Origin of the sequence: Aquisphaera insulae (genome assembly GCF_011064615.1) — a bacterium.
Classification (GTDB): Bacteria; Planctomycetota; Planctomycetia; order Isosphaerales; family Isosphaeraceae; genus Aquisphaera; species Aquisphaera insulae.
Window position 1 is genome coordinate 1 of the sequence record NZ_JAALJH010000052.1, and the last position, 57,671, is coordinate 57,671.

44 protein-coding genes (1 of these 44 running past the window's edge) are annotated in these 57,671 nt (G+C 69.8%); 23 read left to right on the top strand and 21 right to left on the bottom strand.

Annotated elements, in window-relative coordinates:
* Window positions 1-18 precede the first annotated feature (18 nt).
* Window positions 19-444 (bottom strand): DUF2716 domain-containing protein, encoded by a 426-nt coding sequence (locus G6O54_RS23650; RefSeq protein WP_165228732.1) that lies wholly within the window; start codon window positions 442-444, stop codon window positions 19-21.
* Between the two features lie 575 nt (window positions 445-1,019).
* Window positions 1,020-1,934, bottom strand: coding sequence for an NYN domain-containing protein (locus tag G6O54_RS23655; protein WP_205679013.1), 915 nt, complete (start codon window positions 1,932-1,934; stop codon window positions 1,020-1,022).
* Between the two features lie 391 nt (window positions 1,935-2,325).
* Here G6O54_RS23655 and G6O54_RS23660 point away from each other — a divergent pair, with 391 nt between their 5' ends.
* The 5 genes from G6O54_RS23660 (at window position 2,326) to G6O54_RS23680 (ending at window position 8,689) form a co-directional block, all read left to right on the top strand.
* On the top strand, window positions 2,326-4,305 hold the full coding sequence (locus G6O54_RS23660) for a hypothetical protein (RefSeq protein WP_165228734.1): 1,980 nt from the start codon (window positions 2,326-2,328) through the stop codon (window positions 4,303-4,305).
* A 251-nt stretch (window positions 4,306-4,556) separates the two neighbouring features.
* On the top strand, window positions 4,557-5,318 hold the full coding sequence (locus G6O54_RS23665) for a hypothetical protein (RefSeq protein WP_165228736.1): 762 nt from the start codon (window positions 4,557-4,559) through the stop codon (window positions 5,316-5,318).
* Between the two features lie 67 nt (window positions 5,319-5,385).
* Window positions 5,386-6,705, top strand: a complete 1,320-nt coding sequence (locus G6O54_RS23670; protein ID WP_165228738.1) for an efflux RND transporter periplasmic adaptor subunit — start codon at window positions 5,386-5,388, stop codon at window positions 6,703-6,705.
* A gap of 47 nt (window positions 6,706-6,752) precedes the next feature.
* A complete protein-coding gene (locus G6O54_RS23675; protein ID WP_165228740.1) occupies window positions 6,753-7,478 on the top strand; it encodes an ABC transporter ATP-binding protein in 726 nt (241 codons plus the stop codon).
* Window positions 7,475-8,689 carry an ABC transporter permease gene (locus tag G6O54_RS23680; RefSeq protein WP_165228742.1) on the top strand — a complete coding sequence of 405 codons (1,215 nt, stop codon included), beginning with the start codon at window positions 7,475-7,477 and terminating at the stop codon, window positions 8,687-8,689. The genes G6O54_RS23675 and G6O54_RS23680 overlap by 4 nt, the downstream gene beginning before the upstream one ends.
* A gap of 15 nt (window positions 8,690-8,704) precedes the next feature.
* Here G6O54_RS23680 and G6O54_RS23685 read toward each other — a convergent pair whose 3' ends face one another.
* The 3 genes from G6O54_RS23685 to G6O54_RS23695 form a co-directional block, all read right to left on the bottom strand.
* Window positions 8,705-10,801: a hypothetical protein gene (locus G6O54_RS23685; protein WP_165228745.1), complete on the bottom strand. Its 2,097-nt coding sequence runs from the start codon at window positions 10,799-10,801 to the stop codon at window positions 8,705-8,707.
* 102 nt (window positions 10,802-10,903) lie between these two features.
* On the bottom strand, window positions 10,904-11,875 hold the full coding sequence (locus G6O54_RS23690; RefSeq protein WP_250847034.1) for a MotA/TolQ/ExbB proton channel family protein: 972 nt from the start codon (window positions 11,873-11,875) through the stop codon (window positions 10,904-10,906).
* Window positions 11,876-11,927: 52 nt separating this feature from the next.
* Complete coding sequence (locus G6O54_RS23695; protein ID WP_165228747.1) at window positions 11,928-15,197, bottom strand: tetratricopeptide repeat protein; 3,270 nt, start codon at window positions 15,195-15,197, stop codon at window positions 11,928-11,930.
* 566 nt (window positions 15,198-15,763) lie between these two features.
* Between G6O54_RS23695 and G6O54_RS23700 the strand changes: the two genes are divergently transcribed.
* Complete coding sequence (locus G6O54_RS23700; protein WP_165228730.1) at window positions 15,764-16,582, top strand: hypothetical protein; 819 nt, start codon at window positions 15,764-15,766, stop codon at window positions 16,580-16,582.
* A 192-nt stretch (window positions 16,583-16,774) separates the two neighbouring features.
* On the opposite strand, the gene G6O54_RS23705 is transcribed toward G6O54_RS23700, so the two are convergent.
* Window positions 16,775-17,374, bottom strand: coding sequence for a glutathione peroxidase (locus tag G6O54_RS23705; protein ID WP_304511162.1), 600 nt, complete (start codon window positions 17,372-17,374; stop codon window positions 16,775-16,777).
* Between the two features lie 226 nt (window positions 17,375-17,600).
* Between G6O54_RS23705 and G6O54_RS23710 the strand changes: the two genes are divergently transcribed.
* Entirely contained in the window at window positions 17,601-19,190 is a 1,590-nt protein-coding gene (locus tag G6O54_RS23710; RefSeq protein WP_500809980.1) for a thiamine phosphate synthase, read from the top strand.
* A 25-nt stretch (window positions 19,191-19,215) separates the two neighbouring features.
* On the opposite strand, the gene G6O54_RS23715 is transcribed toward G6O54_RS23710, so the two are convergent.
* From G6O54_RS23715 to hpnC, 5 genes are all read right to left on the bottom strand, one after another.
* Window positions 19,216-20,583, bottom strand: coding sequence for a protein-tyrosine phosphatase family protein (locus G6O54_RS23715; protein ID WP_165228751.1), 1,368 nt, complete (start codon window positions 20,581-20,583; stop codon window positions 19,216-19,218).
* A gap of 67 nt (window positions 20,584-20,650) precedes the next feature.
* On the bottom strand, window positions 20,651-21,514 hold the full coding sequence (locus G6O54_RS23720; RefSeq protein WP_165228753.1) for a hypothetical protein: 864 nt from the start codon (window positions 21,512-21,514) through the stop codon (window positions 20,651-20,653).
* A 133-nt stretch (window positions 21,515-21,647) separates the two neighbouring features.
* On the bottom strand, window positions 21,648-23,210 hold the full coding sequence (gene hpnE / locus G6O54_RS23725; protein WP_165228755.1) for a hydroxysqualene dehydroxylase HpnE: 1,563 nt from the start codon (window positions 23,208-23,210) through the stop codon (window positions 21,648-21,650).
* On the bottom strand, window positions 23,207-24,115 hold the full coding sequence (locus tag G6O54_RS23730; protein ID WP_250847036.1) for a phytoene/squalene synthase family protein: 909 nt from the start codon (window positions 24,113-24,115) through the stop codon (window positions 23,207-23,209). The genes hpnE and G6O54_RS23730 overlap by 4 nt, the downstream gene beginning before the upstream one ends.
* A complete protein-coding gene (hpnC, locus tag G6O54_RS23735; RefSeq protein ID WP_165228759.1) occupies window positions 24,112-25,095 on the bottom strand; it encodes a squalene synthase HpnC in 984 nt (327 codons plus the stop codon). Before hpnC ends, G6O54_RS23730 begins: the two co-directional genes overlap by 4 nt.
* Before the next feature lie 182 nt (window positions 25,096-25,277).
* Between hpnC and G6O54_RS23740 the strand changes: the two genes are divergently transcribed.
* The gene (locus G6O54_RS23740) at window positions 25,278-25,907 is read left to right on the top strand and encodes a 3-keto-disaccharide hydrolase (RefSeq protein WP_250847037.1); all 630 of its coding nucleotides are present in this window, start codon (window positions 25,278-25,280) and stop codon (window positions 25,905-25,907) included.
* A 61-nt stretch (window positions 25,908-25,968) separates the two neighbouring features.
* On the opposite strand, the gene G6O54_RS23745 is transcribed toward G6O54_RS23740, so the two are convergent.
* On the bottom strand, window positions 25,969-27,192 hold the full coding sequence (locus G6O54_RS23745) for a cellulase family glycosylhydrolase (RefSeq protein WP_165228761.1): 1,224 nt from the start codon (window positions 27,190-27,192) through the stop codon (window positions 25,969-25,971).
* A 69-nt stretch (window positions 27,193-27,261) separates the two neighbouring features.
* Window positions 27,262-28,341 carry a DUF1559 family PulG-like putative transporter gene (locus tag G6O54_RS23750; RefSeq protein WP_165228763.1) on the bottom strand — a complete coding sequence of 360 codons (1,080 nt, stop codon included), beginning with the start codon at window positions 28,339-28,341 and terminating at the stop codon, window positions 27,262-27,264.
* 164 nt (window positions 28,342-28,505) lie between these two features.
* Between G6O54_RS23750 and G6O54_RS23755 the strand changes: the two genes are divergently transcribed.
* The 6 genes from G6O54_RS23755 (at window position 28,506) to G6O54_RS23780 (ending at window position 37,403) form a co-directional block, all read left to right on the top strand.
* Window positions 28,506-29,738, top strand: a complete 1,233-nt coding sequence (locus G6O54_RS23755) for an FG-GAP repeat domain-containing protein (RefSeq protein ID WP_165228765.1) — start codon at window positions 28,506-28,508, stop codon at window positions 29,736-29,738.
* Between the two features lie 130 nt (window positions 29,739-29,868).
* On the top strand, window positions 29,869-30,918 hold the full coding sequence (locus G6O54_RS23760) for a sugar phosphate isomerase/epimerase family protein (protein WP_165228767.1): 1,050 nt from the start codon (window positions 29,869-29,871) through the stop codon (window positions 30,916-30,918).
* A gap of 259 nt (window positions 30,919-31,177) precedes the next feature.
* Window positions 31,178-32,488, top strand: coding sequence for a Gfo/Idh/MocA family protein (locus G6O54_RS23765; RefSeq protein WP_165228769.1), 1,311 nt, complete (start codon window positions 31,178-31,180; stop codon window positions 32,486-32,488).
* Window positions 32,489-32,511: 23 nt separating this feature from the next.
* The gene (locus G6O54_RS23770; RefSeq protein WP_250847038.1) at window positions 32,512-33,003 is read left to right on the top strand and encodes a (2Fe-2S)-binding protein; all 492 of its coding nucleotides are present in this window, start codon (window positions 32,512-32,514) and stop codon (window positions 33,001-33,003) included.
* Window positions 33,000-35,231 (top strand): xanthine dehydrogenase family protein molybdopterin-binding subunit, encoded by a 2,232-nt coding sequence (locus tag G6O54_RS23775; protein ID WP_165228771.1) that lies wholly within the window; start codon window positions 33,000-33,002, stop codon window positions 35,229-35,231. The genes G6O54_RS23770 and G6O54_RS23775 overlap by 4 nt, the downstream gene beginning before the upstream one ends.
* A gap of 48 nt (window positions 35,232-35,279) precedes the next feature.
* Complete coding sequence (locus tag G6O54_RS23780; protein WP_165228773.1) at window positions 35,280-37,403, top strand: DUF6259 domain-containing protein; 2,124 nt, start codon at window positions 35,280-35,282, stop codon at window positions 37,401-37,403.
* 151 nt (window positions 37,404-37,554) lie between these two features.
* On the opposite strand, the gene G6O54_RS23785 is transcribed toward G6O54_RS23780, so the two are convergent.
* Both G6O54_RS23785 and G6O54_RS23790 read right to left on the bottom strand, forming a co-directional pair.
* The gene (locus G6O54_RS23785; RefSeq protein WP_165228775.1) at window positions 37,555-39,939 is read right to left on the bottom strand and encodes a glycoside hydrolase family 127 protein; all 2,385 of its coding nucleotides are present in this window, start codon (window positions 39,937-39,939) and stop codon (window positions 37,555-37,557) included.
* Window positions 39,940-40,064: 125 nt separating this feature from the next.
* A complete protein-coding gene (locus G6O54_RS23790; protein ID WP_165228777.1) occupies window positions 40,065-40,871 on the bottom strand; it encodes a type III pantothenate kinase in 807 nt (268 codons plus the stop codon).
* Window positions 40,872-41,040: 169 nt separating this feature from the next.
* Between G6O54_RS23790 and G6O54_RS23795 the strand changes: the two genes are divergently transcribed.
* The gene (locus G6O54_RS23795; protein WP_165228779.1) at window positions 41,041-42,771 is read left to right on the top strand and encodes a GH39 family glycosyl hydrolase; all 1,731 of its coding nucleotides are present in this window, start codon (window positions 41,041-41,043) and stop codon (window positions 42,769-42,771) included.
* Window positions 42,772-43,184: 413 nt separating this feature from the next.
* Here G6O54_RS23795 and G6O54_RS23800 read toward each other — a convergent pair whose 3' ends face one another.
* From G6O54_RS23800 to rpmA, 4 genes are read right to left on the bottom strand one after another with little or no spacing between them, the layout of a single operon-like run.
* The gene (locus G6O54_RS23800; protein ID WP_165228781.1) at window positions 43,185-43,430 is read right to left on the bottom strand and encodes a hypothetical protein; all 246 of its coding nucleotides are present in this window, start codon (window positions 43,428-43,430) and stop codon (window positions 43,185-43,187) included.
* 4 nt (window positions 43,431-43,434) lie between these two features.
* Entirely contained in the window at window positions 43,435-43,668 is a 234-nt protein-coding gene (locus G6O54_RS23805; RefSeq protein WP_165228783.1) for a hypothetical protein, read from the bottom strand.
* A gap of 46 nt (window positions 43,669-43,714) precedes the next feature.
* The gene (gene obgE / locus G6O54_RS23810; RefSeq protein WP_165228785.1) at window positions 43,715-44,797 is read right to left on the bottom strand and encodes a GTPase ObgE; all 1,083 of its coding nucleotides are present in this window, start codon (window positions 44,795-44,797) and stop codon (window positions 43,715-43,717) included.
* A 43-nt stretch (window positions 44,798-44,840) separates the two neighbouring features.
* Window positions 44,841-45,113, bottom strand: a complete 273-nt coding sequence (gene rpmA, locus G6O54_RS23815; RefSeq protein ID WP_165228787.1) for a 50S ribosomal protein L27 — start codon at window positions 45,111-45,113, stop codon at window positions 44,841-44,843.
* Window positions 45,114-45,317: 204 nt separating this feature from the next.
* Here rpmA and queC point away from each other — a divergent pair, with 204 nt between their 5' ends.
* A complete protein-coding gene (queC, locus tag G6O54_RS23820) occupies window positions 45,318-46,019 on the top strand; it encodes a 7-cyano-7-deazaguanine synthase QueC (protein ID WP_165228789.1) in 702 nt (233 codons plus the stop codon).
* A gap of 147 nt (window positions 46,020-46,166) precedes the next feature.
* The gene (locus G6O54_RS23825) at window positions 46,167-46,352 is read left to right on the top strand and encodes a toxin-antitoxin system HicB family antitoxin (protein ID WP_165228791.1); all 186 of its coding nucleotides are present in this window, start codon (window positions 46,167-46,169) and stop codon (window positions 46,350-46,352) included.
* Window positions 46,353-46,475: 123 nt separating this feature from the next.
* Here the strand turns inward: G6O54_RS23825 and G6O54_RS23830 are convergent, their stop codons facing one another.
* A complete protein-coding gene (locus G6O54_RS23830; RefSeq protein ID WP_250847039.1) occupies window positions 46,476-47,291 on the bottom strand; it encodes a hypothetical protein in 816 nt (271 codons plus the stop codon).
* Window positions 47,292-47,614: 323 nt separating this feature from the next.
* On the opposite strand from G6O54_RS23830, the gene G6O54_RS23835 reads away from it, so the two are divergent.
* From G6O54_RS23835 to G6O54_RS23860, 6 genes are all read left to right on the top strand, one after another.
* On the top strand, window positions 47,615-48,661 hold the full coding sequence (locus G6O54_RS23835) for a S1C family serine protease (RefSeq protein WP_165228793.1): 1,047 nt from the start codon (window positions 47,615-47,617) through the stop codon (window positions 48,659-48,661).
* A gap of 219 nt (window positions 48,662-48,880) precedes the next feature.
* The gene (locus G6O54_RS23840; RefSeq protein ID WP_165228795.1) at window positions 48,881-50,728 is read left to right on the top strand and encodes a hypothetical protein; all 1,848 of its coding nucleotides are present in this window, start codon (window positions 48,881-48,883) and stop codon (window positions 50,726-50,728) included.
* A gap of 115 nt (window positions 50,729-50,843) precedes the next feature.
* On the top strand, window positions 50,844-53,681 hold the full coding sequence (gene uvrA, locus G6O54_RS23845; RefSeq protein ID WP_250847040.1) for an excinuclease ABC subunit UvrA: 2,838 nt from the start codon (window positions 50,844-50,846) through the stop codon (window positions 53,679-53,681).
* A 196-nt stretch (window positions 53,682-53,877) separates the two neighbouring features.
* Complete coding sequence (locus tag G6O54_RS23850) at window positions 53,878-54,495, top strand: Uma2 family endonuclease (RefSeq protein ID WP_256369001.1); 618 nt, start codon at window positions 53,878-53,880, stop codon at window positions 54,493-54,495.
* Between the two features lie 144 nt (window positions 54,496-54,639).
* Window positions 54,640-56,109 (top strand): RtcB family protein, encoded by a 1,470-nt coding sequence (locus G6O54_RS23855; protein ID WP_165228799.1) that lies wholly within the window; start codon window positions 54,640-54,642, stop codon window positions 56,107-56,109.
* A gap of 76 nt (window positions 56,110-56,185) precedes the next feature.
* Entirely contained in the window at window positions 56,186-57,019 is an 834-nt protein-coding gene (locus tag G6O54_RS23860; protein WP_205679014.1) for a hypothetical protein, read from the top strand.
* Window positions 57,020-57,101: 82 nt separating this feature from the next.
* Here the strand turns inward: G6O54_RS23860 and G6O54_RS23865 are convergent, their stop codons facing one another.
* A protein-coding gene (locus tag G6O54_RS23865) for a family 43 glycosylhydrolase (RefSeq protein WP_165228801.1) crosses the window boundary here: on the bottom strand, window positions 57,102-57,671 show its end. Its footprint extends 585 nt past the window's final position; 570 of the gene's 1,155 nt are visible here — the last part of the coding sequence; its start codon lies off the right edge, out of view — the gene reads right to left on this strand; the stop codon is at window positions 57,102-57,104.

Consider the following 57,671-nt stretch of genomic DNA (forward strand, 5'->3'; position numbering starts at 1 on the left):
TCGACCGGGATCGATGAATCAGCCGCCGTTGGCGTCCAAAGCTGCCAGCATCGTCTCGCCGAACACTGTTAGCTTCCCGCGACGGTCTCCACTCACTCCGTAGCTAAAGCCCATGGCCACGAAGTGGTACGAATCGCCATCGGGGAAGATCGGCAGCGCCCATTCGTCGCGGGTCGCGGCCGTGATCCCGCCGTGCGGATCGAACTCATACCACGTATGCTGCCAGTGCTCGATGGCCCAGAGTCGCTCTCCGCGCGGGGTGCAGTGCCGGAAGGCGGCGAGGATCCTCATCGTCAAGTCCGACTCGATCTCCTCCAATTCACCCGGGAGCCGAGAGAGGAACGCAAGGTCCCAGGTCCGGAACGGTGGTGGGAAGACCGGATCGCCGCCGGATCGCTCGTAGTGGCCAAACCTGGTCGTCCACGCGTCCCAGATCGGGTACATGATTTCGATGTCATCGATCGGAAGCCAGCCAAGCGAGCGCCAGTGGCAGCGAGTCGGATCGAGATCGGCTGAGCTTCGCGGCGGGTCGAAGTGCCGATATCGCAAGGCTCTACATCCCGACTCAGGCTTGCCTTGCTGCCCTCACCACCAACCTCGCGAAACCCCGATCGACCACGCCCACAGGCCGGCGGAGACCATGGCCGCAACCCTCGCGACTGCCGGGACGTATCGTGTCGAGACACAGGACATCAAGGCGAGCGTGGCCAGGGCGAGCGGCACGCGGAGATACAGGTCGAGGAAGGGTTGATCGCGGCCAAGTCCGCAATCACTGAAGAGGATCGCACGTGCCGCGCTTGTCGTGGCGAGGCAGATGTAGCCCGTCAAGCCGATGACGACAGACAGGACGATGATCCGATCGCCGATCCCGGGTGGCGCTGGCGGGGGAAACAGCAATGGACTGGGTCTTCGGAAATGACGGGGGAAGGCTCGCATCGCCGCCTTCTCTTTCCTGCCCGACCCGTCCATCGGCGCCACCACCGGGGCGGGTGGATGTTGATCGTGGCTATTTTCAACGATCAGCGACGATGGCCCCCGCCCCCGCCCGAGTTGTCGTTCCCATGCCGGCCTCGCGACGGCCTTGGCGTGGGCTTGGCGCCGGGCTCGGACGGGCGATCGGAGATGGTCCCCGGGGAGCGGTCCTCGCCCTCGCCGCAGATCCGGGTCACGACGTAGGTCCCGCTCTTGGGGTTGCGCTCGATGTCCACCAGGGCGAGGTTGTCGGCGTCTTCCATCAGGTGCGTGAAGCTCCGGTAGCCGTAGTAGCTCTCGTCGAACGACGGCTTCTTCCGCTTCATCGTGTCCTTGATCATCGAGGCGTAGAGGACCTCGTGATTCTCTCGCCTGAGGGCGTTGCACGCCTCGACGAGCAGGCTGAAGACCTCGCGCTGCTTCTCGTTGAGGGACGGCGGCAGGTACGCATTCAGGTTCGTGGCCAGGCGCTGCTCGTTCTCCTCCTGCCGCTCCAGGTCCTCGTAGTAGATGAACTCGTCGCAGTTGTCCCGGAGCAGCTCCGACGTCGAGCCCTTCATCCCCAGGCCGATGACGTGCTTGCCGTTCTCCTTCAGCTTGGAGACGAGCGGCGAGAAGTCCGAGTCCCCGGAGACGATCACGAAGGTGTCGACGTGCGGCTTGCTCCAGGCCAGATCCATGGCATCCACCACCAGGCGGATGTCGGCCGAGTTCTTGCCCGTCTGCGATCGCTTGGGGATCTCGATCAGCTCGATCGCGGACTCGTGGAACGGCGCGGTGTAGCTGGGATACCGGCTCCAGTCGGCATAGGCCTTCTTCACCAGGAGCTTCCCCTTCTCCACCAGCCGCTCGAGCACCTTCTGCACCTCGAAGCGGATCTTTCGGTGCCCCTGGAATCCCATCGCCAGGTTCTCGAGGTCGATGAAGACGGCGAGGCTTCGTTCGCGTTCGGTCTTGGACATAAGTGGAAGACTTCGCTGCATGGCTGGACAGATGTCAGGATTCGAGGGAAAGGTGTGCGTTCCGACCGCGCCCCTGGCCGCACCGCCGGTCGCCGCACGGAGATCCCCCCGGCCAGCTTTCCGGGACCAGGACCACTAGGCTAAGCGATGACGACCTCGATCGCAACCAACCAATACCAGCACAAGACTTTGCGGCCCATTATCGGGGGAAGGGTTGACTGGATAACCAGGGATGTCTGGAGTTGTGGAGCGGCATGGGTAGAAAATAGCGAACGGAGATATTTTCAGGATTGTGGCAATCGGGCTAAGTGGGGCGTATAAGCTTAGTGTCGGATCCAGACAAACAAGGCGAGACATGTGCGTGCACGCACTTATCTCGGGGAGGACAACCGTGAAGCAGCAGCCAGGTAGGGACAGCAAGGTTGGCCGGCGCGTCGTGCTCGGCGCGATCCTTGCCAGCGCGGTCGGGATGGGGATCGTCATCCCCAATCGGGTGCATGGCCAGGTGGCCCCCAGTTCGCAGAGCGCCGCGGCGGTGGCCCCGGCGGCCCAGGGCGGGACCACGACGGTGCTCGTGCCCCAGTGTCAGACGACCTATGAGACGGTCTACGACCTTCAGACGGTGCAGGTGCCCGTCACGGTGAACCAGACCCAGTACCGGACCGAGTGGAAGACCCGGACGGTGCCGGTGACGAAGACCGTGACCGAGAACGTCCCCGTCACGGTGAATCAGACCCAGTACCGGACCGAGTACAAGACCGAGACGGTGCCGGTGACGAAGACCGTGACCGAGAACGTCCCCGTCACGGTGAATCAGACCCAGTACCGGACCGAGTACAAGACCCAGACCGTTCCGGTGACCAAGGTCGTGACCGAGAACGTGCCGGTGACGGTGAACCAGACCCAGTACCGGACCGAGTACAAGACCCAGACCGTCCCGGTGACGAAGACCGTGACCGAGAACGTCCCGGTGACGGTCAATCAGACCCAGTACCGGACCGAGATGCGGACCCAGACCGTCCCCGTGACGCGGACCGTGCCGGAGACGGTGAACCAGACGCGGACGACGACGGTGTACGTCCCCAAGACCCAGACGGTCAACCAGCAGGTCACGAAGACGGTCTACAATCCCGTGACGACGATGCAGACCCAGTCGCGGTACGTGACCGTCCAGAAGCCGGTGACCCGGACGGTCATGCAGCCGAAGACCGTCACCAACCTGGTCAGCCGGACGCAGACCCAGTACGTCAACGAGAACTACACCGAGAGCGTGCCCGTCACCACCTGCCGCCAGGTCGTGGAGGAGCAGGGGGGCTACGAATATCGCAGGGTCCCCGTGACCACCACCGTCCCCGCGGGGTGCCCGGCCGGCGCCGGCAGCGTTGCCACCGGCGGTGGATTCCTCGGCCTCGGACGGGGCCATGGCTGCGGCCATCTCTGCGGCCACCGCTGCGGCGGCGGTTGCGGCTCCTGCGGCGGCATCGGTGGCGTTGGCGGCGCGGGTAGCCTTTGCGGCGGCGTCGCCGGCATCACCCAGACCAGCTACGTCTGCCAGCAGGTCTACGTCTCCCGGCCGGTCGTCCGCAACATCCCGGAGACGACCTACGTGACCCAGACGAAGACCCGCCAGGTCCCCGTGCAGACGGTCATCCAGGTCCCCGAGTCGCACCTCGAGTACGTCCCGACCTTCGTCCAGGACGTCGAGAACGTGCAGCAGCTCGAGCAGTATCAGGTCCCGGTGACCACCATGCAGGCCTCGCAGGTGACCGAGACCGTCCCCGTGACGACGACCGTCCAGGTCGCCGAGCAGCGGACCGAGACGGTCCCCACGACCGTGTACAAGCAGGTCACCGAGAACACCACCCAGCAGTATGCGGTCCAGGTACCGTACACGGTGCCGACGACCGTCTACCAGGCGCGGCAGAAGCAGGTGACCGAGAACGTCACCCAGCAGTATGCGGTCCAGGTGCCCTACACGGTGCCGGTGACGACCTACCAGGCGCAGCAGAAGCAGGTGACCGAGAACGTCACCCAGCAGTATGCGGTCCAGGTCCCGTACACGGTGCCGGTGACGACCTACCAGGCACAGCAGAAGCAGGTGACCGAGAACGTCACCCGCCAGGTCCCGGTGCAGGTGCCCTACACGGTGCCGGTGACGACCTACCAGGCGCAGCAGAAGCAGGTGACCGAGAACGTCACCGAGCAGTACGCCGAGCAGGTCCCGTACACGGTCGCCGTCACGACCTGCAAGACCGAGCAGCGGCAGGTCCCCCGCCAGGTCGCCGTGACCCGCCAGGTGCTGGTGCCGGTCACCGTGGCCGCCCCGGCCCCGGCCCCCGCGGCCGCGGCTGCGGCCTCGCCGCAGCACTGATCTCCGGGCTGAGGGCCGACGTGCCCATCCGTCCGAGATGCCGACCTGTCGACCGAGCTCGCCGGATTCACGTCTGGCGGGCTCGGTCGCGTTCGTTTCGAAAGGTGACGGCCCGGCGACCGGGGGCGGGAGGGGACAATCCTGCCAGGAATGCGAAACTCCGACCCCCCAACCGGGGTACAATGCCCGGGGAGCGCCGGCATCTCCCGGGAGTCGCTGAAGATGGCCCTTGATGACGGAAGGCCGACGTGATGGCGAGCCCGGGCGCATCGACGCCGGCCGACGAGGGTCCGCAGGACTTCCACACCGGGCCGCGGGTCGTGAAGGCCGGCGGCTTCGGCCGCGTCCTCCTCGCCTGGATAGGCATCTTCATCGTCCTCCAGTCGTTGCGGTGGGGCGGCGGGATTCCCGCGGCGGAGCTGGCCGCCGGCATAGAAGAGGGCGCATCGCGCGTCGAGTCCCGAATCCGGGGCGAGGTGAGCGAAGAGCTGATCCGCAAGGCGATCCGCGACCAGCGGGACGCGCGGTCGTTCTGGTCGGTGATCGGCGCACTCGGCGATTTCCTGGTCGAGCCCGCGGCCCTGGCCTTCCGGGCCGTGCTCGTCGCGACCCTGTTCACCGGGATCGCGGCGCTGGCGGGGAGGACGCCCGGCTACGACCGGGCCCTGTTCGAGTCGTCGATGGCCCAGGGCTTCTGGGTGCTCGGGCTGGCGGTCCGGCTCGGGCTGGCCGCGGCCCTCGGGCGGGGGGACGCGGACGTGGAGACCTCGGCGGTCCTCTTCCTGCCCCCCGGGGCGCATCCGGCCTGGCTCTGGCTCGCGCTCCGCCAGGTCGAGCTCTTCGCCCTGGCCGGGTGGACGGTCATGGCGTGCCAGGCCGCGCGGCGGGGGGACTCGCCGGCCTGGCTGGCGTCCGCCCTCTGCCTGTCGCTCGCCCTCCTCGAGGCCCTGATTCGGCTGTCCGTGGCGCTCGTGATGGGGGGGGCGATCCGCCTCAGTCTGCTGGTAGAATGAGCGGGCCGGGGCCGCGGGATGGACCGCCTGGCCCGGCCGCGATGACGTCGTCTGCGGGGACCTTGGGATGCTGCGAACGACCCTGCTTGCGCTCGGCCTGGGGCTCGTGATCCTGGTCCTGTTCGCGGCCAACCGGAGCCGCGAGCCGGGGGGGATGGAGCTGGACTGGCGGGTGGCCCGAGAGCCCGCTCGAAAGGTCCTGGCCGAGCCGGCCGCCCGCGGGCCGATCGTCCAGACGATCACCGCGCCCGGGAAGATCGAGGCGATCGAGGAGGCCGAGATCGCCTCCCAGATCGTCGGCCGAGTGGTCGCGGTCCACGTCGAGGAGGGGGACATCGTCCTCCGCGACGACCCCCTGGTGGAGCTGGACGCGACCGAGGCGAAGGCCCGCCTCGACTCGGCGTGCGCCCGGATCGCCAAGCTGACGGCCGCGATCAAGCAGTCCGAATCCGAGCTGGCCAAGGCCGAGCGCGACGTCGAGCAGTATTCCAAGCTCCGGGTCCGGGGCTTCGCCTCGCCCACGGAGCGGGCCGACTCGCTCACCGTCCTGGAGAAGGCCAGGGCGGCGCTCCTGATGAGCCGCAACGAGCTCATGGAGGCCGAGGCGATGAGGCGGAGCAGCGACGAGGAGCTGAAGCGCACCCGGATCGCGGCCCCGATGGACGGCGTGGTCTCGAACCTGAACGTGGACGAGGGGGAGATCGTCATCGCCGGGACGACCAACCTGCCGGGGTCCGTCCTGATGAAGGTGAGCGGCATGGGTCGCATGCGGATGCGCGCGGACGTGGACGAGACCGACGTCCTCCAGGTGAGGCGGGGGCAGCCGGCCCAGGTCTACCTGGTGGCCGACCAGCTCCGGCCGCTGCCGGGCCGGGTGCAGACGGTGGCGCCCCAGGGCAAGACCCGGAAGGACGACGTCATCAGCTTCGAGACGCTCATCGGCATCGACGCGCAGCCGCAGGAGTCGGCCGGCGGGGACGGCAACAGGCTCAGGCCGGGGATGAGCGCCACCGTGGAGGTGGAAGTCCGGCGCTCGGAGGAGGCGGTCAGCGTCCCGGCCCAGGCGGTGGTGCACCGCCGGCGGAAGGACCTGCCTGACACCCCGGCCGTCCGCGAGTGGGCGGGCCGGAACGCCCGGTCGCCGGGGGAGAAGGCCCGCGACGCCGAGCTCCGCTACGTCAAGCTCGTGTTCGTCGTCGACGGCGACGTCGCGAGGGCCCGGCCCGTGGACACCGGCCTGAGCGACGAGCGGCGGGTCGAGATCGTGTCGGGCCTCGGCCCGGACGAGCGCGTCATCGTCGGCCCCTTCCGGGCCCTGGACGAGCTCAAGGACGGTTCGACGGTCCAGCCGGTCGCGTCGGCGGCGGAGCTCGACGCGGCGAATTGACCCCGCCGCCGGTCGATCGTTCGAGTCGGAGTCGAGGTGGACGAGTCATGGATCCGGAACGCCCTGCCCATGCCGAGACGCCGGCCCCCGCGATCATCGAGCTCTCGGGGATCACCAAGTCCTATCCCATGGGTACGGAGGTGGTCCACGCCCTCCGGGGCGTCGACCTGATCATCCGGGAGAATGAGCTGGTCGCGATCATGGGGCCGTCGGGGTCGGGGAAGTCCACGTTGATGAACATTCTCGGTTGCCTGGATGTCCCGACCTCCGGCGTCTACCGGCTGGACGGGCGGGATGTCGCCCGGCTCTCCCAGTCGACGCTCGCCGGCGTGCGGGGACGCCGGATCGGCTTCGTCTTCCAGACGTTCGAGCTGCTCCCGCGGCAGACGGCGGCGCGGAACGTCGAGCTCCCCTTGATCTACGCGGGCGTGTCCCGGGCCGATCGCCGCCGCCGCGGGGCGGAAGTCCTGGCGCGGGTCGGCCTGTCCGATCGCTCGGGGCATCGGCCCAGCCAGATGTCGGGCGGCCAGCGCCAGCGGGTGGCGATCGCCCGGGCGCTCGTCCAGGGGCCGGCCATCCTGCTCGCGGACGAGCCGACGGGGAACCTCGACACGCGGACCGGGGAGGAGATCCTCGACCTCTTCGCCGACCTCCATCGCGAGGGCCAGACCATCGTGATCGTCACCCACGAGCCCGACGTCGCGGCCCGCTGCGGGCGGATCGTCCGGATCCGGGACGGCCGCGTGGAGAGCGACGAGGAGAGGCTCCCATGATCGCGGCCGCCAACGTCGCCAACGCCCTGGAGCAGCTCTGGGCGCACCGGCTGCGGTCCCTGCTCACGGTCCTGGGGATCGTGATCGCGGTCACCTCCACGATCACGGTCGTGGGCGTGATCCAGGGATTCACGCGCTACGTCGCGGATTTCCTCCAGGGGCTGGGGACCAACGCCATGTGGGTCTGGCCCGAGCGGCCGGCGGGCGAGGCGGGCAAGCGGCTGGGGCGGATCGAGCTCGACGAGCGCGACATCGCCGCGATCGAGATCGGCTGCCCGGCCGTCCTCCGCGTCTCGGCCCTGGTGAGGCCGCCGAACCTGCTGGTGCAGTCGGGCCGCGACCAGGCGACGGTGCCGATCGAGGGCGTCTCCGCGCCCTACCACGCGATCCGCAACTACGAGGTGGACGCGGGCCGGCCGTTCAGCGTGGTGGACATCGAGCAGGGCCATCACGTCTGCGTCGTCGGCCGCGACGTGCTCCGCAAGCTGAACCTGGACGAGGGGATCCTCGGCGAGTCGATCCTGATCGCGGAGCGGCGGTTCCGCGTGATCGGGATCCTCGGCGAGAAGGGGAGCTTCCTGGGGAACAGCCAGGACGACATCGTGCTCATCCCCTACACGATGGCGCTGAAGATGTATCCGACGGTCCGCCGCCGGCTGGCGGTCACCGCCCAGGCCGTGGCCGAGGCCTCCGTCCCGGAGGCCCGGGCGCAGATCATCAACCTGCTCCGCCGGCGGCACGGCCTGTCCGCCTACCAGCCGAACGACTTCCGGGTCCTCACCCAGGACGAGATCCTCGAGACGTTCAACAGCCTCAGCCTGGTGGCGACGGCGGTGCTCGCCGGCATCGTCGGGATCTCGCTCCTGGTGGGCGGGATCGGGATCATGAACGTGATGCTCGTGAGCGTGACCGAGCGGACCCGCGAGATCGGCCTGCGGAAGGCGGTCGGCGCCCGCCGGCGGGACATCCTGGTCCAGTTCCTCACCGAGGCCATCAGCCTCAGCGCGCTCGGCGGGTCGTCCGGCATCGCGCTGGGCTACGGGCTCTGCGCCCTCGCGAGCCTGCACCCCAAGATGGTGGACGTGGTCGTCCCGTGGTGGGCGGTCGCGCTCGGCTTCGGGATCTCGGCCGGGACGGGGGTGGTCTTCGGCCTGGTCCCGGCCATGAAGGCCGCGCTCCTCAATCCGATCGACGCCCTGCGGCATGAATGAGCGTCGCGACCTGCCTCAGCGGCGCTGGAGCGGGCCCTCGAGCGGCGGGCTGTCCTCGCCCGCCACGGCGCCGCCCGCCGGCGGGCTCGGCCGGCCGTAGAGCCGCAAGTAGCGATAATAGACCTCGAGCGTGAGCGCGGCCAGCGTCGTCGCGTAGATCCGGCCGCCGCGCGGCCCGTACAGGCTCTCGTCGGGATCCCAGCTCCCGGCGGGATGGCCCGAGGCCCGCTGGAGCTTGACGATCCGGTCGCGGATCCGGGCGTTCCAGCGGGTCCAGGACGGCCCGCCATGCTGATACATCGCCAGCGTGCCGTAGTACCAGTAGTAGTAATTGGAGTCGCCCCGGTCCGAGGGGTGGGAGAGGAGGTGGGATGCGGCCTCGTCGCTGGCGGGGCCCGGGCCGCCGACCCCGAGGAACTGGCGGCAGACCCACGCCTCGGCCGTCATGGTGGAGGTCACGGGCTCCCAGGGCTGATAGCGGCCCAGGCCGCGGTCGTTGCCGGTCGCGATTCGGTCCAGCCAGGCGATCACGCCCCGATCGATGTCGGGCAGGTCGGGGACCGCCAGGCCGATCTCCCGGGCCGACTTCAGGGCCATCACGACCCACCCCAGGATGCTCGTGTCACCGACCGGCGCCCCGGGCGCATACCGCCACGCCAGCCCGTCCTGCGCCCGGGCCCGGACGAGGAACCCGACGGCCCGCTCCGCGGGGCCACGCAGCCGCTCGTCGAGGCTCAGGGCGTAGGCCTCGCAGAGCGCCAGCGTCGCCATCGCATGGCAGTACATCCCGACCGCCTTGCTCGAGCCCCGGAGGTCCCCGTCGGGCTTCTGGGCGGAGATCAGGAAGTCGATCCCCTTGCCGATGGTGGTGGCATGCTTCCCGTCCCGGTGCGTGTAGCCGGCTCCCAGGTAGGTGAGCAGCGCCAGGCCGGTGAGCGCCGTGTCGGCCTCCCAGTAGGCGCATTCCCCGAAGCAGGTCTCGCCGGCGGGGCAGTGGGCCGTGAAGTCGTCGTCGCCGGCGACGGCGGCCCCGTCGTCGTAGCGGGCCGTGCCGCCGTCCCAGCGGCCGTCGCTGTCCTGGTGGCGGGCGAGCCAGTCGAGCGCGCGCTCGACGGCCTGTTCGCTGGCCGGGCTCGCGCCGGCCCGCTCGGCCAGGGCGGATCGATTGGCGTCCAGTCGCGACCGGTAGATCTCGGGGACCGCCGTCAGGCTCCTCGCCCCGGGGGGGCCCGTGAGGTCCGCCAGCGGAGGGGACTCGTGAGGCGTCGAGGAGCCCGGCATGGCCCGAACGATGGGGATCGGCGCGACCGTCGCCGGCGTGGTCGTCGTCCGCGTCGGAGGGCCCGCCGGGGGGGCCTCGCGGCCCCGTTCGCCGCGGAGGTCGGCGCGAGGCAGGGCCGACAGGGCCGACGAGGGGACCGCGGACCGGCCCGGCGTGGGGCCGGCCTTCAGCTTCTCGACCGCCGGGGCGTACTGGCCGAGGTCCCCTTCGGTCGCCGCGGCCGGAGCCGCCGACGCGGGACCGGGCTCCGATCGGGCGGGCAGGGATCGGGCCTCGGGGAGCGACCCCGTCGGAGGGATCGCGACGGAAGGGGCGGCCCGGGCCATCGCGATCGGCGATCGGGGCGCCGGCGTGCTCGGCGCCAGGAGGGGCGCCGGCGGCTCCCTCTGGAGGAGTCCGTCCGCGCGCCCGGGCTGGGGCAGGGCGGTCGCCAGCGCCAGCGGCTCGAGGGCGAGGTCGGGCGAGCGTGCGGCGACGCCGGAAGTCCCCCTGGGGGCCCCGTCCGCGCCGGGCCGCGGCGCGGCGACGCCGGCGTTCCCGTCGGCCACGGGGGCGACGCGGATCCGACGGATGTGGCGATCGGCGTCCGCCCCGTCGCGAGCCTTCGAGCCGAGTGCCCGGGAGATCGACGGCACGCCGCTGCCGTAGAAGGCCAGCCCCGCATGGGCGGCGATGGAGAGGGCCACGCACTTCCGGAGGGCGCGACGGGATCCCCAGCAGGACCAGACGAGGAGGCCGAGCACCAGCGTGCCGGCCCCGAGGAGGGCCCATACGCCCAGGTCGGTCCGGGACAGGAGCAAGAAGGTTTCCAGGTCCAGTCCGCCGTCCATTCCGCCCATGACACTCCTTCGGATGATCGCCGGGGTGTCGCCCCGGCGACCCATCATAGCCCGTCCCACCGACCGGCCGCGAGTCGACCGGCGGGGCGGCGATCAGAATCCGATCTCGTGGTCCGCGCCCGGTCGCCGCGAGGGCTCCGCCGGCCGGCGACGCTCCGCGGGAGCCTGGTGGGGAGGATGTGCGCCCGGCGACGGGCCGGCGTGACCGGAGTGGGCCCCGAACGACCGGGTCCCCGACGGCTCGACCGTCAGGAGCGGGGAGACCGCGGGCTTGGCCATCGCGATCGCGTCGATCGTCTCCGCCCCGAGCCGGTCGAGGGCGCCGGCGAGCCGTTCGATCCGGCCGACCAGGGCATCGTAGGCGACCAGGGCGAGCGTCGCCACGGCCACGCCCAGGGTCAGCGGCGTCAGGGCCGAGGCGAGCGCCGTGCCCAGCGAGCCGGACGAGCCGTCGATCGGCCGGCTCGCCAGGACTCGCCCGATCGCCATGAGCGAGCCCAGCAGCCCGAGCAGCGGCGCCAGCGCGGCGATCCGTCGGAGGGTGCCTACGTTCCGCCTCAGGCGGTCCGCCTCGACCCGATGCGCGATGACCACCGCGCGCTCGAGATCGGCGGCGGGGCGTCCCCACCGCCGGACCGCGGCGAGGGCGACCCGCGCGGCGGGGCTCGGGTTCATCTCGCAATAATCGAGCGCCTTGCCGCCGTCGAGCTTCCCCTCGTGGAGCCTGTCCAGGAACCGGGCCGCGAAATCGGCCGGGATGACCCGCCGCCGCCGGAGTCGGAAGAGCCCCTCCGCGAGGACCCAGACGCCGAGCACCGCCGCGGCCGCGAGGCCCCCCCACGTCATCCGCTCGCCGGGGGGCGTGCGGCGATACCAGGTCGCCGCGTCGATGAACGTCCGGGCCGCCAGCCGGGTCAGGGCCGATGTGTCGAGCAGCTCCGACGCCGCCCGCGGCGTGTCCGCCTCGTCCGCCCTGGCGGCGGCTCCCACGGCCGCGGAGGCGAGCAAGCCGGCGAGCACCGCGACCATTCGGAGGCATCGATTCGAGGCGGCCTGTGATCGCATGGTCGGGTTCCTTCCCAGGGGGGATCGTTCCGTGAACGGGAATGGCCTCGGCTCAGGGGACCCGGGCCGCGGGTTTCGGGCCGGGCGCGCCGTGCTGCCGGCGCATGACCTCCAGCCGAGTCCTCGCCTCGGGGAGGTGGGGATCGTCCTTGAACCGCGGCGAGGTGCAGAGCCGGTCATAGGTCTCGGCCGCGTCCGCCCACTGGGAGAGTCGCTCGTGGACCTTCCCGGCCTCGAGGAGCGCGGCGGCCTCCCAGCGCGGGGCGTCGTAGAGCGCGTCGACCTTGAGGAACTCCGAGAGTGCCTCCCGGAAGCGGTCCTGGTGGAAGTAGGTCTCGCCGCGGAGCAGCAGGGCCTGGGCGGCGAGGTCGCTCCCCTTGCGGCCGGCGATGACGGACTGGAAGGCGGCACGGGCATCGTCCGGCCGGCCCATGCCCAGGAGGGCGCGGCCACGAGCCAGGTCGAGCTCCGCGACGGCCGGGTCGTCGGCCGGCAGCTCCTTCCTCAGGGCCTCGGCGCGGGTGAGGGCCTCGTTCCATCGCTTGACGCCCACGAGCGCCTGGACGTGCCGCTCGCGGACGAGCCGGGTGAATCCCTCGGCGGCGGCGGCGGGCGCGGCGGGCGACCGCTCGAGTGCATCGAGCGCGGCCTCCGCGGCCTCGGCACGACCCAGCCTCAGGTCCGCCTCGGCGCCGAGCAGCCTGGCCTCTCGGGCCCGCGGGTGGTTCGAATAGTCGCGGACGAACCGCCCCGCCGTCGCCGAGACCCCGGCCCAGTCGTCGAGCTCGGCCTGCGTCCGCGCCTTGCGGTAGAGCATCAGGGGGAGGAAGCGGGCCGCGGCGGGCGTCGCCGGCGTCGAGGATGTGGCCGTCGGCTCGGTCGCGGCCATCGCCGGCTCGAGGATCTCGAGCACCCGGCGAGGCTGCCCGGCCTCGCTCGCCGACTCGGCGAGGTTGAACCGGGCCTCCAGCGCCCGCGGGCTCTTCGGGTGCTCCTTCAGCAGGCGTTCGAAGGCCGCGTCCGCCTGGGGCAGCTTGTGGGCGTCCACGAGTGCCCAGCCGAGCTCGGCGAGGAGGTTGTCCGTCGCCTCGCCGGTCGCCTCGACCTTCGGCCCGTCCGGCCTGGCCGCGAGGATGGCCACGTACAGGTCCGCCGCCTCTTGCGGGTGCGCCGACGAGGCCAGCAGCCTGGCCCGACCGAGGTCCGCGCGAGACCGTTCCGGCGATTTCGGATACTGCTCCGCCAGCGACCGATAGGCGGCGATCGCCGGATCGGCCTGGCCCGAGGCGGCGAGGGTCGCCGCCAGGTCGAGGGCCGCGGCCGGTGCGGCCGGGTCCTGCGCCGAGTCCTTGAGGTAGGCGGCGAAGGCCGGAGCCGCCTCGGCCGGCTTGCCGAGCTTCCAGAGGCTGCGGGCGAGACCCAGCCGCGCCCTCCCCCGGATCGCCGGATCGAGCTCCCCAACAGCCTGCGCCCCGGACTTCGTCGGCTCGTCGTCGAGGACCTGCCGGAAGATCTCCGCGGCGCGGGCCTCGTGGCCCGCGTCGAATTCGGCCTCGGCCAGCCGGAGCCGGGTCGGCAGGAGGCTCTTGCTGCGCGGGAACCGTGCCGCCAGGACGCCCAGCGTCTTCTCCGCCTCGTCCAGCTTACCGGTCGAGGCCCATGCGGCGGCGAGATGCGCGAGGGCCGCGTCGGCGACGTCTCCGTCCGGCTTCGCCTTCAGGTAAGCCTGGAGCGGGCCGATGGCCTGCTCGGGCCTCCGATTCTCGATGTGCTCCTGGCCGATCAGGAACTGGGCCTCGGCCGCGAGCGGCGTCGCGGGGGCCTCGGCCAGGCCGGCGAGCAGGGCGGCCGCCTTCTCGGGCCGCTTCGACTCGCGATAGGCTCGCGCCAGGTCGAACCGGGCGGAGGCGACGGGGCCCCGGGGCGTCTTGCCGTCATCGCCGGCCTCGACGATCGGCTCGAGGATCCGGATCGCCTCGTCCGGGCGGTTGGAATTGAGCTGGGCCCTGGCCTCGATGAGGCGGACCTCCCGACGCATCGGGCTGTCCTTGAATCGCCCGTCGAAGGACCGAGCCAGGCGGATCGCCTCGGCATGATCTCCGGCGTCCTCGGCGAGGCGGGCGGCGCGCGCGAGGGCGTCGTCCGACCAGGTGTCGGCAGGTTCGAGCTCTCCGACCTTCAGGAAGCGACGCCTCGCCTCCTCGGTGCGCTTCAACGCGACGAGCGCCTCGCCCGACCGGAAGAGGAGCGCGGGAGCGAGCGTCGACTGCGGGAACTTCTCGATCGCGGAGTCCAGGATCGGGATGGCGTCGGTCGCCTGATTTCGCTTCAGGAGCGAGGTGGCCAGGGCGAGGGCCGCGCGGGGCGCCAGCGGCTCGCCCGCGTCCCGGACGAGGGGGCGAAGCAGCGCATCGGCCTCGTCGGCCCGGTCCGACTCCACGAGCTCCTCGGCGCGGAGCAGGTCTGCCTCGGGCTTCAGGACGCTCTTCGGCGCGGCGAGGGCGAGCCGCTCCAGCGACTTCACGGCGTCGGCATGCCTCCCCGCGGCCGCCTGGGCCCTGGCCATCTGGAAGTAGGCCCGGTCGGTCCAGTCCGCCCTCCCCTGTCCGGCCAGGGCGGTGAACGTCTTCACCGCGGCATCGGTCTCGCCGAGCCCGGCGAGGGCACGGCCCAGGCCATAGCGGGCGCGATCGGCGAGCGACCCGCCGGGGAAGAGGGCGAGGGACCGCTCGTAGGCCTCGCGGGCCGGCTTGAGGTCTCCGAGTGCAAGCCGGACGTCTCCCAGGTAGGTCCAGGCGGTCTCCAGGTTGGTATGCTTGTTCGGATCGGCCACGAAGGTCTCGAGCGCGGAACGGGCCCCTGGGAGGTCGCCGAGCATGTAACCGAGCTCGCCCAGCCGATACCAGGCCGTCCGCGCCCGGGGGTGATCCGGCGCCGCGTCGAGGAATTGCCGGAATCCCTGGCGGGCTTCCTTGTACCGCCCCTGGAAGAGCCGGGCGCTGGCCAGCCCGAACCGCGCGTCATCCGCGTCCGAGCGGATGGGCTTCGAATCGAGGAATTTCTGATATTCCTCGGCCGCAAGGTCGAACTTGCGCTGCCGGAAGAGCCCATGAGCGAACGCCAGCTCTTCCGGGATCGGCCGGCCCGACGGGCTGGCGGACCTCGGCTGAGACTCCTGGGCCAGGGCGGGAATCGCCACCAGGCCGAGCGTCGCCACGAACATCAGCAGCAGGTTGCGATGTCCGCGGTCCCTCGCCGACGGTCGATGCGGCGATCGGTCGAGCTCGACGGCGGATTCGGATCTCGAAGCAGGGGACCGCATCAAGGTCGGACTCTCCCTCCTTGCTGGGCTCTCGCCGACGCTCCTTCCTCTCGATTTCGTACCGGATGGCAGGAAGAATTGAGAGAATGTGCCCCCCTTGCTCCATTTTCCGGGGGTACATCGGATCCGACCGAGACCCTCGGTCTCGGGCCCACTCCCTTATAGCCTCGGATGCTCCGAATCCTCAAGAGGAGGGACGACAGGGCCGCGTGAAGACTCGCCGACTCGGCTCGATTTCGAACCCCGTATCGCAGCCTCGCAAGGCCGCGTCGCGGAATTGCGTTCCAAGCCGGGCTTCCCCCTGACAGTTCGCTCGCAATCTCGGTAAAATCGCTAATGTCTGCGAAACCACCCAGGTTCCACCCGCCCGCCTTTTTTCCCTCCTCAGACCTGAGTTCACGCTGGACTTGAACTTCGGCTCGATTTATTCTACTAAAAACCCGCAAAGTCCCCAGTCTTTGTGGTTGTCTGGGCCGGTGGCCCGGAATATACCACAAACGGTCCGCCCTCGTGTGGCGGCACCGAGTCAGTTGTGAGACTTCGTTGCAACAATGGAGAAAGCTCCCATGATGGCCTCTCGGGTACTCGGTGCGGCTGCCGCGGCGCTGGTCGCCGGCTCGGCGTTCGCACAAGCCCCATCCAAGCAGTTGCCGGCGCCGCAGGCCCCGGCCAAGGTCGCGCCGGTCGCCGTCGCGCCGGTCGCTCAGGCCCCGGCCGTTCCGACGAAGGTCGCGCCGGTCGCCCAGGCCCCGGCCGTTCCGACCAAGGTCGCGCCGGTCGCCGTCGCGCCGGTCGCCCAGGCCCCGGCCGTTCCGACCAAGGTCGCGCCGATCGCGGTGGCCCCGGCCACGCAGTCGCCGGCCGTGCCGACGAAGGTCGCGCCGATCGCGGTGGCGCCCGCCACGCAGTCGCCGGCCGTGCCGACGAAGGTCGCGCCCATCGCCGTCGCTCCTGCGGTCCCGACGAAGGTCGCGCCGATCGCGGTGGCCCCGGCCACGCAGTCGCCGGCCGTGCCGACGAAGGTCGCCCCGGTTGCCGTCGCGCCGGTCGCCCAGGCCCCGGCCGTGCCGACGAAGGTCGCGCCGGTCGCGGTGGCCCCTGCGGTCCCGACGAAGGTCGCCCCGGTCGCTCAGGCCCCGGCCGTTCCGACGAAGGTCGCCCCGGTGCTTCAGTCCGCCCCGGTGCTTCCCGGCAAGGCCGCCCCGGCTGCCTCGGCTCCGGTAACGACCGAGGCTCCTCCGGCTCCCGCCCCGGCTGCTCCTCCGGTCCCGAGCATCCCCGCGGCGCCTGCCGCCCCGGCGGTCCCGAGCATCGCCCCTCCGGCCGTGCCTTCGCCCGCTCCGCCGATCCCCAAGCCCGCCTCGTTCAGCGTCAAGAAGGCCTGAGCGACGGCTGTCCCGGTCCTGGTATCCTTCCAAACTGTCCCCGGCCTGCATCAGGCCGGGGTTTTCATTGCGCCTCGGCTGGAAATGAAGAACGCCGGGCGTGCCGCGAGGATGAGCGAAGAGCAAAGAAGAAAGCCTCCCGGATGGCACTCCGGGAGGCATGCAGGAGGCGTCATCATCGTCCCGGGCGGGTCATTTCTCGCTCAGGGACTTCTCGATCGCGGCCGTCAACTCGGGAGAGTCGGGCTTGTCCTTGGGCAAGAACCGGCCGATGACCTCGCCCTTGCGGTCGACCAGGAACTTTGTGAAATTCCAGGGGATGTCGCCGGAGAACTTCGGGTCCGTGGCGTGGCCCGTCAGGAACGCGTAGAGGGGATGGATCTCCTTCCCCTTGACGACGATCTTCGAGAAGAGCGGGAAGCTGACCTTGTACTTCGCGGAGCAGAACTGCTTGATCTGCTCGTTCGTCCCCGGCTCCTGGGTTCCGAACTCGTTGGCCGGGAAGGCCAGGACCTCGAACCCCTGATCCTTGTACTTCTCATAGATCGCTTCGAGCTGGGCGTACTGCGGGGTGTATCCGCACTGGCTGGCGGTGTTGACGATCAGGCAGACCTTGCCCTTGAATTTGGACAGGGGGACGTCCTTGCCATCGATGTCCTTGACGGTGAAGCCGAGGACCGATGCGGGCTCCTTTGAGGGGGTTTGGGCGAGGCTGCTGAATGAGGGCAGGGCCGCGGTCAGGAGTGCGGCCGCGGCGGCCGGCGCGACCAGGGAGGCGATGCGGTCAAGCACGATGACGAGTCCTATGGGGCCATGACGAGGGGATCCGGGCGGGGTGTCGGCACGTCGAGCCAATCGGTGCGGCGGGCGGACGGAAGGCAGGAGATGTCGCCGCGTGAGTGCGGCAAACCGTATCGGCCTGAAGTTCATCTTGCAGAGCGATTCTCGGAATTTCAAGTGTTCCGGCCGGCATCGACCGCGGTCGGGTCGGATCGACGCGGGGGCGCCTACCATGTTCATGGCATTCACACCCGGAGCGGAGAGGGCCTTGACCCATGCCCGGGCCAGGGCCCGGGGGAGGCAGAGCCCCGCCGTGGAGCCGCTCGATCTGCTCGCCGGCCTGGCCGACGACGAGGACAGCCAGGCGGCCACGCTCTTGACGCAGTTCGGGATGGCGCCGGCCGACCTGCTGAAGGCCCTCGGGCTGGAAGTCGGCGAGCCGGCCTGGCCGGAGCCGCCCCCCCAGGTCCAGGCGCTACCGCTGTCGAATGAGGTCATGTCGGCCCTCAGCCATGCGGCCTCGAGGGCCCGGGCGGTCGACCGCGGCGCGGACGTCGGGACCGAGCACCTGCTGGCCGGGGTGCTCGCCGTCCCCTCGCCCTTGATCGAGGAGCGGCTCGCGCCGGGCCTCGATCTCGTTCGCCTCCGCGAGCACCTCGAGCACACGTTCGACCCCGTCGCCGAGCCGATCGCTCCGCCCGAGGGGATGGCCCCGCTCGACCTCTCCGACGCCGCCCGGTCGGTCGAGATCGGCCGGATCCTCGACGCCTCCGCGAACCGCGCGAGGGAGGGCCTGCGGGTGGCGGAAGACTACGTCCGCTTCGTCCTCGACGACCCGGGCCTGACTCGCCGCCTCAAGGAAGTCCGCCATCGACTCGCCGACGCCCTCCGCGGATTCGACGCCGACCTGCTGATCGGCTCGCGAGAGACCCGGGAAGACGTCGGGACGCACATCATGACCCATTCCGAGGGGGTCCGCGAGAACCCCCGGGCCGTGCTCACGGCGAATTTCAAGCGGGCCGCCGAGGCCCTGAGGACGCTCGAGGAATATGGCAAGCTCGTCGACGTCTGGCTCGGCGGCCGGTTCGAGATCCTCCGCTACGACGTCTACACCCTCGAGAAGCTGACGCTCACCGCGGTCCACGCGTATCGCGGCCTCGGCGAGGCCAGGCTGATGGTGCTGGTCGGCGGCCTGAAGACGATGGGTGACCTGACGTGGGTCGTCGGCGAGGCGCTCGAGGGGGGGGCCGACGTGATCCAGCTTCGCGAGAAGGGGCTCCCGGATCGCGAGCTCCTCAGCCGCGCCCGCGAGGTCCGGATCCTCACGGCCCAGGCGAAGGCCCGATTCATCCTGAACGATCGGCCCGACCTGGCGAAGCTGGCCTCGGCCGATGGCGTCCACCTGGGCCAGGATGACGTCTCGGTCCGGGATGCGCGGCGGATCGTCGGCCCGAACATGCTGATCGGCGTCTCCACCCACGATCGGCCGCAGCTCGACGCGGCGATCCTCGCCGGGGCCAACTACCTGGGCGTCGGCCCGGTCTTCCCGAGCGCCACCAAGGACTTCGCCGAGCCGGAGCTGGCCGGGCTCGCCCACGTCCGGGCCGCGGCCGAGATGACCTCGCTGCCCTGGTTCGCGATCGGGGGGATCGGGGAAGAGAATCTCGGCCGGGTCCTCGAGGCGGGCGCCTCGAGGATCGCGGTCAGCGCCGCCGTCGTCCGGGCCGATCGCCCGCGGCGGGCCGCGGCCCGGCTGAAGGCCCGGCTTGAAGGCCGGGCCCCCGAGAGGGACGCCGAGTCCGCCGACGAGGACCCCCACGACGATTGATCCCGAGGTCCGTCCGACTCCGTCCTCAACGGCGGGCGGGAGCCGGCGTCTGCGAGGAGTCGGGCAGCCCCTTCGCGACCCGGTTCCTCGCCGCAAGGACCGTGACCGGATCCACGACACCCACCGCGCATTCGCGGAGTCGGGCGGCGGTGGGATCGGTGGCCGAGCGCCCGGGCTCCAGCCGCGGGACCATGCGATTGTAGAGGAGCGTCACCGAGGCCTTGGGCCGCAGGCCGCGGTGGACCTCGATCTCGCGGATCGCGTCCGCCAGCGGCCATCCCTGGACGTGGAAGCGATAGAGCCCCATCCAGGCCGGCGACCGGTCCATGCTCGCGTGGCAGTGGACCAGGATCGGCCAGGCGGACGGGTCCTGGGCGATCTCCAGCGTCTTGGCGATGAAGTCCTCGCCGGTCGGGTCGTCGGTCGGCTCGTTGCTCACGTAGGCCAGGCCGTGATCGCGGACGAATTGCAGCTCCTCCGGCAGCCGCGGGCTGCGTTCCGCCGTGTGCTCCGGGAAGAGGTTGATGATCGTCCGGAAATGATGCCGCTGCTGGGCCAGCTCCAGGCCCCGGTAGGTCGGCATCGCGCTGATGTAGATCCGGCCCGGGACCACCTCGCGGAGCCGCGCCAGGGGCCGTTGATACCAGAAGAGCCCGCGGCCGGCGAAATCGAGAGCCAGCGAAGCGGCGATCATGATCGTGACGATCCCGGTCCTCGACCAGCCGGGAGGGGCCGCCGGGACGACCCGGACCAGGGCCAGCGCCCAGGCCAGCAGGCCCCAGACGAAGGCCCATCGCGGCCAGAATCCGATCGGCTCTCGATCGATCCAGGGGACCTGACGGAGGATCACGAGCGCGGCCGCGACGACGAGCAGCCCGCCGATCCCTCGCACTTTCGCCGCCGACCAGCCCCGGCGCAGGTCGATGCCGAGGAGTCCATACGAGAACAGGGCCAGGAGCGCGACCGCGGCCAGTCCCAGGACGAGCCGAAGCTCCGCGGGAGCCGCGGGGTTCAGCAGGGTCCGCCAGCCCAGGCCGTGCCAGCCGTCGACGAGGGGGCCGGGAGTCGCCGCATGCCAGAAGCCCGCGATCGACAGGGCCAGCGCGGCGAGCCAGGCCCTTCGCGACCTGCCGCGGAGGACTCCCCAGGCCGACAGGACCAGGGCCGCGGAGGCGATGTAGACCGCGGAGTGGTCGATCGTATCCCCGGCCTCGGCGAATCGATAGGCGGGGGGCGGGAGGGCGTTGTACGTCGGCCGGACGACGCGGGGGAACTCGGGGTCGATGTCCGACTCGAAATCGAGCACGTACCAGGGGGCCGGGATGACCGCCAGCGCGAGCACGAGCCAGGGCCAGTATCGGACGCGCCATCCCTGCGCGAGGTGTCCCGTCATGCCTGCCAGTCCTTCGGGGCGACGACGTTTCCGGGTGCCGCGGACGATCCGCGGCGGGCGGGGAGCCTCAGGCGGCCCCGCTTCGGGGCTGGGTTATATCACGAAGGGCATGTTCTGCGAAGGCTTCCGTCTCCACCCTCCCCTTGCCCGACCGGACCCCCACCAGCACCAGGATCCGGCGGCGAAGCTCGCGGAAGGGGCGGGCCACCAGGCGGTGGGCCCGGATCCACCAGGGAATCCGCCGCTGGAGGGCCGCGGTATCCACCCCGCACTGGTCCGGCCGGCACCGCGCCCAGTGCTTCATCAGGTGGTAGTCGTCGCTCCTCGAGAAGATCCGGAACAGGGCTCCGCGCGGCAGCCAGGACGGCCAGAGGAGGCTGATCTGGAAGTCGATCAGGCAGGGCTGCGAACCATCCCCGACGATCACGTTCTCTCGCTTGTGCAGGTCCACGTAGACGGTCCTGCGGGCGTGCATCGCGTCGAGGAGGGACTGGAGCGCGGGGAAGAAGGAATCCGGGACGGCCTCGCGGGCGCCGAGCGGATGGCCGGGGACGAACTCGCGGGCCACCGCGTTGTCCATCGCCGGCCCCCCCTGATCGACCTCGCCGGCAAGGGCCGGGATCCCGTCCAGGCCGGCCAGCGTCTCGAGGAGCCGGCGCTCGTTGCGGGCGGTCCGTCGCCCCAGCCAACGCATCGGGATGAAGAGGAGGGGCGCCTTGCGGTGGATCTTCACGATCCGCGGCGTGCCATCGGGCCCCCTGTAGAGGGCCGTTGCCGCCCACGAGTCGTGCTTGTAAACCTCGGACAAGGTGTGTCGCGCCCCCGCAATCTGCAATTGCTCGGGGGGGCTCTCCTCGCCGAGGGCGCGCAGCCAGCTCGGCCGGCTCCGTACCGTCTTGACCGCGATCCGTCCGTCCGTGGAGGCAGGCATCGTTCGTCCCGAAGGTTCATGATCCGGTCGGAAGCCGACAATTGCTGGCTCTTTGGGAAACGTTTCGTCCTCCGACGAGAGACGCCTTGAACTTATTGGCGTTGACCGGCTCGCGTTCTCCTCTCGCTGCATGCTACTGAGTCTCTTCAATCTGGGGAATATCGAGATCCTGGACCGGCTCGGGAATCTCGGGCCAGGGATGGCGGGGAGTCTCCGGCCTGCGGAGCAGCCACGCGGCGAGGCGTTCGGGTTCGAGATCGCGGCGGAGGATCCGCTCGGGCCTCTGGAGGTCGGCCAGGATCCCCTGGGCCGCCGCGTAGCCGCTCCGGACGGCCCCTTCCATCGTGGCCGGCCAGCCGGTGTCGGTCCAGTCGCCGGCCAGGAAGAGGCCGTCCATCGTCGTCCGTTGCGAGGGCCGGAGCGCCTCCACGCCCGGGCGGACCGCGAACGTCGCACCATGCTCCGTGACGACCCAGGAACGGACCAGGCGAGCCTCTTTCAGCCCCGGCCAGACCTCCGCCAGGTCGGCGAGGACCGCCTCCCGGATCTCATCCCGGCCCTTCCCCACCAGGTCGTACGAGGCGCTGATCACGACCTGCAAGTACTGTCCCGACTCGTGCCCCGCCGTCGACCGCCCCTGGATGGCCGTGTGGTTGAAGACCCACTGCGCCAGCCGGCCCGGCAGGGCGGCGTGGTCATGGGGGCAGACGGCTCGATCGAACCAGAGATGGACGCCCGTGATCGGCGAGGATTCGAGGCGGCCGATCCGGTCGAGGGCGTCGGCCTCCCCGGCGACGGGGGCCAGGAAGCCGCGAGCCCGGTCGAAGGGGACCGCCAGGATGACGAAGTCCGCGGCGACCGGCTCGCCGGAGCGGAGCCGGAGTCCACGGAGCCCCCCCTCGTCGTCCACGTCGAGGCCCCCCGCCCCGGTGGTCAGCCGGACGTCGACGCCTCGACCCCGGAGCCACGCCTCCAGCCTCGACCCGTAGAGGTCGCCCAGGGGGACGACCGGGATCTCGATCTCGAATCCGTGCCGGGTGGTCAGGAAGCCGTCGACGAACACCTTGCGGGCGTGGCCCACGTCCATCCGGTCGAGCCGCTCGTTGAGCGCGGAGACGAGGACCGTGGACCAGAAGAGGTCCATCGTCCGGGGCGTCTGGCGATGCCGTCGGAGCCAGTCCGCGAACGACTCGTCCGCCGCGGCACTCGGGTCGTCCCGCCCGAGGGCCAGGCGGGCCAGCCCGTAGCCCACGCGGAGCTTGTCGCCCCATCGGAGATACCGCGCCCGCAGGAAGCTGCCGGCCAGGTGGAACGGGGCCGGCAGCACGCCGGCCCCGAGGCGGGAGACCCGACGGCCGGGCCCGACGAACGTGATCGCCGGCTCGCGGCGGAAGAGGTCCTCGATGCCGACGCGGCGGCAGAAATCCGCGAGGTTCGTGCAGCAACGCATGCTGACGTGTTGACAGTTGTCGACCTGCTCTCCGGTCGCCGGGTCGACGAACGAGCTGGCACGCCCGCCGAGGCGAGGCCGGCTCTCGAAGACGGTCAGGCGGAGGCCGTGGTCGACGAGGGCGGCGGCGGCCGCCAGCCCGGCGAGCCCGCCGCCGACGATGGCGACGTGGGGCGGGGCCGGACGCGGGGGGACGTCTGCCGGGATGTCGGGCGCGGGGGCGGGCGGGGTCGGCGAATTCGTCATGGCACGGGGGTCTGGATCCGGGGCGTCGCGCGGTTCCGGAACCGCGCGGGGATCGATCGCAGCGCGATCGCGGCCTTGCGCCAGGACGGGACCGAGACGCGTCGGTCCAGGACGTCGTAGTCGCGGCGGACGATCTCGTCGAGGAGGGCCCGATAGATCCCGACGATCGTCACCAGCACGGGCCGGGCCGGCGCGTCGACGAGCGGCACGAGCTCGCGGGCCTGCTCGTAGTACGAATAGGCCCGCCCCGCCTCGAAGGCGAGCAGCTCGCGGAGGCGGGGGCTCGGATGGTCGGCCTGCAGGTCCGCGGCCTCGACGCCGAACCTCTGCATGTCGATCTCGGGCAGGTAGACGCGGCCGTTCCGCGCGTCCTCGCGGACGTCGCGGAGGATGTTCGTGAGCTGGAGGGCCATCCCGCAGGACTCGGCGAGCCGCTCCGCCCGGCCGCCGTCCGAGCGATATCCCCAGATATGAATGCAGCAGAGGCCGACCACGGACGCCACCAGGTAGCAGTAGTCCGACAGGTCCTCGAAGCTGGCGAAGGCCCGCGGCCGGATGTCCATGGAGACGCCCCGGATGACGTCGTGCAGGAGGTGGGCCGGGATCCCGTGCCGGGCCACGGAGTCCACCAGGGCGGGCAGGCCGGGCCAGCCTCCCTCCCCTCCGGCGCCCAGCGATTCGTCGAGGGCGCGGCTCCAGGCGTCCAGGGCCGTCGCCTTCTCCCCCTCGGTCCCCGGCTCGTCGGCCAGGTCGTCGGTGTGACGCATGAACGCGTAGAGGGCGCTCATCGCCGGTCGGCGGTCGGCCGGCAGCAGCCGAAAGGCCAGGTAGAAGTTCTTCGCCTCCCGCCGCGCGAGCTCGTCGCAGTACGCGTAGCTGGCGGAGAGGGTCGCGCGATCGGTCACGGCCGTGCCTCCCGCGGTGCACCCGCCGCGGACCGTTCGAGGACCGCCGGGGCGGCGGCCGGTGCCGCCCCCCTCCATCGCGACAGGGACAGCCCGACCGCGGCCCGGGCGAGGAGCGCGACCTTGGTCCACTTGCCGAGCGCGGGGCGCGAGGACAGCACGTCGTAGCCCCTCGCCTCGATCCGGTCCAGGATCGCCAACCCGCCGCGGGAGAAGAGGTCCACGTCCACCGCGAGCGGGCCGCGGATCCGCGCGACCAGGGCCCGCCCGCGCTCGAGCATCCCCCGCGCCCGCTCGACCTCGAACCGGAGCAGGGCCGCGAACTCCGGCGTGAACCGCAGCGACCTCAGGTCCGAATCCGGGTAGCCGAACCGGTCGCGATCCTCCTTCGGCAGGTAGATCCGGCCGATGGCCAGGTCGCGGGCCACGTCCTGCCAGAAGTTGGCGAGTTGGAGGGCAGAGCAGGTCTCGTCGGAGAGCGCCGCGTTCTCGGCGCTATAGGCCCCGGCGACGTGGAGGACCAGGTGGCCCACGGGATTCGCCGACCGCACGCAGTAATCCAGGAGCTGCGCGAAGGTCTGGTATTCCGTGACGCGCTGGTCCTGCTCGAAGGCGTCGATGAGGGCCTCGAACGGCGCGATCGGGATCTCGTGCCGGGAGACCGTCTCCGCCAGGGCGATCATGACCGGATGGCGGGCCTCGCCGTCGTACATCCGCCTCAGCTCGCCGCGCCACCAGTCCAGCAGCCGGAGCGACTCCGCGGGGTCGCCGACCTCGTCGCCGAGGTCATCGGCCCAGCGGCAGAAACCGTAGATGCTGGCGAACGCCGGGCGATGCTCGCGCGGCGTGAGCCAGGTGATGACGCTGAAGTTCTCGTAGTGCGTCGCGGCCAGCCGCGCGCAGTAGGCCAGGGCCTCGTCCCTGGTCGCGGGCGTCGAGGACTCGGGCCCGTATCGCCTCAGGTCGTCCTGGAAAGACATGGTGTGCACGTTCCCTCGCCGACCGGCCCCCCCGGCCGGCAAGAGGACGATTCTAATGGCCGTGCGGGAGACGTGCCAGCCGGGGGACTCGCGCGTTGACCGAGGGGCCGGGCCGGGTGACAATCGGCGGCCTGGGCGGCCAGCCGGGCCGCCGGACCCTCCCTCAAGGACGGAACGACACCATGACGACTCGAATGATCGCCGCCGCCGGCCTCACGATCCTGGCCACCCTGACCGGGCCGGGCGCACGCTCGCTCGCCCAGGACGCGGCCAAGCCCGTCTCGCTGTTCAACGGCAAGGACCTGGCCGGCTGGGTGACACCGGCGGACAAGGACCTCTTCACGGTCGAGGACGGCCAGATCGTCGGCCGCACCAAGGGCGACCTCAAGATCAACCAGTTCCTCGCGACCGAGAAGCCCTACCGCAACTTCATCCTCAAGGCCAAGGTGAAGTTCAAGAACGGCAACTCGGGCATCCAGATCCGCAGCAAGCGAACCGCGGAGGGCATCGTCTCCGGGCCCCAGGCCGACATCGCCGCCGATTACTGGGGGCTCCTCTACGAGGAACGGGGGCGGGGGAAGCTCCAGGAAGACGGCATCGAGAAGGCCAAGGGCGTGGTGAAGGCCGACGACTGGAACGAGTTCGTCATCACCTTCAAGGGCAAGCATATCACCGTCGACCTGAACGGCACCCGCGTGATCGACCGCGACGACGAGAAGTTCGACGACGAGGGCATCATCGCCCTGCAGGTCCATGTCGGCCCTGCCATGGAGGTCCGCTTCAAGGACATCGAGATCACCGAGCTCCCCTGAGCGGTGGAAACGCGGCGATCCGTGTCGGCGGCCGCGGCGCCGGGACGCCGCGGCCCGATCGTCACCGACCGGCCCCGGCGTGCCTGGCGTTGAACGCGCGGACGCGGTCGATGAGGGCGGGATGCGAGCGGCCGTCGAGCGTCAGCTCCGACTGCCAGGGGAAATGCCAGACCCAGAGGGCGATCAGCGAGATGCCCTCCTCCTCCGCCATGTCGAGATAGGCCCGGGTCCAGCGCGCGTCCGGATCGGACCGGAAGGTCGGCGTGTCCTGCCCAAGCTCCCCGATGAAGAGCGGCACGCGTGCCGCGCGGATCGCCCGCGCGGCCAGGCGGGCACGCTCCAGGGCGTCGAGGCCGGCGCCCTTCGGGCCGGGGTCGGCCGGCCCGTAGTGATGGAGGCTGTAGACCCCCAGGGGCTCGGGCTGTGCGGCCAGCTCGTTGGCCACGTGCTCGCGCCAGGTGTCGTCGCGATACCGGAAGTCGGGGAAGGTCTCGCGGCGGCTGGTGGCCTCGGGCCGGACGCCCGCGTCGCCGCTGGTGACCGCATGATTCGGGTCGATCGACCTGATGAAGGCGGCCTGCTCCCGGTAGATTTTCTGCGTCATCTCCCAGGTGAGGGAGTCCTCCCGGGTCGCCGTCTCGCGGACCTTCGCGCCCTCGGGATAGAGCCCTCCGGGGAGGAGCGAGGAGCCCTTCATGTCCACGTCGGCCGCCAGCATCAGCTCGTTCTCGAGCTCCCAGAGCAGGACCGTCGGATCGTCCTTGTAGCGGGAGACGAACTCCCGGACATAGCGGTGGCATGCCTCCCAGGTCTTCGAGGCCGGGTCGAGGATCGCGGACCGGGGCTCGCCGGCCATCGCGTGGAAGGTCGTCACGTTCAGGCACGGGACCAGCCGGATCCCCTTGCCGCGACAGGCGGCGAAGAGGTCATCCATGCCCCGCCAGTAGGCGGCCGGATCGCGGCCGTGGAGGCGGTGGGCCTCGATCGGGTAGCCCGGCCCGGCGAAGAAGCGGATGAAGGCCATGCCGCTCCGCGAGGCGTCCTCGATCGCCTCCACGGCCGCGGCCCTGGCCTTCTCGGGCGTGCCGTAGATCGACTCGAGATGGAACCAGGTCCCGAGGAAGATCTGATGCAGGTGGGGCACGTTGACCCCGACCGCGCGGTACTCGCGGCCGTTCAGGATCAGGTCGGGGCCCCGGGGGACGGCGAAGCCGCGGATCGGCTCGGCGGCCCGGGCGGGGAGGCAGGCTGCGATCGCGAGGATCGGGATCAGGCCACGGTTCATGAACGACACCTCACTCGATCGTCCTGACGCCCCGTCCACGGGGGCCGGTTCGGGAATCCACGCCTCGGATCAATAATCGCTGCTGGAGACGACCTCGGAGCCATCGGGCGTGATCAGCGACCGCTGGACCAGGATGTTGAGGCTGTCCCGGACGAACTTGACCGAGCCGTCCCCCATCAGGGCATTCACGCCGCCGGGATGGAACCCGTAGATTTCATCGTTGGCGCCGGCGCCGTTGTCCATGGTCGAGCCGGATTGGGGATACTGCGTGTCCTCGTGGCTGGGCGTGGCCTTGTTGTTGATTACGGTGGAGGAGATCAGGGCGCTGTCGGCCTCCGCCCATCTCCAGAAGCGGCGATGGCCGGCGGGCACCGGACGGACCTTGGACGTCACCGGGGTGTAGTAGTCTTCGGTGACGCCGCTGAGGAACCGGGCGTCGCGGCCGGCGCTCTCTACGACGGCGAAGGTCTGGCTCAGGCCGTCGGTGACCGAGGAGTAACGCCGGCAACCCTGCTTGAACATCCCGTCGGTGCGGAAGGCGGGATTGCGATAGACCGCGATCGGGTTGCTCCCGGGCATGCCCGTGCGGCCCAGCGGGTCGATCGTGGTCGCGGCCAGGCCGCTGTAGTCGCTGACGCCATAGCCGATCCCCGCCGCGCTCGACGCCGGGTCGGCGGGCTCCGGCGAATCCCTGCCGTCGTCCGGGACGCGCGTGGCCGACGGGCAGAGCAGGACCGAGAGGACCTGGCTGCACGCCGTGAAATTGGCGCCCGTGATGTTGTTGTAGTCGAGCGAGAAATTGAGGGCGTCAAAGGTCGGAGACGCCTCGAGGTACGGTAGGATCCGGGGGAACAGCCCCATGCCATCCACGTACTGGTTGCCGACCGTGGTGCCGTTGCGATAGGTCGACTTCCCGGCCGGCGGCAAGGCGCCCGTGGCGCTCTCATAGTTCGCCAGGGCCAGCCCGATCTGCTTCAGATTGTTGACACACCGGGCCCGCCTCGCCGCCTCCCTCGCGGACTGGACCGCCGGGAGCAGGAGGGCGATCAGGACCGCGATGATGGCGATCACGACCAGCAACTCGATCAGCGTGAAGCCGGCGGCGACGGGCCGCCGTGACGCGCGCAGCAACGTCCGTTGCTTGCTCATGGGTGGGACTCCTGGATTTCGGTAGGAGTGAGTCGGGACCGTGCCGCGGATGGGCGAGCGACGAAACCTATCACCGAGGACAGGATGCATCCTAGTCATCCAACGCCCGCGTGTCTACGATTTGTTTCTCGCTTGTTTAACAACCGCGCGGAAAGGGGAGCATCATGAAGTCGGTCGGCCTGGGCTGGCTGGGAGTCCTGCTGGTGGCGGTGGGCGGGACCGGGACGGTGCTCGCCGCCGAACCGGCGTGGCGGCATCGATCGAGCAGGGCGGGAGAGCTCCCCGTCCCCGGCACGTCGACCCAGCAGACGGCCTGCCTGGTGGCGGACCTGGATCGGAGCGGGCGGAACGGCTTCGTCCTGGGATTCCGCGCCGTCGCCCCGGCGCTGGTCTGGTATCGGCCTTCCGGTGACGGGTGGCGGCGCATCGTCATCGAGCCGGACTTCCTGACCGTCGAGGCCGGCGGGGCGTGGCACGACGTGGACGGCGACGGCTGGCCGGATCTGATCTTCGGGGGCGACTGGCAGAGCAACGCGGTCTGGTGGTGGCGGAACCCCGGGAAGGACTTGGGAACGGCCGGGCGCTGGGAGCGGCACACGATCAAGAATTCGGGCAAGACCCAGCACCACGACCAGTGCATCGGCGACTTCAAGGGCACGGGCCGGCCGCAGCTCGCGTTCTGGAACCAGGGGGCGAGCACGCTCTACGTCGCGGAGATCCCGGCGAGGCCTCGCGAGGCGGAGGAATGGCCGCGCGAGGAGGTCTTCTCCGGGCATGCCGGGGAGGGACCGGGCAAGTATGCGGAGGGGATGTCTCGCTGCGACCTGGACGGCGACGGCCGGCCGGAGATCCTCGCGGGGAACTCGGCTTTCTCGTACGCGGGCCCGGGGAAATGGCGCGTGACCCAGATTGGCGAGGTCGGGGGGCTGATCTTCGCCGGCCGGCTCCTCGATGGTTCGAAGGTCCCGCAGGTCGTCATCGCGCCGGGCGACGGGACGGGTCCGGTCCGCTGGTACGAATGCGGCGGCGATCCGTTCGATGCCCGGAGCTGGAAGGGGCACGACCTGGTCGGCCGGGCGATGGTCCACCCGCATTCCTTGCAGCTCGGCGACGTCGACGGCGACGGCCATCTCGACATCTTCGTCGCGGAGATGGCCAAGTGGACCGAGAGCCGGAAGGAACCGGACAATCCCCGCGCCCAGGCCCTCCTGTTCTACGGCGACGGCGCGGGGCACTTCCGCAGGACGGTCTTCCAGACGGGCATGGGCTTCCACGAGGCCCGCCTCGCGGACCTGGACGGCGACGGCCGGCTCGACATCCTCAGCAAGCCCTACAACTGGGAGACCCCGCGGCTGGATCTCTGGCTGAATCGCCCGGCCGATCCTCGCGCGCGATGACCCGCGCCGCCGGCCGTCGGGGGAGTTCCCCGCGGGCCCGGACGCGGTATGCTGATTCGCCATGACGTGCGACGGCCGCGTTCCGGCCGTGACCAGGTGCGAGGCGCTATCGATCGAGGAGGAGGCATTCATGAATGGGATTCTTGGGCCGGGGATTCTGCTCGCGCAGTTCATCCGCGACGAGCCGCCCTATCACGAGCTGAAGTCGCTGGCCCGCTGGGCCGCCGGGCTCGGCTACAAGGGCCTGCAGATCCCATCCTGGGACAGGCACGTCTTCGACCTGGCCACGGCGGCCACCTCGCAGGCATACTGCGACGACTACCGGGCGGGGCTCGCCGACCATGGGCTCTGCGTCACCGAGTTGAACGCGGCGCTCCAGGGGCAGGTGCTGGCCCTCCATCCGGCCTACGAGCAGATGTTCGACGCGTTCTATCCCGCCGGGCTGAAGGGGGCCGCCCTGACGAAATGGGCGGACGAGCGGCTCCGCGAGGTGATCGCCGCCTCGGCGAAGCTCGGGGCGAAGACGATCCCCGCGTTCTCCGGCGGCTTCGCCTGGCAGATGGCCTATCCGTGGCCCCAGCGCCCGGCCGGGATCATCGACGAGGCGTTCGCCGAGCTCGCCCGCCGCTGGACGCCGCTCTTCGACGCCGCGGCCGACGTCGGGCTGAGCTTCGCCTACGAGCTCCATCCGGGCAACGACCTGTACGACGGCGCGACGTTCGAGATGTTCCTGGACCGCGTCGGCGGCCATCCGGCCGCGCGGATCAACTACGACCCCAGCCATTTCGTGCTCCAGCAGCTCGATTACCTGGACTTCATCGCGCGGTACGGCGATCGGATCGCGGCCTTCCACGTCAAGGACGCGGAGTTCCGCCCCGACGGCCGGACCGGGGTCTACGGCGGCTACCAGCCGTGGACGAAGCGCGCGGGGCGATTCCGGTCGCCGGGCGACGGCCAGGTGGACTTCGTCCGGGTCTTCACCATGCTGACCGAGGCGGGCTTCCGCGGCTGGGCCGTCCTGGAGTGGGAGTGCTGCGTCAAGAGCCCGGAGCAGGGGGCCCGCGAGGGGGCGCCGTTCATCAACAAGCACCTGATCGACGCCACGACCGTGGCCTTCGACGACTTCGCGGGTGCGAAGACCGACGCGGCCCGGAATCGCAGCCTGCTGGGGCTTGGCTGAAAGACCGTGACGGCGACCGAGCGGACCGGCTCGGCCCTCGCCGGGCCGGTCGTCCCGCCGTTCGTCGGCCTGCCGATCGTGTCCGCGGATTGCTCCGAGCGAGAATGGGTGCGTCTGCGGGGCCATCCACCGCCGAGGAGGCGAGGGCCACTCGGCATGAAGCGTGCTGGCCCCTTGCAAGGGCTTCCGATGCGGAGCATCCTGGGGTCAGGGTCGCCGGACAATCCGCGACCTGTCCTGCGGGCAGGAGGTTCCTCCGATGGGCATGACTCGACGTCGGTTCTCCGGCACGATCGCGGCGGGATTCCTGGGCGGGTTCGCGATGCCCGGGATCGTGCTGGGGCGGCGCCCCGACGATCTCGTGAAGATCGCGCTGGTGGGCGTGGGCGGGCGGGGAGCGGACAATCTCGGGAGCGTGCTCAAGCAGGAGGTCGTCGGGCTCTGCGACGTCGACGGGATCGCGCTCGAGAATGCGGCCAAGCGGGCGTCGCACGCGAGGACGTTCCGCGACTTCCGGAGGATGTTCGACGAGATCCACAACCAGGTCGACGCCGTCGTCGTCAGCACGCCCGATCACACCCATGCCATGATCGCGCACGCGGCGATGGAGCTGGGCAAGCACGTCTATTGCGAAAAGCCGCTGACCCACTCGATCCACGAGGCCCGCGTCCTCGCGGAGACGGCCGCGCGGAAGAAGGTGGCGACGCAGATGGGGAACGGCGGGCACTCGAGCGAGGCCACCCGCCGGGTCGTCGAGATCGTCCGCGCCGGCGTGATCGGGCCGGTCCGAGAGGTCCACGCCTGGAGCGACAGGCCGATCTGGCCGCAGGGCGTGGATCGGCCCGCGGATATGCCGCCGGTCCCGGGCTTCCTGGACTGGGACGCCTGGCTCGGCCCCGCGCCGGCGCGGGCCTACAATCCCGCCTATCACCCCTTCAAGTGGCGCGGCTGGTGGGATTTCGGCACCGGGGCGCTGGGCGACATGGGCTGCCACATCATCGACGCGTCCTTCTGGGCCCTCGACCTGGGGGCCCCGTCGAGCATCGAGGCGGAGAGTCCGCCGATCAAGGATCATCCCGACACGGCCCCCGCCTGGTCGATCGTCCGCTACCAGTTCCCGGCGAAGGGGGACCGCGCGGCCGTCAAGCTGACCTGGTACGATGGGGGCAAGCTACCGTCGGCCGAACTCTTCGACGGCAACCCGCCGGGCAAGGGGGCCAACGGCTGCCTCTTCGTCGGCGAGAAGGGGCGACTCGTCGTCGGCACCGGCAAGGGCGGTCCTCGTCTCCTGCCCGAGAAGGACTTCGCCGACAGGAAGCTGCCGCCGGCGACCCTGCCGCGGTCGCCCGGTCATCACGAGGAATGGCTCGAAGCGTGCCGGAATCCCGCCCGGCCCACCGGGACGCATTTCGGCTACGCCGGGCCGCTCACCGAGATCGTCCTCCTGGGGAATGTCGCACTCCGCGCGGGCCGCAGGATCGAGTGGGACGCGGCGAACATGCGCGTCGCCAACGGCCCGCTCGACGATCCCTACATCCGTCGCGACTACCGCGCCGGCTGGACGCTCTGAATCGAGAACCCGGAGGACCGATCATGGCCTCGGCGAGACGCGTGACCGAATTGAAGGTCAACGGGACGACCCGCGCCATCGACGCGGACCCCGAGGCCAGCCTCCTGAACGTCCTCCGGGACGAGCTCGACCTGACGGGGACGAAATACGGCTGCGGCGAGGGGAAGTGCGGGGCCTGCACCGTCCTGATCGACGGCCAGCCCGCGCATTCCTGCCGGGTCCGCGTCGGCGTGGCCTCGGGCCGCTCGATCACGACCATCGAGGGCCTGGCCGGACCGTCGGGGACGCTCCATCCGGTCCAGCAGGCGTTCCTGGACCTGGAGGCGTTCCAGTGTGCCTACTGCACGTCGGGAATGATCATGGCGGCGGCGGGATTGCTCGCCGCGAAGCCCGATCCCGGCGAGGCGGAGATCGTCGACGCGATGCAGGGGAACATCTGCCGGTGCGGGACACATCCCCGGATCGTGGCCGCCATCCGCAAGGCCGCCGTGTCGATGAAGGAGGAGCGCCGATGAGGCCCGATCACGACGACCGGCGGGGACTCTCGACGGAGCCGGACCTGGAACCGGAGCGTTACGAGCTTCGCGAGACGCCCGACTGGAACTTCACCCTGGATCGACGCGACTTCCTGCGGACCCTCGGCGGCGGCCTGCTGATCGTCTGCCTGGGGACGCGCGGGGAATCCGAGGCGGTCGCCCAGGAGTCCGGCCGGAGTGGGCGAGCCCGGGGCGGCGGGGGGCGGGGAGGGCAGCTCCCTCGAGAGATCGACGCCTGGCTGCACATCGGCGACGACGGCACCGTGACGGCCTCCACGGGGAAGGTGGAGGTCGGCCAGAACGCGCGGACCTCGCTGACGATGGCCGTGGCCGACGAGCTGGCGATCCCGCTCGCCTCGGTCCGGCTCGTGATGGGGGACACGGACCACGTCCCGTTCGACATCGGCACCTTCGGCAGTTTGACGACGCCACGGATGGTGCCGCTGATCCGCCGCGCCTCGGCCGCCGCGCGGGGGCTGCTCGCCGGTCTCGCCGCGGAGAAATGGGGCGTCGATCGCGGCTCCGTCGAGATCCGCGACGGCAAGGCGATCCACGCCGCGAGCGGCCGGTCGATCCCCCTCGGCGAGCTGACTCGCGGGCGGCAGCTCGTGGAGACGATCGCCGACGACGTGCGGACGATGCCTCCCGGCGAGTGGAAGGTCGCGGGCAAGTCGGCCCCCAAGGTCAACGCCCGGAGCTTCGTCACCGGCGAGCACCGCTACACGAGCGACATGACCCGTCCGGGGATGCTCCGGGGCAAGATCCTGCGGCCCCCCGCTCCCGGGGCGAAGCTCGCGTCGCTGGATGCGTCGAAGGCCGAGGCGATGCCCGGCGTGAAGGTCGTCCGCGACGGCGATTTCGTGGGCGTCGTCGCGCCCACGGAGCACGCGGCCGCCCAGGCACTCGCCGCACTCCGCCCCGACTGGACGACGCCCGAGCCGCCGAGGTGCAACGACAAGACTCTCTATGAATACCTCAAGGCACATCCCGAGGGCGGCCCGCGGAGTCGGGATCGCCAGGCCGCGAGCGAGGCCGGGCCGGTGGCCAGGGAGCTCGCCTCCGCCCACGCCAGGGTCTCCGCCAGCTACACGATCGCTTACATCGCCCACGCCCCGCTCGAACCGCGCGCGGCCCTCGCCGAGTGGAACGGCGACCGGCTGACGGTCTGGGCCGGCACGCAGCGGCCGTTCGGCGGCCGATCCGAGCTCGCTGAGGCCTTCCGGATGCCCGAGGATCACGTCCGCGTGATCGTCCCGGATACCGGCAGCGGGTACGGCGGCAAGCACACGGGCGAGTCGCTCGTCGAGGCCGCGCGGCTGGCCCGCGCGGCGGGCAAGCCGGTGAAGCTCGTCTGGACGCGTGAAGAGGAATTCAACTGGGCCTATTTTCGCCCGTCGGGTCTCATCGAGGCGGCGGCCGGGGCCGATCGGGACGGGAAGCTCGTGGCCTGGGACTTCCACAACTACAACTCCGGCGCATCCGGCCTGAACTCGCCCTACGCCTCCAAGACCAAGGACGTGGCCTTCCACGCCACGGCTTCGCCCCTGCGGCAGGGATCCTATCGGGCCCTGGCCGCGACCGCGAACCATTTCGCCCGCGAGTCGTTGATGGATGAGCTGGCCCTCGCGCTGAAGCTCGACCCGCTCGAGTTCCGCCTCCGGAATCTCGAGGACGCCCGCGTCCGCGACATCTACCGCGACGCCGCGGAGCGATTCGGCTGGGGCAAGACGAAGCCGCCGGAGGGCCACGGCTACGGCTTCGCGGGCGGGGCGGAGAAGGGGGGATACGTCGCCACCTGCGTCGAGGTGGCTGTCGATCCGACGACCCGGGCCGTCCGCGTGGTTCGCGCCGTCGCCGCGTTCGAATGCGGCGCGATCGTCAATCCCGACCAGCTTCGCAACCAGGTGGAAGGTTGCCTGATCATGGGCCTGGGGGGCGCCCTCTTCGAGGCGGTCCGCTTCGAGGACGGCAAGATCCTCAACCCGCGATTCTCCCGCTACCAGGTCCCGCGTTTCGGGGACGTCCCGAAGATCGACGTCGTCCTCCGGGATCGAAAGGACCTCCCCGCCGCGGGCGCGGGGGAGATCCCGATCGTCGCGATCGCCCCCGCCATCGCCAACGCCGTTTTCGCCGCGACGGGCGTCCGAATCCGCTCGATGCCGATCGCCCCCGAGGGGACCATCCCGCCCGCCGCGTCGAAGAGCTGACGCTGGGGCGGATCGCCCGGTGATCATCTTCCAGAAAGGAACTCGCCGATGCTGGCGCCTCTCTTCCTTGCCGCCCTCGCCGCCGCGGCCCAGGCTCAGGCGGAGCCGACTCGCCTTCAGGGCGACGGCTTCGTCGTCCAGGTCGACTCCCGGGACGGACGCTGGTCGCTCCTGGATCCGGCCTCCGGCGTCCGCTGGCCCTCGGAGGGCCAGGCCAATGGGAAGGGCCTGAAACTCTCGCTCGTCGATGGCAACCGCTCGGTCGAGATCCGCCCGGCGGACGGCTCTGCGGGCGAGCTCCGGATCCTGGGCGACGCCCTCGCGCTCGGTGATCGAGAGCAGGCGGCGGTGATCGTCCCGAGCCGGGAGGGCCTGTTCATCCCGGCCGACAGCAAGGTCGCGTTCAAGTCGACGTTCGGCGCCTCCGAGTACGAAGGTTGCCACATGAACATGGTCGGCTTCCTCAAGCGAGGCTCGGCGCTGCTGGCGACGTGGGACGGCGTGTCCGTATTCCCGGAGATCCAGAGCGAGCTGAAGGCGGGAGACGCCCATGGACAGGAGATCCGGACGACCTTCTCGCTCCGCAAGGGGGCGAAGGCCATCCGGCTGACCCCGCTGGGAAAGGGGGACTGGAACACGCTGGCGGCCGCGTACCGGAAGATCGCCGAGGCGAAGGGCCTGGCGGTGACCATGGCGGAGAAGGCCCGGCGCGATCCTCATGCCGAGCTCCTGCTGGGGGCCTCGAACGTCAAGCTCTGGTTCTGCCTGATGCGGCAGATGAGCGAGGACAGCACGAAGGTCGAGAAGCAGGCGGTCAACTGGACGTTCGAGGAGACGGCCCGCGTGGCCGAGCACTTGCGCCATGACCTCGAGATCGATCGTTGCCTCTTCACGATCGGCGGCTGGACCGAGGGGGGCTACGACGTCCGCCATCCCGACGCCCTGCCGGCCAACCCCGAATGCGGCGGCGATGCCGCCCTGGCCGACGCCGTGGCGCGGATCCAGAAGCTCGGCTACGTCGCCAGCCTCCACGATAATTATCAGGATATGTACAAAGACGCGAAAAGCTGGAATCCCGACCTGCTCCAGAAGAGGCCGGATGGCTCGGTCGACGCGGGAGGCCGCTGGAACGGCGGCCGGGCCTACATGGTCTGCGCCACGAATCAGGTCGCGCTGGCGGCCCGGCCCCAGAACCTGCCGGAGATCCGCCGCCGGTTCGGACCCTGGAGCTACTTCATCGACACCACCTACGCGGTCGGCCCGCAGCAGTGCTTCGACCCGAAGCATCCGCTCGACCGCGACGGCGACGTCGCCTGGAAGAGCAAGCTGAGCGACGCGGCCCGCGCGACCTTCGGCCTCTTCGGCAGCGAGTGCGGCCGGGAATGGGCGATCCCGCACAGCGACTTCTTCGAGGGACTGACGGGCGTCGCCGGCAAGGACTTTCACAACCTCGACCCGAGGACCCTGGGCGCGACGGTCATTCCCTTCTGGGAGATGGTCTATCACGATTGCGAGGCCTGCTACGGCAAGTACGGCTACGACGCGGCAAGGGCCGGTGCCTACGTGGCCCGCCACGTCCTCGACGCGCGGCCGCTCAACTACCACTCGATGCCGGACCACCTCTACTGGGAGACGACCTCGGCGCGGCATGAGTCGGTCCATCCGAAGGATGCCCTGGCCAGCTACACCCGCAGCGATCGCGGCTGGGCGGAGGGGCTGCACCCCATCGACGTCTTCCTCAAGAACACGCACGAGATCCTCGGCCCTCTGAACCGCGTCACGGGCCACCAGCGGTTGACGAGGCTCGAGTTCCTGAATTCGACGAGGACCCTCTGCAAGGCGACCTACGGAGAAGGCGGCGAGGCCACGGTGGTCGTCGCCAATCTCGGCGGTGAGGAGGCCCGCATCACGTCCGAGCTGGGCGGCCCGGTGGTCCTTCCCGCCTACGGCTTCACGATCGATGGTCCGCAGTTCGCGGGCTTCCTCGCCACGCACTGGGGCGGCCGTGACTATCCCGGCGGTGCCCTGTTCACGATCCGATCCGAGGGCGGTTCACTCCGCGTGAAACCCGGAAAGGTGCGGATCTTCCACGGCTTCGGCGATCCTCGGATCGACTGGAAGGGCAAGACACACGAGGTGACGAGGGAGGCAGTGGTCGGCGAGGATCGATAGTGCCTTGCCGGCGCTAAGGAATGGGGCTGCAAGGCAGGCAGGAATCCCTGCCCCCCGGGTTTGTAGCCCGGAGGGCAGGGCGGATCCCGGGGGACGGGCAATCCTGCCTGCCCGGTCCCCAGTGCGAATCATCGCGGAGGGAGGTTCCAGGTCAATCCTCCTCCGCCTCCTCCACTTTCCACTCATGGACCCCGGCCGCCCAGCGGGGCTGGAGCTGGACGACCAGGCGGAGGCCCGTCGTCTTCACGGGGGCGAATGTCACCTCGCTCCAGCCGTCCTTGACGATCGGATAGGAGCCCCTGGCGACGACCGGCTTCCAGGCGTCGCCGTCCCGGTACTCGATGGACCAGGACGCGGGATAGCGGCAGGCGCCCCGGCCGGTGTCGTCGAACCAGTAGGCCTTCGAGCTGCCGACGATCCTCGGCGTTTTCCAGTCATACTCCACGTACTCGCGGGTCCCGGAGTGGGGCCAGAAGTGGCAGAGCGCCTGGGGCTGCTCGCCGCTGGTCTTCGGCTCGACGCCGTCGTTCACGCCCCAGGGCTGGGCGTTCCCGCTACGGAAGGACAATTTGACGGCCGCCTGCGTCTCCGGGCCGCCGGGGCCGGGCGTGCGCGGAGCCGTGGGGAGCCAGACCTTCATCGGCCCGGGCTTGCGGTTGTCCCAGGCGTAGTAGGGGATCGCGGTCAGGGGAACCTGCCTGGAAACGGGGACGGCCTGATAAAGGCGTGCGTGCCAGTCCATCTCTGGGGCGGTTTCCGCGGAGCCCCTGAGGACCACAACCCCGCCGAGGACGTCCGCGGCCTTCTCGGCCTTCAGCTCGGTTCCCCGGGGGACGAACAGGGAATCCAGGCCCGACTCGTTGTCCGCGGCCTCGACGCAGTAGACGAGCGGCCCGCGCTGGAAGGCCAGCCTGCCGGTGTCCGCCTCGACGTTCGGATTCGCGGCGACCTGGACCACGGGCATCTTCATGTTGAGTCGAACCGTGTCTCCCGTCTTCCATTCTCGAGAGACGACGAGGTAGCCGCGATCGGTCCCCGGATCGAGCGTCGTCGCCCCGTTCTCCCCGATCGAGACCTTCGCGTCGGAACACCATGACGGCAACCGGAGACGGAGATCGAACTTCGCCGGCTGGTCGAGCGTGAATTTGAATCGGACGTCTCCGTCCCAGGGATACTCCGTCGTGACGTCGAGCTTGACCTTGTGACCGTCCACGTCCACCTTCGTCGACCCCTGGATATACAGGTTCACCCAGAGCGACTTATCACCGACCGCGTAGGCGTAGCCGCCCAGCGAGGCGAGCGTCCGGGCGACGTTGGGCGGGCAGCAGGCGCAGCCGAACCACTCGGAGCGGTGGTGGCGGCCCGTGCTCTCGAGCGGGTTGACGTAGAAGAACCGCTTGCCGTCCAGGGAGACGCCGGCGAGGACGCCGTTGTAGAGGGCCCGCTCGACGACATCGGCGTACTTCGAGTCGCCGTAGAGGAGAGCAAGCCGGTGGTTCCATTGGGCCAGGGCCACCGAGGCGCAGGTCTCCTGGTAGGCCGTCAGGTTGGGCAGGTCGTAGTCGTGCGTGAACCCTTCGTTCGAGGCGCTCGGGCCGATCCCGCCCGTCAGGTACATGTTCCGCTCGACCGTGTTCCGCCAGACGCGGCGGATCATCTTCAGCAGCGCGGGGTCCTGGGTTTCGGCGGCGACGTCCGTCGCCCCGCTGAGGAGATACGCGGCGCGGACGGCATGACCCTTGATGTTCTTGTGGTCGCAGATCGGGACGTCGTCCTGCCAGTAGGTCCCGTCGTACTCGCTCTCGGGGGTGTGGTGCTCGGCGGCGAAGAACTTGCGGCCGCGGTTCTCGATGAAGAAACGGGCCAGCTCGAAGTAGCGCTTCTCGCCGGTCGCCTGCCAGAGCTTGATGAGGGCCAGCTCAACCTCCGGGTGCCCACAGTAGCCCAGCCGCTTGTCCTTGCCGAAGGTCGAGTCGATGTGGTCGGCCGTCTTCGTCGCGACGGCCAGGAAGTTCTTCTTGCCGGTGGCCCGGTAGTGGGCGACGGCCGCCTCGATCATGTGGCCCGCGCAGTAGAGCTCGTGGTTGTCGCGGAGGTTCGTCCAGCGTCGGCCGGGCTCCTTCACGACGTAGTAGGTATCGAGGTATCCGTCCTCGAGCTGGGCCCCGGCGATCTTGGCGATGATCTCATCCAGTTGCTTGTCGAGCGCCGGATCGGGGTGGGTCGCCAGGGAGTAGGAGGCGGCCTCCAGAGCCTTGTAGATGTCCGAATCCATGAAGACCGGGCCCTCGAAGCCTGCGGTGGCGCGGGCCGCGGCGAGCTCCAGGTTCTTGATGTTGCCGGACTTCTCCAGCATGGCGAAGTTGATCGGGATCGAGACCTTCCGATTGACCTCCTGGCGGGGGCTCCAGAAGCCGTCTCGGATCTCGACGTCGGTGAAGGGGACCGCGTGCAGCTTGAGGAGCGGGATATCGTCGGCCGGGACAATCGGTGACGCCAGGAGGAACAGGCTGGTTGCAAGGAGTGCGTATTTCATGGATCGGAGCTTTCTCCGGGTAAGCTCTGGGCCGCCGGCGTTCGGGCGCAACAAATTGCGGCGAGTTGGCGAGGTCTTCGAGCGGGATCGATTTCCTCGAAGGTAAGGTGTGGACTTGCGCGGAATCAAGGGGAGAGGCCGCGCGTTCCCTGGCCCCGGGCGGGACCGAACGCGGCCAGGACGAGCCCCTCGAGGACCAGGTCGGGGACGATCCGGGCCGCCTCGCCGCTGGTCGCCCGGGCCAGTCGATCCGCATCCCCGCCCGTCCAGACAATCCACGGCTCACCGGGAGGATCGAAGGCCTGGCGGGCGATCAGCTCCTTGATCGCGCCGACCGTGCCCCAGAAGAGGCCGGCCTCCATGGAGTCGATCGTCCCGCGCCCCCACGAGGGGGCGGCGGCACTCGGATGGATCAGCGGCAACTGGGCGGTGAGCATGTGGAGGGCGCGGGCGCAGAGGAAGAGTCCGGGCGCGATGACGCCGCCGAGCCAGACGCCCTCGGCGCCGATGCGCTCGATCGTGATGGCCGTCCCGCATGAGACGACCAGGCCGGTCCTCCCCGCCGGCTTTCTCGCCGCGGCGGCGAGGACCGCGAGCGCCCGGTCCGCTCCCCCTTGATTCGCATCCTCCACGTCCATCGGCAGGGGGACGTCCGAGGCCGTCTCGTACCAGGAAACCTCCTCGATCCCTCGGGCCGCGAGGAAGGCCCGCAGCTTCGCCGCCGCCGGCGGGTTCACCGAGGCCACCGCCCAGCGTGGCCGAATCGAGTCGTCCGCTCCGGCCCCGAGATTCTTGCTCCATAGCTGCCAGATGGCGTCCCAGGCGAGCGGGTCGTCGGGCGGCAGGGCCGTCGAGGGGGACACCGTCCCGGACTCGCCCACCAGGGCCCACTTCATCCGGGAATTGCCAAGGTCGGCGGCGATCCGGATCATGGCGTGCTCGGCCTCGGGGTCCTCATCTCTCGTATCATCGCTCGCCGATCCGTGGATCGTCGCCGCGCGGGATCATTATGGACCGGATCCGCGACTGACTGCCAGGGGGCCCGGGAGGTGGGTACAATCCCAGCTCCGTCGGTTCCTCCCATCCCCGAGGGTTCGCCCGATGAGCCTCGATCCACGCCGCCTCGCCCGATGGCTCTCCGCCGCGGTCCTCTTGCTGGGTCTCCCGATCAAGCTCGCGAACGAGGCGTCCGCCCAGCCGGTCTCGTTCCCGGTCCGGGTCGTGGTCGATGCCGCGAGGCCGCGCGGGCCGCTGCCGCCGATCTGGCGATTCTTCGGCGCGGACGAGCCGAATTATGCCACCATGAAGGACGGTCGGAAGCTGATCGGCGAGCTCGGCGGACTTCGCCCCGGCGCCGTCTACTTCCGCGCCCACAACCTGCTGACGTCCGGCGACGGCACGCCCGCGCTCAAGTGGGGTTCGACGGGCGTCTATCGCGAGGACGCCCAGGGTTCAGCCGTCTACGACTGGACCATCCTGGACCGGATCTTCACGACCTACCTGGACCGGGGCGTCCGGCCCTACGTCCAGATCGGCTTCATGCCGAAGGACCTCTCGACCAGGCCCGAGCCCTATCAGCATCGCTGGACGCCCACGGCGAAGTACGACGAGATTTACACCGGCTGGGCGTATCCGCCGAAGGATTACGGCGAGTGGGCCGAGCTGGTCTACCGGTGGGTCCGGCATTGCGTGGAGGCCTACGGCCGGGACGAGGTGGAGTCCTGGTACTGGGAGACCTGGAATGAACCGAATATCGGCTACTGGCGTGGGACGCCCGAGGAGTTCCAGAAGCTCCACGACTTCGCGATCGACGCCGTCCGCCGCGCCCTGCCGACGGCCCGGGTCGGCGGGCCGGACTGCGCCGGCTCCGGCGGCAAGTGGGCCCGGGACTTCCTCGAACATTGCCTCCGCGGCACCAACCAGGCGACCGGCAAGGTGGGGACGCCGCTCGACTTCATCTCGTTCCACGCCAAGGGCTCGCCGAACGTCGTCGACGGGCACGTCCGGATGGGGATCGCGACCCACCTGAGGACGGTGGAGGACGGATTCAAGCTCGTCGCCTCGTTCCCCGAGCTGAAGGGCAAGCCGATCGTCATCGGCGAATCCGACCCCGAGGGGTGTGCCGCCTGCCAGGGCCCGCGGCTCGGCTATCGCAACGGAACGATGTACTCGAGCTACACGGCGGCGAGCTTCGCCCGCAAGCTCGACCTGGCGGAGAGGACCGGTGTCAACCTCGAAGGGGCCCTCACCTGGGCCTTCGAGTTCGAGGGCCAGCCCCCCTTCGCCGGCTTCCGGGCGCTGGCCTCCGCGGGGATTGACCTGCCGGTCCTGAACGTCTTCCGGATGTTCAGCCTCATGGGTGGGCGGCGACTCACCCTGGAGAGCTCGCACGCGGTGGGCCTGGACGAGATCCTGGCCCGGGGCGTTTCGGGCGAGCCCGACGTCTCCGCGATCGCCGCGCTCGACGGCGAGACGCTGGCCGTGCTCCTCTGGCACTACCACGATGACGACGTCCCCGGGCCCGAGGCCGACATCACGGTCGACCTGACGGGATTGCCGCGAGGCGAGGGCGCCGCCCTGATCCACCACTATCGCATCGACGCGGATCACGGGAACGCCTATGAGGCGTGGAAGCGGATGGGCTCCCCGGCCCCACTCACGGCCGATCAAACCGCGGCGCTCGAGCGAGCCTCGGCCCTGGCCCTGGCGGAATCACCCACGCGACGGGCCTACTCCCGCCGGGCGCTGAAGCTGCGCCTGAGCCTGCCCCGTCAGGCCGTCTCGCTCTTGAGGATCGAGCTGGGGCCGCCTTCGGCGTCGGGCAAGGGTTGAGCCGGTGCGCTGGAAGGGGGTGGGGACTGCCCGCCACATCAGCCCGACTCGAAGTTCTCCCGGGGCCACGAGTTCCCTGTCCTGCGAAGGTGGACACGGGCTTTAATATGTGCGAATTCGTGGCGGCGGCCTAACGCCCAGTATCAGTGGCGGCGCGAAGCGTCGTCAGCTCCATGCTGATGATAGGTGTCCTGGCCCAAGTCATTGCCGAGCTCGAATAGCATATGGGGGCCAACTCCGACGAGCGGCCACATCAACTGATCACCGAGGACGAACCAACGGGGCTTCTCGTCAGCGTCCGCGTCAACGCTCATTCTCGCCGCCTCGCACCGACGCTCAGCGGACCCGCGACGCCGAGCATGGATTCGGGATGGAATCACTCCGCGGCGCGGCGAGGCCTCCGAGGCGCGAGGTTAGGCGACGTGTGTTGACGCGACAGCGAGGAGCCTCGACTCTTCGTCCTGCGGCACCGCTACGACCACGAAGCGCTGGGCCGGGTAGAGATAATCCTCCCCCGAGTCGTCGATGATCCGCAGGAGGCCTTCGGTTGCCGCCGCCGCGTCGGGGAGTACTCGGTAGAGCATGCCGGCCGACAGGTCGTCGCACCCTTCGTTGGCGACGCACACGGCGAACACCGGCCTGACGTGTTGAGCCGCCATTGTGCTAGTCCAGAAGCCGCTTGATCTTCATCTTCCGCCTGCCGACGCCGTGCGCCTCATACCAATGGACCTCGGCTCGGCGGACACTTCCGCTGGCCAGGCGAACCGTGGCGATGCCCTTGAGCTTCCGCCACCGACGGCCGCCGTAGCGAGCTTTCAGGTCGGCGTTCTCTCGAATCGAGAGGTTGACCGCGATCGTCTCGACGTCGGAGAGATCGCCGAAGAGCTCGAAGTCCATGCCTGCGAGACTACCGCCGCGATCTTCTTAACGCAACCTATTAGGATTAGGCCGTCTCGCTCTTGAGGATCGAGCTGGGGCCGTCCTCGGCGACCGGCGGGCGCTGATGCGACCCGACGGAAGGAGCCTGGGATTCTTCCTCGGCGCGCGAGTGCAAGGCGTCCTGGATGGTCCGCAAGAGCACCGGGATGCCCTTGCCGGTCACGGCGGAGATGGACAGGACCTCGCGGCCGAGCTCGCGGGCGATCCGGTCGCGGGCGGCCTCCGCGCCGGTGAGGTCGAGCTTGGTGAGGACGACGATCTCGGGCCGTTCCGCCAGCGAGGGGCTGTATTCGCGGAGCTCGCGGCGGATCATCCGGTGGTTCTCGAGCGGGTCCGAGCCGTCCACGGGGACGGCCTCGACCAGGTGGACCAGGACGCCGGTCCGCTCGACGTGGCGGAGGAACTCGTGGCCGAGGCCGAGGCCGGCGTGGGCCCCCTCGATCAGGCCCGGGATGTCGGCGACGACGAAGGCGGTGTCGTCCACCCCCACCGTCCCGAGGTTCGGATACTTGGTCGTGAAGGGATAGTCGGCGATCTCCGGATGGGCGCGGGAGATTCGCGAGAGGAGCGTGGACTTGCCGGCGTTGGGCAGGCCGATGAGGCCGACGTCGGCGATCACCTTGAGCTCGAGCGTGATCCACCGCTCCTCGCCCGGCAGGCCGGCCTCGTGCTGCCGCGGGGCCCGGTTGGTCGCGGACTTGAAGAACGTGTTGCCGTGCCCCCCGCGACCCCCCTTGGCGACCACGACGCTCTCGCCGGCCGCCTTCAGGTCGCGGATCACGTTCCCCCGGTCCCGATCGCGGACGATCGTGCCGGGAGGGACCTCGATCACCAGGTCCTTGCCGTTCTTGCCGAAGCAGTTGGAGCCCTGCCCGTGCTCGCCGCGGGGGGCTCGCCAGTGGCGCTGGTGCGAGAGATGGGCGAGGTTGGTGTTGCCCTCGGAGGCGCGGAGCACGACGTCGCCGCCGTGTCCGCCGTCGCCCCCGTTGGGGCCCCCGCGGGGGGCGTACTTCTCATGGCGAAAGCTGAGGCAGCCGTTGCCTCCCTCCCCACCTCGCACGAAGAGGGTCACGCGGTCCACGAACATGATGCGGGGCTCTTCTCGGGTGGGGCGGCTGCGTCCGGATCGATCAGGCCTTGGCGGCGGCGGGGACGGCCTCGACGGGGAAGACGTTGATCCGTCGGCCTTCCTGGTCGAACGTCACCTTGCCCTCGATGAGGGAATAGATGGTCCAGTCGCGGCCGATGCCGACATTCCGGCCGGCCCGCCACTTCGTCCCCTTCTGGCGGCAGATGATCGCCCCCGGCCTGGCCACCTGGCCGCCGAAGAGCTTGATTCCCAGCATCTGGGGGTTCGAATCGCGGCCGTTGCGGCTCGACCCCTGACCCTTTTTATGAGCCATGACTGATACGTCCTCGATCTCGCTTTGGACCTGCGCGCCTTCGAATGCTACCATGGGCCGGCGCGATCGACGCGCAAACGCCGGCACGCCGCCAGGCGGCGTTGAATCGATCATCATATACGCCCCGGCCCGCACCGGGCAACCCCGGAACGCCGCGGGGCGGCATGTGATGGCCAGGAATCGAGCCCCGGAGGATCGTCTCACGTGGACCCGCAACCGAAGGCCGTCGTCCTCCTGAGCGGCGGGCTCGATTCCGCCACGGCGCTCGCCGAGTCGAAGGCGGCGGGCTTCACGCCCTCCGCGCTCACCATCTCCTACGGCCAGCGACACGCGGTGGAAATCCAGGCCGCCCGCAACGTCGCCCGGTCCATCGGGGTCGCACGCCACATCGAGCTCGAGATCGACCTGCGAGCCTTCGGCGGCAGCGCCCTGACCGCGGACATCGACGTCCCCAAGGACCGCCCGGCGGATGAGATGGCCCATGGCATCCCCATCACCTACGTCCCCGCCAGGAACACCGTCTTCCTGTCCCTGGCCCTGGCCTGGGCCGAAACCCTGGGCGCCTTCGATCTTTTTGTCGGCGTCAACTGCGTGGATTACTCGGGTTACCCGGATTGCCGCCCCGAGTACCTTCGGGCGTTCGAGGAGCTGGCCCGGCTGGCAACCCGGGCGGGCGTCGAGGGGGCGGGGCGGTTTCGAGTCCATGCCCCGCTGATCAAGATGACGAAGGAGGAGATCATCGCTCGCGGCCTGGGGCTCGGCGTCGACTACAGCCTGACCCACAGTTGCTACGACCCCAGCCCGGAGGGCCTGGCCTGCGGCCGCTGCGATTCCTGCCGCATTCGCCTGGATGCTTTCGGCCGCCTGGGCGTGGTCGACCCCGCCCGCTACGCGGGAAAGCACTGAACCCCGCCGGACGGCCGAATTGGAGCCGCGGCGGGGCCCTTTTCCGGGGTCGTCGCCGGAATAGGTGCAAGGCTCTTTCTTTTTTCGCCGCAAGTGGTTAGCATGCTGCCATGGTCAATGCAATGAGGTCTTCTCAGGAGATCGTCAATGCCCGAGTCCGTGGTCCATTTTCAGATCCGAATGCCTCCTCAGCAGCATGAGAAGCTGGCGTCCTGGGCGAAGGAGGAGAAGCTGTCGCTCAACCTCCTTGTCGTCGGCATTCTCGAGAAGGCCATGCACCAGCACAAGGAAGAGCCTGCGTCCAAGCCCGGTGGGGCTCACTCTGCGAAGTGACGCCCTTGCCGTTCCTCATCGCCCCGCGGAGTGCAGACTCCGCGGTGACGAAAAAAAGAGAAGCCCCGGCCGGGATGCCGGGGCTTCTCTTTTTAGCTGGCCGGTGGAGACGGTCCCCCATCCTCACCAGTAGACCCACTCGAACGGGGGCGAGCCGACCTCGATCTCGCTGCTCTTGACGTTGAACTCGTCGCCGCGGCGGATGAAATCCAGCCGGAGGGTCTTGTACTTGACGACCGGCTTGCCGGTGCTGGGGTCCTGGACCTCCTTGTAGCCGTCCGACAGCCCCCGCACGTAGATGCTGAACCGATCGGACTTCCGATTCCAGGTCTCCCAGGTCGCGACCCCGAACAGGGCCTCGTCGACGCCCTGCTTGGTGCTGGGCGGGATCATGCCCATGATGTTCACCGCGCCCTGGACGTCGATCGAGGCATCGTTGTGCGCCCGGATGATCGGGATCGCCTCGGGGATGACCTGGTCGTCGTAGCGCTTGCCTTCCTCGTCCACCATGGTGAACTGGGGGACGAACATCCGCGGCTTGCCGGTCCGGTTCACGACCTTGTAGTAGAGGTAATAGACGAGCTGCCGCCCCTTGCCCGGGATCTCCACGGTCTGGATCCGCACGGGCTTGTAGGCGAAGTTGAGGATCCAGATCCCTTCCTTGTCCCTCGGCAGGACGGACGAGTCCACCCACTCGAGGTTATAGCTCCGCTTGCTATCTTTCGTCACGGGGATCGTCTTCGCCTTCGGCACCAGCTCCGCCGGAGGGATCGGATCGGGGGAGGGGAGCGCCTCTTCGGGTTTGCCGGCGGCGGCCGGTGCCTGGGCGGGTGCCTCGGCCGTCTTGTCCTGGCCGCGGGCCGGCTGGCCGAGGGAGGCCCATGCGAGGCCCATCATGGGCAGCCAGACCAGGCTCGTCCGCTTCAATAACGTGGACACGGGACAGTCTCCTCGACCGAGAGGGAAGTCCAGGGGGTTCCAGATGAATGCATGACCGGGCAGGGGAGACCGAGAGGTGACGGAACGCGCCGGGCCGCGAAGAACGTGCCCGAATCCGCCCGAGCCGTCAAGTCGGGTTCCGTCGTAGGTAATCTAGCAAACCCGGGCAAATCATGCAATTTTGGCATACATTGACGGCCCGGGATCTCTCGGGAAAGCCTTGTCTCAGCGATCCGAAGGGGTTGCAACGAATTTTAGGGTGGTGCTACTCTAGGGCCAAGACCCGTAAGAAATCTCGGCTCCACGGAGAGGATAGCGATTCCATGGTCTGGTTGAGAGGGATCGCGGCGACATGCCTGATGGTGGCCCTTGCGCCCGGGGCGCGGGCGGGGTTCGAGACGCTGGTCCTCAAGGACGGGCAGCGGATCACCGGCGAGGTCGTGGCGGAGAAGCAGAACGCCCTGTACGTGGACCTCGGGTACGACCTGCTCCGGATCCCGAAGGATCAGGTGGTCCGTCGGGCGAGCGCGGCGGAGGCCGACCGGATCGCGCCCGCGACGGCCGGGGGCGTGGAGCCGGATCCGTCCGGCCTCTTCTCCACGGGCATGCTCCGCGCCACGCCGATGAAGGAGCTGGTGGCCCGGTTCGGCGAGGCCGTGATCTCGATCGAGACCCCGTCCGGGAAGGGCTCGGGCTTCATCATCAACAAGGATGGATATGCCATCACGAACTCGCACGTGATCCAGGGGGAGACCCGGATCGTGGCGATCCTCTACCAGAACGCGGCGGGGGGCCTGGCCCGCCGCCGGCTGGAGGACGTGGAGATCGTGGCGATCAACCCGTTCTTCGACCTGGCCCTGATCAAGGTGCCCCTCCCGCCGGACCTGAAACTGAATTACCTGGTGCTGGGTAATGGAGAGGACGTGAACACGGGGGACTCGGTCTTCGCCGTCGGCAATCCGCTCGGCCTGGAGCGGTCCGTGACCCAGGGGATCGTCAGCAGCCGGAGCCGGAACCTCCAGGGCCAGCTCTACCTCCAGACGGACACCGCCATCAACCCGGGCAACTCCGGCGGGCCCCTGTTCAACGCGCGTGGCGAGGTCATCGGGGTGACGAGCCGGGGGGCCAGGGCGGACATGGCGGACAACCTGGGCTTCGCCATCCCGGTCTCCTACGTGAAGGATTTCCTCCGGCATCGAGAGGCGTTCTCCTTCGACAAGTCGAACCCGAATAGCGGCTATCGCTACCTGGACCCGCCCCGCCGCCAGCGGGCCGACGCCCCCAAGGGCCTGGCCCGTCCTCGTGAAAACTCCGCGACCCAGCCGGCGGCGGCGAAGCCCGCCAGCGCCTCGACGGCCGAGCGCCGGTAGGGTCCGCCCCGCGACCACGCGTCGAGCCCCTCGGACCAAGGATGCAAGGGTAGTAATGACCTCACGGATCGAGACGCATTCGCCGGTCACCGTCGGCGACAGCCCAGGCTCGGAGCCTGGCGGGCGTCCGATGTTCCCGGCCGGAAAGACCGGTTTCGTGTCGAGTTTCCCGGGGCCGGTGAGCCGCGGGGTGCCCGGAATGGATTGGAGTTTCAAGTGATGCAAACGGCGAAGCGGGCGATTCTTCGCCTGTCCCTCGCGGGCTGGATGGGTCTGACTCTGAGCGGTCTCTCCGGACCGATGGCCGGCGACGCCCGGGCCGCGGCTCCCCCGGAGCAGGTCCTCCCCGACTCCACCGTCTTCTTCGCGAAGGTCAGCGACGTCAGCAAGTTCCGCGAGGCTTTCAAGCAGAGCCAGTACGGCCAGCTCTGGAACGACCCCGCCATGGGGGCCCTCCGCGACGACATCAAGGACAAGCTCAAGAACGCCAGCAACACCCTCAAGGAGAAGATCGGCGTCACCCTCAAGGAGCTGCTCGACATCCCCCAGGGGGCCGTCGGCATCGCCGCCGTGGCCCAGGACACGCCCGAGCTGCCGATCGCCCTGGCGATCATCGCCGACGCCGGGTCCAACGCCGCCCGGATGACCGAGGTCCTGGAGCGGAGCACCAAGCAACTCGAGGGTGCCGGCGCCAGGGTCTCGACCGAGGACATTCCGGGAGGGAAGCTCCATGTCATCCAGACCCCGCCGCCGAAGAACGGCGAGGAGGGCAAGCCGGCGCGGCCCCAGCCGCCGCTCGTCTGGACGTCGGCCGGGACCACGTTCCTCATCGGCAGCAGCACGAACGTGATCAAGGACCTGGCCAGCCACGGCGAGGGCCGCAGCACCGGCTCGCTCGCCTCCGTCGAGTCGTTCGCGAAGACCCAGGCCAAGACCGGCGCCGCCGACTCCCAGGCGTTCTGGTTCCTGGACATCGCCAAGGTCCTCAAGCTCGTCAACAAGGCGAATGCCGGCGGGGGCGAGGCCCAGGCGCAGCAGGTCGAATTCCTGATCAACGAGCTGGGCATCAACGGGCTCAAGTCGGTGGGCGGCACCCTGGCCCTCAACTCCGGCAACTACAACAGCATCACCAAGACCTTCTTCCTGGCCCCCCAGCCCGTGCAGGGGCTGCTCAAGGTCTTCACCATGCCGGCGGTCAGCCTCCACCCCGAATCGTGGGTCCCCGCCGGCGTCGCCAGCTACCAGACCTTTAGCTGGGACCTGGACGCCGCCTACACCGCCATCAACGACCTCGCCAACAAGTTCCAGCAGGGCATGCTGAACGTCCTCGAGCAGCAGCTCGCCGGCCCCGAGGGGGGCGCGCCCCTGAGCTTCCAGAAGGACCTCTTCGGGCCGCTCGGCGACCGGATCACCATGATCAGCGACTTCAAGAAGCCGATCAAGGAAGACAGCCAGCGCGTCCTGGTGGGCGTGGCCCTGGAGGATTCCAAGGCCTTCTCCGGCACCCTCTCCCGGCTCATCGAGCTGGCCGGCGCCACCCCCAAGAAGCGGGACTTCCAGGGGACCACGATCTATGACTTCGACATGCCCGTGCCGACCATCCCCGGCCAGCCCGAGGGGGCCCAGGTCCAGGCCAACCTGCGGGGGCCGATCAGCGTGGCGATCGCCAAGGAGACGCTCTTCTTGACCACGGACGCCAGCCTGCTGGAGCAGATCCTCCGGCCCGGCGTCGTCCCGCTCGCGGAGAGCCCCCAGTACCAGACCATCGCCAAGGAGATCCCGGCCAAGGCCAGCGGCATCACCTTCGTCCGGCCCGACGAGCAGGCCCGCCTCTCCTACGACATGATCAAGAGCGGCCAGTTCGAGAAGGCCCTCCGCGCCGGCATGGCCGCCAGCGCCTCCCGCGCCGGCCAGGCCCCGCCGGAGATCCCCCAGATCATCGACCCGGCCAAGCTCCCGGACTTCAACGTCTTCGCCAAGTACCTGACCCTGGGCGGCAGCTACAGCGTCAGCGACGACGACGGCTTCATGTCCACCGGGTTCACGCTCCGTCGCACCAACCCCTGAGCGATCTGTCCAGCTCGCCGCCGGCGCCCTCGGACGCCGGCGGCGGTTCGCCCTCCCTGGCGGCGAGCCCACCGAGATCGGGCTCCCCGCCGCCTGTCCTCCCGGAGTCCACCTCTTGGCGGACAACCCGTCCCCAGCGCCTTCCGGTCGCGTCATCCGGCTTCGCCGGGTCCGGACGCACAACCTCAAGGGGATCGACCTCGATCTGCCGGCGGGGGCGCTGATCGTCGTCACCGGCGTGAGCGGCGCGGGGAAAAGCTCGCTGGCGTTCGACACCCTCTATGCCGAGGGGCAGCGGCGGTACGTCGAGACCTTCTCGGCCTACGCCCGCCAGTTCCTCGAGCCGCTCGAGAAGCCCGACGCGGAGCGGATCGAGAACATCCCCCCCGCGGTGGCCGTCGCCGGCCGCGAGTCGCTGCCGTCCCCCCGGAGCACGGTCGGCACCATCGCCGAGGTCCACGAGCACCTGGCGCTCCTCTTCGCCCGGATCGGTGCCGTCCGATGCCTGAATTGCGGCCGTCCGGTCAGCCCCGCCACGCCGGCCGGGGTGGCCGACGCGATCGATGAGCTGCCGGAGGGGACCCGCTACGAGATCGCCTTCCCGGTCGAGATCCTGGCGACGAGCGACCCGGCGGCCATCGCCCGCTCCCTCGTCGAGGACGGCCTGACGCGTGCCCGCCTGGCGGGCCGGCTCCTGGACCTGACCGCCGAGCGGCCCGAACCGCCGGCGGCCGGGGCGCCGGCCGTGGCCCTGGACGTGATCGTGGACCGGCTCCAGCGGGGCAAGGATGCGCCCGGGCGACGGCTCGACTCGATCGAGACCGCCTTCGCGCGGGGCCTGGGCCGGTGCCGGATCCTGCCGGTCGATTCGGCCTCGGGGGACGCGCTTACGTTCGTCCGCGGCTGGCGCTGCGCCGCGTGCGGGACCGATCACGTCGAGCCCCGGCCGGAGCTCTTCCGGTACACGAGCTCCCTGGGCGCCTGCCGCCGCTGCGAGGGCCTGGGCGAGGTCACCGAGACGGACCTCGGCCGCGTGGTCCCGGACCCGCGGAAGAGCCTCCGCCAGGGTGCGATTGCCCCGTGGGCCGGCGCCGCGCACCGGGCCAACCTGGAACAACTGATCGCGGCCGCGCCGCGGCTCGGCCTGCCGCTCGACGTCCCGTTCGAGGACCTCTCGCTGGCCCAGATCGCGACCATCCTGGACGGCGACTCGGCGGCCGGATTCCCCGGCCTGCGGGCCTTCTTCGCCCGGCTGGAGAAGGCGTCGGGGAAGCCGTCGATCCGGGCCTTCCTGGGGCGCTGGACGAGTCGCAGCCCCTGCCCGGATTGCCGCGGCGCCAGGCTCCGCCCGGAGGCCCTGGCCGTGAAGGTGGAAGGGCTGAGCATCGCCGAGCTGTCGGCCCTGTCGGTCCGCGACGCGCGGGCGCGGATCGAGGGTTGGCACGAGCTCGAGGCCAACGAGATCGCCGGGCGGATCCTCCGCCAGGTCCGGACGCGGCTGGAGTATCTCGGCGAGATCGGCCTGGATTATCTCACGCTCGATCGTTCGGCCCGTTCCCTCTCCGGCGGCGAGCTCCGGCGGGCGTCGATGACCCGGACCCTCGGGACCGGCCTGGTGAACACGCTCTACGTCCTCGACGAGCCGACGATCGGCCTCCATCCCCACGAGGTCGGCCGGCTCGTCGCCGTCCTCCGGCGGCTCCGCGACGCCGGCAACACGCTGGTGGCCGTGGAGCATGAACACTCCGTGATCCGGGCCTCCGACCACGTGATCGACCTGGGCCCGGGGGCCGGCGAGGCCGGCGGCAACCTCCTCTACGAAGGGCCCCTCGGCCCGTTCGAGGCGGCGGCCGGCTCGGTCACCAGCGACTTCCTGTTCGGCCGCAAGCGTGTCGAGGTCCCCGCGAAGCGGCGCAGTCCGTCGGACGCGAAGGGGTTCCTGGTCCTGGACGGGGCGCGCGGGAACAACCTCAAGGATCTCCGCGTCTCGTTCCCGCTGGGCGTCTTCTGCGTGGTGACGGGGGTCAGCGGGGCGGGCAAGAGCACCCTCGTCGAGCAGACGCTCTACCCGGCCCTGCGGGCGCGGCTCCATCGCGAGTCGCTGCCGGCGGAGCCGTACGACGGCCTCGAGGTCCGGGCCGCCCGGCCCCCCGAGGAGGCGGTCCTCCTGGACCAGTCGCCGATCGGCCGGTCGGGCCGGTCCAACCCGGTCACCTATCTCAAGGCGTTCGACGAGATCCGCCGGACGTTCGCCGCGACCCACGAGGCGAAGCTCCGGAACTACGGCGCCGGTATGTTCAGCTTCAACGTCGAGGGGGGCCGGTGCGGGACCTGCAAGGGAGACGGCTACCTGGCGATCGACATGCAGTTCCTGCCCGACGTCCTGATGCGCTGCCCGGACTGCCGCGGCACGCGATATCGGCCGGAGGTCCTGGAGATCGCCTACCGGGGCCGGAACATCGCGGAGGTCCTCGACCTGACCGCCCGCGAGGCCTTCCTTTTCTTCCGGCATCGCCGCAAGATCCAGGCGAAGCTGCGGCCTCTCCTCGACCTCGGCCTGGACTACCTGAAGCTCGGCCAGCCGGCCGCCACGCTCTCCGGCGGCGAGGCCCAGCGGCTGAAGCTCGCGGGCTTCCTGGGCGGATCGAAGGCCGCGCTCAACCGGGCGGCGAACATCGCGCCGGCGATCTACCTCCTGGACGAGCCGACCGCGGGCCTGCACCCGTTCGACATGCTCAAGCTGATCGACGCCCTGAACGCCCTGGTGGACCTGGGCCATTCGGTGATCGTGATCGAGCACAGCCCGGAGTTCATGGCGTGCGCGGACTGGATCATCGACCTGGGCCCCGGGGCCGGCGAGGAGGGGGGCCGGGTCGTCGCCGAGGGGACGCCCGAAGGCGTGAGCCGGTCGGGATCGCCGACGGGCGAGATCCTGGCCGGGACGCTCGGATAAGGCTCCTAACCTGGTGGAATGACGATGCGGACGTGCCGAAGGCCCTCTCGAACGACCGAGACTGCGGGTCGTGTCGAATCGCGAAAGCCACTGTCTCATGGTAAAGTGATGGACGTGGAAGGTGCCAGTTCGCGGTCCTCCATCACAACGCGAGTTGGAAGCAACGTGAGCAGACGGCATCCCGGAGAGCCGGACCATGAGCACGTCCGTTGTGACGAATGATCTGTACACACCTGATGACCTTCTCTCCATGCCCGACGGCAAGGGAATCGAGTTGGTACGAGGTCGGCTGCTGGAGCATACAATGGGCGCCGAATCCTCCTGGGTCGGTGGCAGGTTGTTCGGGCGCCTGGATCGGTTCGTCGAGGAGCATGACTCCGGATGGCTCTTTCCGGCCGAGACGGGTTACCAGTGTTTTCCTCACGACCCGACCATGGTCCGGAAGCCCGACCTCTCCTTCATCAGGAAGGATCGCTTGCCCCAAAGCACGGTCCCCACCGGCTGGATCACCATCCCGCCCGACCTGGCCGTCGAGGTCGTCTCTCCAAACGATCGAGCCTCCGAGTTGGAGGACAAACTCGCGGACTATCGTTTGGCGGGCATCCCGCTGGTCTGGGTGATCTATCCCGACTCACGTTCGGTCCTGGTGCATCGGCGGGACGGAACGTTGGCCCGGCTGCTCGAAACCAATAGCCTCGCGGGCGAGGACATCCTCCCGGGTTTCGCGTGTCCGATACGGGAGATCCTTCCGGCGCCGACCGCGGTGAGATCACGTCGTGGCGGATCAGGTGGTCAGCCCCCGTCCGACGGTTGAATGAGACGCCCGTACGAACCTGTGCGAGGTCCGAAGTCTCTGCGATATCGAGAGGGAATCCCGCAAGCCCGTACGATCGCGGGCGGAGTGCGGCACGCCCCGGCGGGGCCGATCCCATCGTCGTAAGCAAAGGGCAAAACAGCCATGGGCCAGGGTGGAGGATACGGCGGGCCGCTCGAGCGGGCGGGGACCTGTGCCTGGAGGATCCCGAGGTCCTACCGCGAGGACATGCGCGTCGACGGCCTGATCTTCGCCGACGACACGCTCATCGAGCAGATCAAGAAGGACCAGGGGCCGGAACAGGTCGTGAACGTGGCGACCTTGCCGGGGATCCAGAAGGCGTCGCTGGCGATGCCGGACATCCACTGGGGCTACGGCTTCTGCATCGGCGGCGTGGCGGCCACCGACCCGGAGCAGGGGGGCGTGATCTCGCCGGGGGGCGTCGGCTACGACATCAACTGCGGCGTCCGGCTGCTCCGCACCAACCTCGAATGGGCCGACATCAAGGACCGCATCCGCCCGCTCGTGGACAGGCTCTTCGACGACATCCCCACCGGGATGGGCCAGCGCGGGCGGTTCGTCTTCAACAAGGGCGAGCTCGTCCGCCTGATGGAGCAGGGGGTCTCGTTCGTCGTCAAGAAGGGCTACGGCGAGGCGCGGGACATCGAGTTCGCGGAGGCGGGCGGACGGCTCGACGGGGCCGACCCGGGCCGCGTCAGCGATCGCGCCATCGCCCGGGGCGCGGAGCAGTGCGGGACGCTCGGCTCCGGCAACCACTTCCTGGAAATCCAGGTCGTCGATCGCGTGCTCGACGCCCACGCCGCAGAGGTGATGGGCCTGCGCGAGGGACAGGTTACCGTGTTGATCCACTCGGGCTCCCGCGGACTCGGCTACCAGGTCTGCGACGACTACCTGAAGGTCTTCAAGAACGCCCCGAGGAAGTATGGCTTCAGCCTCCCGGACTGGCAGCTCGCGTGCGCCCCGGTCCGGAGCCCGGAAGGGCAGGACTACCTGGGGGCGATGCGGGCCGCGGCCAACTACGCGTGGTGCAATCGCCAGCTCCTGACCCACCAGGCCCGAGAGGTCTTCGCGGCGGTCCTCGGCAAGCCGTGGGAGGCGCTCGGGATGGAGCTCGTGTATGACGTGGCGCACAACATCGCCAAGTTCGAGGACCACGACGTCGGCGACGGCGTGCGGAAGGAGGTCTGCGTCCACCGCAAGGGGGCGACCCGGGCCTTCCCGCCGGGCCATCCCGAGGTCCCCGCGCCCTACCAGGAGGTCGGCCAGCCGGTGATCATCCCCGGCAGCATGGGGACGGCGAGCTGGGTCCTGGCCGGCCAGCCCGGATCGATGATCCACTCGTTCGGCACGAGCTGCCACGGCGCGGGGCGGATGATGAGCCGGACCGCCGCCGTCCGGCTCGCCGAGGGGCGGCGGATCGACCGCGAGCTCGACGCCCTCGGCATCATCGCTCGCGCCCGCGGCCACAAGGGCCTGGCCGAGGAACAACCGGCCGCCTACAAGGACGTCGACCTGGTCGTGGACGTCGTGGATCAGGTGGGGATCTCGAAGAAGGTCGCCAGGCTGAGGCCGGTGGGGGTGATCAAGGGATGATGACGCGGAACCCGCTACTCCTCAGGTCACCTGCAAGCAACCCAGGCGTCAATTCCCTACGCAAGATCGAGCTGGAATGGACGTCGAGATGACGCCGACCGAGATCCACCCCCGAGTTCACGTCCTGCTCGCCGGGGACGCACCGCTCGGCGTCGTCATCCGGCGCGGGCCGTCGAAGCGGGTCTGCACGCTGCTCTGGGACCGGACGACCGACGAGTTCCAACTCGGCCAGTGGTTGCACGGGCGTATCTATGAGCGGCGCAGCGACCTGTCCCGGGATGGGAAGCACCTGATCTACTTCGCCATGAACGGGGACTGGAACGGGGAGGCGAAGGGCTCGTGGACGGCGATCTCGAGGGCCCCCTACCTCAAGGCCGTGACGCTGCTGGCCAAGGGGGATTGCTGGCACGGCGGCGGCCTGTTCACCGGCAAGGGATACTGGCTCAACGACGGGAGCGGCCACACGCCGTTCCGCGACTCGCGCGAGCTACGCCGCGACCTCAAGTTACGGCCGAGCACCTACTACGGCGGCGAATGCACCGGCGTTTACTATCCGCGGCTGCAGCGGGATGGCTGGACGCTGATCCGGCACGAGACGCTCGCCAGGCGGAAAGCGCAGACCGTGTTCGAGAAGCCGGCACCCGGAGGCTGGACGCTCCGGAAGATCGCCCATGAGGAGGCCGGCTCCCCGCCCGGCAAGGGTTGCTACTGGGACGAGCACCAGCTCGACGGCCCGAACGGGACGCTCGCCCGCCCGGAGTGGGAATGGGCGGAGGTGGATGGCGACCGGTTGGTCTGGGTCGCAGGCGGGAAGCTGTTCGCGGGGAGGGTGGGCGCACACGGGATCGACGAGGTCGAGCTGCACGATTTCAACGGCATGAAGTTCCAGCCGATCGAGGCCCCGTACTGAGGCGGTTCACGTTACGCTGGCCAGCGGGATCGTTCCGCGCGAGGGTCGCGGCAGGGGGTGAGCCTCATCACGACCGCGATCCTCAACGAGCGACCCCCGGGACCAGCCTCGGCTTGCCGACCTGGAACGGCATGGCCGGGGCGTCCTTGTTGATGCGGGCCTCGCCCGTGGCGACGTCCAGCGTCCATTCCCGGGGCTCCGGGAGCCGGAGCTTGCCGTCGCCGATCTCGAGGGGCATCCAGAGATACCGCGAATCCCACTGGCTACGCGGCTTCCACATGTCGGCCATGAAGATCACGCTCGTCGTCTTCGAGCCGACGACCTTGAGCATCATCGTGGACTGCGCGTTGTAGGTGTTCGTCTCGAGGGGCGCGAAATAGCGGAACTCCGACCACGGCCCGCTGAGCGATTTCGCCGTCGCGTAGACATTGCAGTTCGGATCCCAGCCGGTCAGGGCCGAGCCGATGGCGTAATAGAGGCCCTGGTAATGGACGAGGGCACCCCCCTCCAGGGGGGCACGGATCAGGATCACGTCCTCCTGGACGTCCAGGTAATCGTCCGAGAGACGGGCGATGTGGAAGCCGTTGGGACGGTCCTCGAAGATGAGATAGGCGGATCCGTCGTCGTCGATGAACTGGCCGATGTCGCGGGA

What these genes read in the sequence shown, in the direction of transcription:
- G6O54_RS23650 (WP_165228732.1), bottom strand. Translation starts at nt 444, where the DNA reads ATGTACCCGATCTGGGACGCGTGGACGACCAGGTTTGGCCACTACGAG.
- G6O54_RS23655 (WP_205679013.1), bottom strand. Translation starts at nt 1,934, where the DNA reads ATGTCCAAGACCGAACGCGAACGAAGCCTCGCCGTCTTCATCGACCTC.
- G6O54_RS23665 (WP_165228736.1), top strand. Translation starts at nt 4,557, where the DNA reads ATGGCGAGCCCGGGCGCATCGACGCCGGCCGACGAGGGTCCGCAGGAC.
- G6O54_RS23670 (WP_165228738.1), top strand. Translation starts at nt 5,386, where the DNA reads ATGCTGCGAACGACCCTGCTTGCGCTCGGCCTGGGGCTCGTGATCCTG.
- G6O54_RS23675 (WP_165228740.1), top strand. Translation starts at nt 6,753, where the DNA reads ATGGATCCGGAACGCCCTGCCCATGCCGAGACGCCGGCCCCCGCGATC.
- G6O54_RS23680 (WP_165228742.1), top strand. Translation starts at nt 7,475, where the DNA reads ATGATCGCGGCCGCCAACGTCGCCAACGCCCTGGAGCAGCTCTGGGCG.
- G6O54_RS23685 (WP_165228745.1), bottom strand. Translation starts at nt 10,801, where the DNA reads ATGGACGGCGGACTGGACCTGGAAACCTTCTTGCTCCTGTCCCGGACC.
- G6O54_RS23690 (WP_250847034.1), bottom strand. Translation starts at nt 11,875, where the DNA reads ATGCGATCACAGGCCGCCTCGAATCGATGCCTCCGAATGGTCGCGGTG.
- G6O54_RS23695 (WP_165228747.1), bottom strand. Translation starts at nt 15,197, where the DNA reads ATGCGGTCCCCTGCTTCGAGATCCGAATCCGCCGTCGAGCTCGACCGA.
- G6O54_RS23700 (WP_165228730.1), top strand. Translation starts at nt 15,764, where the DNA reads ATGATGGCCTCTCGGGTACTCGGTGCGGCTGCCGCGGCGCTGGTCGCC.
- G6O54_RS23710 (WP_500809980.1), top strand. Translation starts at nt 17,601, where the DNA reads ATGGCATTCACACCCGGAGCGGAGAGGGCCTTGACCCATGCCCGGGCC.
- G6O54_RS23715 (WP_165228751.1), bottom strand. Translation starts at nt 20,583, where the DNA reads ATGACGGGACACCTCGCGCAGGGATGGCGCGTCCGATACTGGCCCTGG.
- G6O54_RS23720 (WP_165228753.1), bottom strand. Translation starts at nt 21,514, where the DNA reads ATGCCTGCCTCCACGGACGGACGGATCGCGGTCAAGACGGTACGGAGC.
- hpnE (WP_165228755.1), bottom strand. Translation starts at nt 23,210, where the DNA reads ATGACGAATTCGCCGACCCCGCCCGCCCCCGCGCCCGACATCCCGGCA.
- hpnC (WP_165228759.1), bottom strand. Translation starts at nt 25,095, where the DNA reads ATGTCTTTCCAGGACGACCTGAGGCGATACGGGCCCGAGTCCTCGACG.
- G6O54_RS23740 (WP_250847037.1), top strand. Translation starts at nt 25,278, where the DNA reads ATGACGACTCGAATGATCGCCGCCGCCGGCCTCACGATCCTGGCCACC.
- G6O54_RS23745 (WP_165228761.1), bottom strand. Translation starts at nt 27,192, where the DNA reads ATGAACCGTGGCCTGATCCCGATCCTCGCGATCGCAGCCTGCCTCCCC.
- G6O54_RS23750 (WP_165228763.1), bottom strand. Translation starts at nt 28,341, where the DNA reads ATGAGCAAGCAACGGACGTTGCTGCGCGCGTCACGGCGGCCCGTCGCC.
- G6O54_RS23755 (WP_165228765.1), top strand. Translation starts at nt 28,506, where the DNA reads ATGAAGTCGGTCGGCCTGGGCTGGCTGGGAGTCCTGCTGGTGGCGGTG.
- G6O54_RS23760 (WP_165228767.1), top strand. Translation starts at nt 29,869, where the DNA reads ATGAATGGGATTCTTGGGCCGGGGATTCTGCTCGCGCAGTTCATCCGC.
- G6O54_RS23765 (WP_165228769.1), top strand. Translation starts at nt 31,178, where the DNA reads ATGGGCATGACTCGACGTCGGTTCTCCGGCACGATCGCGGCGGGATTC.
- G6O54_RS23770 (WP_250847038.1), top strand. Translation starts at nt 32,512, where the DNA reads ATGGCCTCGGCGAGACGCGTGACCGAATTGAAGGTCAACGGGACGACC.
- G6O54_RS23775 (WP_165228771.1), top strand. Translation starts at nt 33,000, where the DNA reads ATGAGGCCCGATCACGACGACCGGCGGGGACTCTCGACGGAGCCGGAC.
- G6O54_RS23780 (WP_165228773.1), top strand. Translation starts at nt 35,280, where the DNA reads ATGCTGGCGCCTCTCTTCCTTGCCGCCCTCGCCGCCGCGGCCCAGGCT.
- G6O54_RS23785 (WP_165228775.1), bottom strand. Translation starts at nt 39,939, where the DNA reads ATGAAATACGCACTCCTTGCAACCAGCCTGTTCCTCCTGGCGTCACCG.
- G6O54_RS23790 (WP_165228777.1), bottom strand. Translation starts at nt 40,871, where the DNA reads ATGATCCGGATCGCCGCCGACCTTGGCAATTCCCGGATGAAGTGGGCC.
- G6O54_RS23795 (WP_165228779.1), top strand. Translation starts at nt 41,041, where the DNA reads ATGAGCCTCGATCCACGCCGCCTCGCCCGATGGCTCTCCGCCGCGGTC.
- G6O54_RS23800 (WP_165228781.1), bottom strand. Translation starts at nt 43,430, where the DNA reads ATGGCGGCTCAACACGTCAGGCCGGTGTTCGCCGTGTGCGTCGCCAAC.
- G6O54_RS23805 (WP_165228783.1), bottom strand. Translation starts at nt 43,668, where the DNA reads ATGGACTTCGAGCTCTTCGGCGATCTCTCCGACGTCGAGACGATCGCG.
- obgE (WP_165228785.1), bottom strand. Translation starts at nt 44,797, where the DNA reads ATGTTCGTGGACCGCGTGACCCTCTTCGTGCGAGGTGGGGAGGGAGGC.
- rpmA (WP_165228787.1), bottom strand. Translation starts at nt 45,113, where the DNA reads ATGGCTCATAAAAAGGGTCAGGGGTCGAGCCGCAACGGCCGCGATTCG.
- G6O54_RS23825 (WP_165228791.1), top strand. Translation starts at nt 46,167, where the DNA reads ATGCCCGAGTCCGTGGTCCATTTTCAGATCCGAATGCCTCCTCAGCAG.
- G6O54_RS23835 (WP_165228793.1), top strand. Translation starts at nt 47,615, where the DNA reads ATGGTCTGGTTGAGAGGGATCGCGGCGACATGCCTGATGGTGGCCCTT.
- G6O54_RS23840 (WP_165228795.1), top strand. Translation starts at nt 48,881, where the DNA reads ATGCAAACGGCGAAGCGGGCGATTCTTCGCCTGTCCCTCGCGGGCTGG.
- G6O54_RS23850 (WP_256369001.1), top strand. Translation starts at nt 53,878, where the DNA reads ATGAGCACGTCCGTTGTGACGAATGATCTGTACACACCTGATGACCTT.
- G6O54_RS23855 (WP_165228799.1), top strand. Translation starts at nt 54,640, where the DNA reads ATGGGCCAGGGTGGAGGATACGGCGGGCCGCTCGAGCGGGCGGGGACC.
- G6O54_RS23860 (WP_205679014.1), top strand. Translation starts at nt 56,186, where the DNA reads ATGGACGTCGAGATGACGCCGACCGAGATCCACCCCCGAGTTCACGTC.